Below are 56,255 nucleotides of genomic sequence, written 5' to 3'. Positions count from 1 at the left end.
GTTGACCAAGTAGGGTGCATAGGGCGTGCGATCGGCCCGTTCTGGGTTGTACTCTCGTTGAAACTGCGCCCACAGCTCTTGCAATCCCTTGAAACGTTCCGCATAGACGCCAAGTGTCTGCCCCCCTCGCAGAAGATGGGCATCCACCAAGAAATAGCGAAGGTCGCTCTCCGCTAAGAACTCTTCAATACCTTTTCGCAACTGCGGTCGCGGGCTACGATAGACCTCTATAGGCGGGTTCCAGGCGTAGCGCGGGCGATAGGCACACTCCGGCAACCAAAACCCGCGTGGGTCGCGCCCGAAACGCTCCTTATAGGAGACCACACCCAAACGAATCTGTGCCTGCACGCTGTTATCGGTGAGCAAAAGAGGCAGATAGCCGTGGGTAGCCGCGCTGGTTAGTATCTCAATATGCCCTTCATCCTGAAGCCTCCGAAAGGCACCAATGAGGTCACCTTTGTAGATATCCAGGAAAGCCTCGAGCTTTTGCTGATAGTAGTCCTCCCAAAAATGGGCCAGGCCACGCATGTGGGTATTGCCCTCATAGCGAAACTGCCGCTGGTTTTCGCGTGCTGCCTCTATTCTCTGCTGGAGATAGCCCACAAAATCGCGTTGGAACGTCTCATCGGCAAGCTGCTCCACGAGAATGGGGGTAAACCCTAGGGTGATCTTGGGCGAGATGCCTTCAGAGACAAGACGGAAGAGCATGTCGAGAAGTGGCAGATAGGTTTCGGCGGTGACCTCCGACAGCCAATCGGTTCCGTGAGGTGACCGCCCGTGGTCGAGCACATAGGGGATATGGGAATGAAGGACGAGGGCGAAATAGCCCTGTTTGCGCGGTTTCGGCATGTAGCAAGGCTCCAGATAGGAGAAAGCCTGTCCTCCTCTCACAGAGGACAGGCCGACTCAACAACGTTCCAAACCACGCTAGGCCACGAGGCCTGCTTCCGCACAGCATTTGCGGAACATCTGCACTTTACCGCTAGGGGTCAACTGTCGTACCATTTCGGGTTTGCGACCGCAGAAGCGACAAACCTGCTGTTGGGCTTTCGACTCTAAGCGTGCGGCAACGTTGGTTTTGGACGTATCTTTCTTCTTTGCCATACGAAATAGGCCCTCCCTTCAGATCTCTCACAAAGAGGCGTCAGGAATATTATACCCTAATCTTATGCGAGAAAGAGGCCTTCTAAGTTCCGCAAAAGCGCCCGATCTCTCCATTGGGAACGGCATTTTTTAGGAGATGGGTACATTGGTAGAGCTGAGCACCCCGTTCAGCGTCATCGTGTACGTATTTCCATCGCTGCCGACGAGAGTAACCGTTGCAGACATTTTAATGGGCGCAGCTCCCATTTCAGGTGCGTACCAGAGCGTTCCATTCGTGTTGGTGGATGTGCTAGTGTTCTCACTAGAGTTGACCTTCCAACAGGCGAAGGTGCCTATCGGGGTGGACACGTTCTCGGCGCCGACAACGCTAAAGATAAATACTTCGGATACGCCGGAACTGGTGGTCGTTTGCTGATCGAGTGAGAGCGTATTGCTCCATGTAGCCGGCAGATCGATGATAGGTAGGTTGTAGGTCGCCAGGGCTCCGTTTTGAATTTCGGCTAAATTGATGACGTTCCCACTTGCATCGCTGCTGTCGATGAACTGAAGATTGACGGCAATGCTTTGGCCATTGCTCAGGTTCAAATTATACGCGTAATTGGCTATCAGCACATTTACACCACTGTAGTTGGTTTGGCTATACCCCGCAACCAAACTGTCCGTGAAGCTATAGCTTACATTCGTTCCGACGCCCCACAGCTTTCCGGACAACGTGTAGTTGTAGGTATCTCCAGACCTAGGCGATCGAAGGTGTGTGGCGGGAGTGACTCCTCCGGAACCGGAACCTCCCGAATTGGACCCACCACGGAATAGAAGGGGCCGCTCCTCCACCTCCGCATCCCACCAACAGCGTTGCGCCGAGCGCTAGCATCAGCAGCACATTCACAGTTCGCATTCTCGTTCAATCTCCTTCTGCTAGATATAGATAGGCGTTTTATATGAAGCTGACCTCGATAATTGAACAAAATAAGTGGCTTCTATCTAAATCAATACTTTTCAGGCTGAAAAAGTGGAAACCTGTAAAAAACGGCATCGCAGCGCTGCCGCATTCTATACAGAGGATATGGAAGTGAACGAACTTCAGAACTTTCAATCTTCAGCTGAGAAATTTTCATATAAAGATAATCATTGGATTGACTTTTTTTGAAACCGGATGTAGAATAGCTCCGTAATCCTCTGGTAAGGAGGGGGAATGGCGAGTCTGCTTACTCGTTGCCCTGTTTGTGGCAACAGCTTACACGTAGCTGAGCTGCACTGCCCTCAGTGTCAAACCAGTGTGCGGGGAACGTTCGACAGCTGCCGGTTCTGCCGGCTTGCCGAAGAGCATTTGCGCTTCATTGAAACCTTCCTGCGCTGTGAGGGCAACTTAAGCCGCGTAGAGCGGGAGTTGGGTATCTCCTACCCCACAGTGCGCAATCGTCTTCAGAGTGCCCTCGTCGCGTTAGGGCTTCAGGGAAGAGATTCCGTTTCAGAAGACTCGTCCTCCACGGCGAGCGTTCGTGCACAGCGCCTTGAGATACTCGAGGCTTTAGCAAACGGTGAGATAGACGCCGCAGAGGCGGCAGAAGCGTTACGCCAACTCATTTAGGGGCGACCAAAGCCCCTTAGAAAGGAGCCTTAAGATGGATGAGAATGTCATGCGGGTTCTAGAGCTTCTGCAGGAGGGCAAAATTACGGCACAAGAGGCCGAAATGCTGATCGCCGCCTTGCGCGGCGGCAGCAAAACAGCCACCTCCTCGGAGACCTCCAAAGAATCCCAAACAAAAAGCGAGCAGAAAGCCGAAGAGAAGCAAACGAGCTCCGCTCACTCTCCTTTCGCCGGCCTTAGCGACCTCGGCGAGCGCATCTCGAAAGCGATCAGCAAAGTGGATGTAGATAAGATCGTCGAGCGCGTTCAGGAGCAGCTGCGTTTGGCCACAAAAAGCGGCGGCCGTTTCTCCTCCACGTTCGTCGCACGCATGCGCACCTGGACGAAACTAGGGACACTGCGGCCGGAGAACGAGAGCAATCTGCCAGAACGCACAGAAACACAGCAACAGGAGTTCTACTTGGCATCCGGGGCGAATGTGTCTGTTGACAACCCTCTTGGCGATGTGAAGATCACAGGTGTTGCGGATGCGCCCGCAAAGGTGGTGGTGAAAAGCACGGTTTGGGCCCCCAACGAAATCGAGATCAAAAATCGGCTAGAGCGCATCGAGACGGAGATCAGCGGCACCGACTCTCGCCTCGAAATACGCATAGAAGCCCCTGAGGACTTCGATCAGGGCACAGTGGACCTTGAAATCACCGTTCCGCGTGCGCTGGGGATGACCCATGTGAAAACGCGTTTTGGTAAAGTGGAGATAGCGCACGTGGATGGGACCGTTGAGGTTGTCACAGACTCCGGCTCTGTATCCCTCGAAGACATCGGAGGCAACGTGCGCGTACAAACCAACTCGGACTCCATTCACCTCAAACAGATTCGTGGTACGGCCTCGGCGGCCACGAAGAGCGGTAATATTGAGGCCTCCGATATCGCGCGCGGCCTCGTGGCCAACACGGCAAGCGGTGATATACGCGCGAAAGCCATTGAAGGCGAACGGCTTGAATGCAAGTCGGTCTCTGGCGATGTGCGTGTGGAAGAGGTGGGCACGAAAAGCCCGATGGAGATCGTCTGTGAATCGATTAGCGGCCAGGTTTACCTCAGCAACGTTCACGGACAGATAACCCTTAAGATCGTCTCTGGCAACATCTTCGCAAACGTGGGTCGCACCGAGAGATTTCAAGCGCAGTCGGTAAGCGGCGATATTTCGGTGGATTTTCAAACACCGTTCTCCGGAGCGCTTCAGGCCAGCACCGTTTCCGGCGATGTGGACATCGGCCTACCCCCAGAGAGCCATCTGCGCGTCACTTTAGGAACCATCTCCGGAACCCTCCGTTGCGAACATGATGCTCGTGAGGTAACTGCCACCGGAACCCTCTGGACAGGAACCCTTGGCGAGGGCACCGGGACCCTCAACGTCCAAACCACGTCGGGCGATGTGCACATCACCCGCGTTCAGCACACAAGCCCAGTATAGGGAGGATTTTTAGCGATGCCTGAGACGGAGAAAGAGCGCATTCTACGGCTTATTGCCGAGGGGGTGCTCACGCCCGAGGAGGGCGCCCGTATGATCGAGGCCCTCCAGCGGGCGCAGCAGGCACAACCAGCGGCATCAAGCACGCCCGAGCCTTCTAGAGAAAAGCCAAAAACCAATGAGCGCCAAAACTTTCAGAAAGTGGAGATACCTCGCCCCGATGGGACGCACGAAACGATAGAGGTGCCACCAGCCTTGGTGCCGGCCGTTATGAAGGTGATCGGAGCCTACATGAAAGAATCGGCCAGAAGCGCCGCAAGAGATGCCTGGGGCGGCTTTAGGGTGATGGCAAGTCGCAGTTTAAACGAAATGAAGTCTAACCTGCGCTCTCGCTTCAGCGGTTCACCTAACAAGGCCGCGTCGCTCAACACGCCCTCTCCAGAAGAGATTCAGAGGAGGGAAGAGCGACTACGCCTTTTACAGATGGTGGAATCGGGCCGATTGAAGGCGGAAGAGGCCGAGCGCATCTTTGAGCAACTCGATGCGCTCCATCAAGAAAAACGTGGTGTTTCGTCTGGCCAAACACACTAGATATTGTGCCGCGGCGACACCAGACAAGCAAAATCCCTCTCATAAAACGAGTAAGAGGGAGATCAAGTTGACACAGCGCCGCAACTAGGGTATTTTAATAAGCAGCGAATACGCCGAGGCGTTTCGCTCTTTTTGTGCGCCAAAAGACCAACGACTCCCGTAAGCGTCAGGGGTGTAGAGGAAGTCCATGCCTAAAGACGAGGTCATTCTAACCGTAGAGAGCAAAAAAAAGCTTGAGGAAGAGCTTCATCGTCTACGCACCGTGGAACGAGCGCGCATTGCTGAGGCCATACGTAAAGCACGCTCCTACGGCGATCTCTCAGAAAATTTCGAGTATCAAGCGGCACGCAGAGAACAGGCCATTCTCAACGGCAAGATCGCCGAGATTGAGGCGATGTTGGAGCGGGCAAAAGTGATAGAAGTCGAGGAAAAAGGATGGATAGACGTTGGCTCTAAGGTGACACTCGTAGACGCGAGCGGCAAGCAGATTGAGTACGTGATTGTAGATGCAAACTCGGCCGATCCGCTCAATCGTCGTATCTCCTACGACTCCCCCATTGGTCAAGCGCTACTTAAACGCAAGGCCGGAGAACAGGTAGAGGTTCGCCTGCCGAACGGGCGCACTGTTGTCTACATGATTGAAGATGTCAGTTATTCCTAACCGTTTGCCTGCCGTCAGAGCAAGGCGGCAGGCAAACGGTTCAGCCGAAATCTACTGGGTGGCGAACGAAGTGAAATAGACAGCCGCTACATCTTGCCCACTTAAAGCCTCGTTCACTTTTTCCTGAATCTCCTTCTTGAGGGCCTCTTTTGCCCCCTCCTTTGAAACATCGGCCAGCGTTTTGTGGCTGAGAACTGTGATAATGGCATCCCGAATGGGGGCGGTTTTGTCCTTGGCCTCGTCTTGCGAAATGTTTTGGGTCATGCCGAGTGTGATGCCCGCTTTCAGATAGTGGTCATCACTTCCACTAAGGTTCACCAAAAAGTCATCTAGCGGCAGATAGTAGGAGACCTTCAACTCTTTTTTGGTCTCATTCTTTGCTGCACCTTTCTTGCCACCCATCATATGAAAGACCAGCAGGGCAACCACCAACACGGCTACCAATCCACCGAACAGCAAAAGAGGACGCTTCGATCTCTTTTTTGGCGCCTCCTCTACCTGTTCAACCGCTTGTTGACGCATTTCTGGTTTCGCTACCATAACGTACATTCTCCTCAAACAGTTTTTAAGGCTCCGCTATACGGCCCTCGTCCTGATTCGTTGTCTCCACATTACTATTCTCGGAAGGAACCGCTCCCGTATCCGCCGCGCGCGACGGGGCCGCAGGCTGGATCGGAAGCCCATTAGAGGGAGCAGTAGAGACCTTACTGTTGTCGTCCGTAATGCGGGCGATCTCTTGTTGACGCTGCATTTCGGCTTCCGCCTCTTGCTGCGTGCGCAACAGCACGATCTCCACCCGCCGGTTGCGCGCTCGATGCTGGGGCGTATCGTTAGGATAGAGAGGGCGCGTATCGGCATAGCCGGCAGCCGAGAACCGCCGTATGGGCAATCCCTCCTGCGAGATCAGATCGCGCACCACCGCCCCAGCCCGCGCGGCAGAAAGCTCCCAGTTCGAGGCAAACTGCAGGGTATGAATGGGCCGATCGTCGGTATGGCCTTCAACCACCACATCGTTTGGCAGCACCCGTAACAGCCCCGCGATCTGGTGTAGCAGCGGCAGGCTCTGAGGCTGCAAGGTGGCCTGCCCGCTTTTGAAGAGCAAACCGTCGGTAAGCACGCTGATCACGATGCCACGACGGTCGTTGCTCATATGGATGGCTCCCTCCAAATGATGTTGTTCCACATACTGCCGTAATTTTTGCAAGGACTGCATGTACTGCTGGTAGGTTCTCTCTGCAGCTAAATCGGTGCCGATACCGACCCCTTTTGCCGCCTTATCGCCGTCGAACCCCTGTCGTACAGAGATCGCCATCTGCTGAAACTTGCCTCGGCTCATCACCGACATTGAATAGAGCATAAGGAAGAAAGCCATCAGCAGGGTGATCATGTCGGCATAAGTAAGCAGCCATCGCTCTAAATTTTCTCGATGTTCGGGTTGCCCTCGGCCTCGCAACCAGGTGCGATTCATCGTCGTGCTCCTGCAAGGGCACCCTGACCGCGAAGCCGTGGGGCCAAGTAGGCTTTTAGTTTCTCCTCAACAAGACGCGGATTATCGCCCGCCTGAATAGAAAGAATGCCTTCTAGCATCACCTCTCGCGCAAGCGCCTCCTCCGATGAACGGGTACGCAACTTGTTGGCGATTGGCAAAAAGATTAAATTGGCGCTGGAAACACCATAGAGTGTGGCGATGAAAGCGCCCGCAATAAGCGGCCCCATCTTTCCCGGGTCGCTGAGGTTGGCCAACATGTGAATAAGCCCCATAACGGTACCGATGATCCCTAATGTAGGAGCAAAGCCGCCAAGGGTAATGAAGATCGACTCGCCAGAACGATGGCGTGCCTGCAAAAGCTGTATCTCCGTCTCCAAAACCCCTCGAAGAAGCTCGGGGTCCGTACCATCAATGGCGAGGCGTAGGCCGCGTTTTAGGAACGGGTCATGAAGGCGCCGGCTCTCCTCCTCCAGTGAAAGCAGACCATCGCGGCGCGCCTTCTCGGCCAAACGCACCAACTGCCGAATAACGTCCGGTAGCTCCAGCGTTTTCTCTCGAAACGCGATGGAAAGAATGCTTGGCACTTCCATGAGCTGATTCATTCGAAAACTGATCACGGCGGCTCCAATGGTCCCACCAAAAACCAGCAGCGCGGCGGGGAGATTGATCATCACCCTTAGCTCGCCCCCCTCCATGAGCAGAGCGCCTAACAACGCCCCCCATGCTAAAACGAGTCCGATAACGGTTGCAAGGTCCATGCTGCTTTCTTAACTCCCTTTCGTGTCGAAACCTTAGCGAGGCGAAATCACGGTTTCGTCTTTCTCCTCCTGCTCGGTTTCCGGCTGGACGATCCCTGCGCGCAGAAGCAGCGGTCCAACCTCCTGCCGATAGGCAAGAATTTTGCGACGTACCTCCTCTGGCGTTTCTAAAACGAGCACCTTACGCCCGCTTACCATCGAGATAACGGTATCGGGTGTGCTTTCAACGAACTCGATGAGGTCGGCATTGATGTAGAGTTCGGTATGGTTAAAACGGGTCACTTGTATCATGCTTTACTCCTCAAAGGGGCTCGACAAGCTCGTGCTTGTCGAAACCCCTTATGTCTTGGTTAGAGAATCTAGCCGCCCTGTTTCAGGTTGATAACATCCTGAAGCAGGTTATCTACGGTGGTGACGATGCGCGTGTTGGCTTGGAAGCCCCTCTCCGCGATGATCAGGTTCGTGAACTCTGTGGAGAGGTCTACGTTGGACATCTCTAAGAAGCCCACGTTGATCTGACCCCGCCCGCCCTGGTTGGGCATCCCTACTTGCGCCAAGCCAGAGTTGCTGGAGGCCGAGTAGAGGTTTTGTCCCTGTTTCGTCAGACCGCCTGGGTTCGAGAAGATGGCGGTTGCAATCTGCCCCAAAACGCGCGTCTGTCCGTTGGAGAAGACTCCGGTAATGGTGCCGTCCTGTGCAATGGAGAAGCTTTGAAGCACTCCCATTGGCGCCCCATCCTGAGAGGTGGCCGCCACGCTGGAGTTACCGGCGATCTGGGTAAGATTACTGAAGTTGATGCTTACACTAAATGGTGCGGCTCCGTTGGTCGGCGTGATATTGATCGTTTGGTTATTTGTATCAATCAGGTTGCCAGAGGAGTCGAAAAAGAGCGCCTGATTGCCAGCGCTGGTGCTGCTCGAGATGACCTGCCCGTTCTCCGTGGCTGTCCACTCCCACCGTGCCGCAGCGTTTGACGGGGCACCGGAACCAACGAGCGCTCGCGTAAAGTTGAACGTGATGAGGTGGCTCATCCCCAAGCTATCGTAGACCTGCACAGCCGTTGACCAAGACGGCTGACTACCGGTGCGGCCATCTGCAGCTCCGGTGGTGTTCGTTGTAGAGAGCTTGCTGAGATCCACGGTAAGCGGCATACCAGCCACCACTTGGGCTCCCGTGTTGTTGGGCCCGTAGGTTCCGGGCGCGCTGCTTAACTGGATGGTGTTGCCTAAAACAGCTCCGGTCGTGGTGTTGGCCAGCACAAAGCCCTGGCCAGGGATATAGTAGGCTTTCGATTCGTTGTTACCTGCCACCGTACTATCATAGAGCGTGGTGCCCGTCGTCAGGTTTTTGATCTGCACATCATAGGCCGCCGTCGCTCCGGTGGGTACATTCGGACCGGTGGGGTTGTAGGTAGGGTTCAGAAAAGTTGTCTGAATCTGGTAGGCGTTGCCCGCCGAATCGTAAACCGTGGTCGTGATAGGTGCCGGTGGGTTATCCAGATTCATATTGCCAGAAAGGCTCATGAGGGTCGAGGTGATCTTGGTTGGGGTATTCTGACCGTTCGCACTGGCCGATACGTTAGAGGAATCGGTAAGACCGCTGAAATCCACCGTGATCGGGAAGTTGGGCGCTCCTCCACTACCGATAACGTTAAGTACTTGGGAGGAACCTAGAACCGCCCCAGAGCTATTGGCGAAAACGAACTTGCCTCCAACGGCATAGATCGTCGCGTTGGTCGTAGCCCCATCCAAAGTCAGAGCTACCTTCCAGGACTGTGTGGCCCCTGCGGGGACTCCGGCTCCGGTCGGGTTGAACACGGGATTGGAGAAGGCAACCTGCAGGGTGTGAGCATTGCCCAGTGAGTCGTAGATGGTGGTGTTGATGGCAGGGGGCGTTTGAGAGACGTCTAAATTCCCTGTGAGCTTAGCTGTCGTGGACTGCAGCGAAGAGGAAGCGTCCAGATTTCCCTGGAAGGTAGCCTCCGTCGTCTGTTTCACAGCGGTAAGTGTGCCTACCGGTATCTTGATAACGCTGTTTGCGGTGATGGGTTGGGTGGTATCTACTTTGCCGTTCGCATCGGCCTGATACCCTAATAACTTCACTCCGTTCGCCGGGTTCACCAATTCGCCGGCGCTATCGAGGTCGAACGAACCGTCTCGTGTGTAGTAGACGGTGCTTCCATCTCCGACGAGAAAGTAGCCTGAACCTTGAATGGCGAGATCGGTGTTCTTCCCTGTTGTTTCAAGATTTCCTTGTGTCTGTAACGTGTCTACCGAGCCCAGCATGACACCGAGTCCCACTTGGGCGGGATTTTGGCCGCCTACATTGGCTCCTGGACTGGCTGCATCACGAATGGTTTGAGAGAGCTGATCCTCAAAGGTGACGCGACCGGCCTTGTAACCTACCGTGTTGATGTTGGCGATGTTGTTGCCGATGACGTCAAGATCGGTTTGGTGGACTTGAAGTCCGCTTACGCCTGAAAACATAGCTTGAAGCATCTTGCTATAGAACCTCCTGTTGTTGGTGAAATAGATGCGCTAAGCGCTTTTTTTTCACGATATAGCTCCCCTCTATCGTTCGGGGAGAGTGTTTCAGGCCTCCGCGGTGTCCATCCACGGTCCGGCCTGATTGCTGCGGCTCTCTAAGCGATAACCGCACTATCTATATTGGTGAACACGTTCTCCTTGAGGTGATCGCGGTCCACCACGGTGACCACCGTGCGATTTTTAATGCTTACTACCATGGCCATATTGTCCATGAGAATAAGCGCATCACGTGCTCCCTTTCCCTCTGCGCGCTGCACCGCATTTTGCAACCGTTCCACATGCTGAGCTTCCAAAGTGATCTGCCGCGAATGCATCCGGGTCTGGGCGTGAGCCGAAAAACGCAATCCAGGCACTTCAGGTGCTCCGCTGGAACGCGTGGGCTCAAGCGGTGCGATCCCCTGTTGCGCGCGAAGAAGATCGGCAAAGGAGGGTTGCTGCGACGTCCTCTGTTTGGTAGCACTCTCCTGAGGTCTGTCGGGAGCACCAACTCCCTGTCCTACGGGCAGAACGCGAATGGGTTCAGACATAACGGCACCTCAAGAGACCTGTGTTATCTCATCGAGTGTTACCGATGTGTTGTTATCTAACGTCAGTGAGACCTTACTGCCGTTCCAGCTTACACCAACCACCTTGCCGCTAACCATCTGCGGGCTATTGTTGGTACTTACTAAAGCCTGAACCGTGTGCCCAAGCAGACTGATCGCCTGCTGCTGTGTTTGCGAGTTCAACAGATTGTTAACACCCTCCACGGTTGAGAACTGGGCAAGCTGAGCTAGCATCTGGTTCTCATCCACTGGCTGTGTCGGGTCCTGGTTGGACAGCTGGGTCGTAAGCATTTGCAGAAAGTCCTGCTCGCTAACCTGCTGGTTGTTCTGAACCTGTTGCACGGCAGCGCCGATTTGAGTTGCGACGCTGTTGGTCGTGCTACTATTGGTTGTTGGGCTAATAGCCATTTTCGTCTGATCTCCTAAACCTTAAGGTCGTTGTTACGCTAAAAAGTTAAGGCGAGATGTACCTACGAACAGCGCCGTGGAAAGGCCAAGCTTTTCGTCCGTACCGACATCTTCCATCGGCTCGATGGACGACATGACATTCTCACGGCCTGCAGAAGCGTAGCTCCCCCCTGAATAACCGCTTGCCTGATGCTGCATCTGCAATGAGCCGCCGAACGGAGCTGGATTCTGCTGGCCCGTGCTACCGGCGCTTATCTCTAGCGAGTGCACCTTTAGGCCCTGCGCTTCGAGAGCGGCATGCAGTCGGTGCTGTTCGTCCATGAGGGCGCGCTGCACCTGACTTGTTTCCGCAACTAGATGCGCCGTTACCCCTTGCGCACCGCTGCTGAGCGCTATGCGCAGTGTGCCAAGTTCGGGTGGGCTTAGCCGCAACGTGATCTCGCCACGGCCTAACATCGAGCGAGCGGCCTCGAGATGCTGCACCACCTGCTGAGCTACCTGAACGCGATCGAGTATGCCCTGCGAAAGCCCAACGGCATTCGGTGAGGAGAAAGCTGCCGAGCCTAGCACGTTGTTGGGCTGGCTTTGTTGCGGCGCTGGGATGGTCACGCTTGCATGGGGCCACGGTTGCTGCGCGGCGTTTCCATCTGTCGAGTTGCTGCTGTCTGCGCTGGCGCTTGTGCTTTGCGAATTAGGCGATGCATCCACAGATGGCACCGTTGTCTGCACATCGGCGACGTTCTCATGCGCTGTCACGATAGAGGTCGGTTTTGTCAGTGCCTCTGTGGAGAGCAGGTTCGGGTCTGCCGCACCTCCCACGATCTCATGCGGTGCAGGCGCGTTTAACCCTTCCGTCGAATTGTTTTTCGGTGTGGAGGTTTTGGCCATTTCAAAGCCGACGCCCTTCCCCTCAAGGCCGACGCCCTCCCCCTCAAGGCCAATGCTGGGGTGCCCAGAAAATCGTACGACTTGCTGAGGTAGAGAGCCCTTTCCCAACACGGTGCTGCGAAGAAGCCCCTCTTGCAGCGTTTGTGCGGGATGCGATGCCTCTATCCCATATATCGCCTGAGCTGCCTTAGGCTGCTCTGTACTCTGTGTAGCAATTTCTACACCTGGTTGCGCACCAGGTACGCTCTGCAACACGCTCGCCGTAGGCGACGAGTCGGTGTCGTTTCCTTCTGCTGCAACCTGATGCAACTGCGCGGACACGCCGATCTGCTTTGCGGCGACGTTCTGCGCGTTCCCGTCGAAGACCGCCGTCGTCGCCATGATAACTTGCGCTTGAGAACCTGCGATACTCGATGTCACATTGCTGCCAGCAGCAACCTTCACGTTGACCGGTGCCTCAGAAGAGCTCGTTGGAGCCGGTATAGCAACGCTCTCCGCCCCATTCACAGCGCTTAGAGGCACATAACCTTTAGCTTCAGAAGCCGCTGCTAGTGGAGCCGATGCGATCGCTGAAGACACAGCGGCAGGCCCTCCTACAGACGCTTCCTTTAGCGCCGGCGCGGGTGAGGTGGGCCTTGCAGGGGTCTTATCAAGGACGGAGGGAATCTCCTGACCTGATGCTACCGAGGTCATACGTAGACCCTGATCGCCTATGCCGTGCGTTTGAGGTAGGTTGGGTATCATGGAGAAGGACGTTGGCCTTGTACCAACAGCTTCTGCCTCGGTGTTTGGGTTCGTTGCGTCCGAAGAGGTGCCACCCAACACCGCGGGTGGCGAAAGAGCCTGCACGACAGCCGTCACTGCCAACACCTGATCTGTTACTTGATCCGGTGCGGCAGAAGTCGCTGCACCTGGTTTTGCAGGCCCCCGCTTTGTAACGCCTTGCTGGGCCGGCTCGGTCGCATCTTCAGCGGCTTGTGCCTCCACACTTGGCTTGGAGGAATCGGCCTGGGCAGGCGTCAGCAGCTGCGTTTTTTCTGTGCCCTGTTTCGGTGTGCCTTGGTCTGTGTCGGCACCTTGCGGCAAAGCCTCTTGAAGGTGGTCGGCAAAGGATGGAACGTCTGCCGAATCGCCGTTGGGGCTCGCGGCTTTTGGAACCGCTGCGGCGCTCTGTTGTGGCAGCGAGGGTAGAATGGTTACCACGATGGTATCACCTCCTTTCATCGTAAATATTCCCTCGCTTCTATTGTTGGCGTTCTCGGCGCGATTCTGCACGAATTTTTACGGGGTAGGGAGATCGGTCCTTGGAGTGGAATCGTTGAGACCAGCCTGCGGCTTGTAAATGAGATAGTAACTGTTGGAGAGTGGTTAGTGGATGCCGCTTAGTGGATAGGGATCAATAAGGGCAGCACTATTTTCCATTCACTGTGCCCGGTCTCTCTTTTATCGCACCTTAAGAGCGCGAAAATCTTCGGGCCTGTCAAGATCGGTCGCTAATTCGGGGTATTCCGAACGTAGTGCGCGGGCTGGACTGCCGAGCAGGTTAGAAACGCGCGCTTCCAACCACGCTATGGTTAGAAGTGACGGAAAGAGGGTCTGCGAAAGAAGCAGTCGGAGCAAGGCGGAAGCACCCAGCAGTTTCGCCAAGCGAAGAGGACTTTTTCGGGCAGCATAGGCCGATGCGATTCGTGCTTGTTGCTTGAGAAGTGCCTTAGGCGCAATAAGAGCTAGGTTGCCGCCGGTAAAAACACCCTCACTTAGTCGTAAGGACGTACGATGTATCTGTGGAAATCGCTCGTAGCAGAGAGAAACCGGTACAACGGGCCAAATAAAACCAGCATGTTCGCGCTTTGCAAGCTGCAGAGAATCCTCCATAAACCGCAACACAACATTTCCGGTAAGAAAGGGGAGATCGCATGTAGAGATCAGCACAAAAGGCTCTTCGTTAAAGAAAGACAGCCCAGCAAAAGGTTCGCCACAAAATCGCCGTGATCGGGCAGAACGTGGTAGGACAAACTCGTAGGCATATCCCCCACAACGCAGATAGACGTTGCACCGGCCTCTTGCATCGCCTCTACCACATGCGCCAACAGGGTTTTGCCGCCGACAACGGCAAGGGCACGATGCGGGCCGCCTATCGCCGCTTGCAGTTCCGGCTTGGCCTTACCGCCCGCCAAAATAACTACAGGGAGCATTCTTCCTCCGCAAGGCGTAGTTGCTGGAAACGTTCGCGCGTTAAGGTGTGTGTAACGTAGACGTGGGAGTAGCGTTTGCCGAGCAGCTCGGCACCATGTAGGGCGGCGCGTTGATCGGAGAAAACGCCGTAGAGAGCGGAACCACTGCCGCAAAGATGAGTTTGGAGAGCCCCTGCCATCCGTATTTCATCCGCGAGCCAGGCCAGTTGCGGGTAGGCCTCAAAAACCACTTGCTCAAAGTCATTGCACTGAAAGGCCATCACGCGTTCAAAATCCCCATGAAGAATCGCCTCCTCCATACGCTTTGTAGCTCGGTGAGAACGGCGATCCGGCCTAGCATCGAGTGCTTCATAAGCCCATCTCGTAGAGATGCCGATATCTGGCTTGACAATAACTAACCAAAAGGGCGGGATATCGGGAAGGGGGGTAAGCTGCTCACCGCGTCCTCGGGCCACCACAGTACCCCCTAACAGAAAAAAGGGCACATCGGATCCCAGTGCCTGAGCGCATTCAAGAAGCTCTTGTGGACTGAGTGAAAGTCGAAAAAAATGCTGCATCGCCCATAAGGTCGCCGCCGCATCGCTGCTGCCACCCCCTAAACCGGCTTGAGAGGGCACTCGTTTTTGCAAATGCAGCGATAAACCGCTAGGAAGGGGATACTCCTTCTGTGCAGCGCGCTCCCAAAGGAGATGCGCCGCCCGAACAACCAAATTGCTCGAATCGGCCGGAACATCTATCTGATCGGGTGCCTCACACATGAAGTGAATGCCGGGCACTTCCGAGGGCGACAACGCAAGTAGGTCATGCAGTGCAATGCTCTGCATGACAGTGGCAAGCGAATGATAGCCATCGGCCCGCTTGCTGAATACATCGAGCGTAAGATTGATTTTAGCAAAACAGCGTATCTTCATGCATAAATGTGCGCGCGGAGGAAGCGCGCCCTCCCACGTTGTTAAGTAGAGGCGCAGGGCCCTGTGCTCCTACCCTCGCACCCGTTTGGCTTACAGGCATGGTACGAAAGAGAAATCGCAAGACACAGGAATCCTCTCTCTGTTGGCATATCCTCCGGCTTGGCAGGGCTAGCGGATAGGATCGCGGCCGGCTCTATTGCTAGCCGAGCCGCTGTAAACGGCCATACTTCTTGGAGGCAGTTTCGTCTGTCGTGCCAGAGCAGAGCCGCCCTTAGGCGTAGTCGTTTACGGAGTCTGAAAGCGCAACGCATCGCTAATCGTGAGACTAGGTGCGAGGGTAAAAAGCCGAAAGTTTACCACGAGCGAGGCCTTTGCAAGAACGAGTGGATCGTCGCCGTTGGCCTTCCATTCGGGGGCGATAATGGAGACATCGGCGGCGCTGCCCTGATGGCACTCCCATTGCAAGTTGGCCAACGGTGCCACAGAAGCGACAATGCCGCTGGTTACGAAGCCGTAATGATAGGCCGCGATAAGAGGCGTCTGTCCAAGGGGACTAGGGTCGTCTTGGGTAAGAACCAAAGGCGTGCCGTTGGCCGGTGGAGGTGAAAACGTGTTTGGGATAAACAGCCGAGGCAGCTGCAACGCGTGCACCCGCAGATTGGCGCGCGCAACTAGTCGGAGGGCACAGGCCACTGCGGTTGTGTTCGGCTGAACCGTAAAGCTCATCTCCGCACGCCAAAGCCTCCCCACAGAACCTATAAGGGTAAGCGTAGCGCTCGTCTTGGTGCTCTGCACACGGGTGTCCTCCCAATAAAACGCATGCCACCACGGCTTTATGGCATCCTCTGCGGAGCAGACCCGAAAGAGTGGCCATACAATGCCCGCCATCTGCCACACCGAACCGTTACGCGTAGTGAGCAACAGAAGTGGACGCCCGTCCTGTGTGCGTACGAGGCGTAGCCCCACTCGGTTTGCGCCTATCCAAGCCCCTCGTTGATCCACGCCCGCCGCCGGTGCCTTTTGTGTTGGCAACGGGGCACCGAAGTGAGGCGGCGCTTGTAGAGAAGGTGGGGCTGTTGAGGCGATCTGGAGCACGGCGGGCACGCATCCCGCCGGTGTTTGCGCCGATTGGAGGATAGCCGCCGCCAACATAGGCCCCTCCCCTGTAGGAGCAAGACGCCACCGATAGACCACAAACTGGTGCGGTGCCAATGCCGGCAGAAGAGGGGTGATGTCGCCGGAGGTATAGTCCAGTCCAGATAGGGCAAGACAACGCAACTGCAGGCTGTTAGCTGGAACGGGGCTATCTCCCCTATTACAGACCACACACATCAGCACCACATCGCCCGAATTGGAGGGATTAAGCAAGTCCTCTCCAAAATAGAACAGCTCCACATCGGGCTGCGTCGTCGAAGCAGAAGCTGTTTGCGGCGTAACCGGCCCACGGCAGGATGCCGTCAGCCCTAGCGATATTACCCAGAGGATAAGACATGCGGTGATAACCGGTTTACTAAAGAGTCGAGACCATGCCGTGTGTCCGAGGCATAGTACACCCTTTCCGCATTCCCATTGGGGTAGCACGACTACTTTTCTCCTGAAAGACGCTTGAGGTTCGCCCTGGCTGGTCGGTTTTTAGGGTCAATCTCCACGGCCTTGCGATAGGCGGCCAGCGCCTGATCTTTTTTGCCTAAACGCTCGTAGACCACGCCCAAATTGTTATAAGCATCGGCAAATTTCGGGTTCAGTTGAATCGCATGCTGGAACGCTTCCAGTGCCGCCTGCAATTTGTCCTCCTTCTCCTCCACTAGTCCAAGGCCGTTATATCCGTCGGCATTGTCAGGCGACTCTTGGATGGCCGTCTGGTACTCCTTTTCCGCTTTCTGTAGGCTTTGCGGATCGCCCTTTTTTAGATAATAGAACCCGACAGCACGATGCAATGGAGCCAATTGGGGTCCATCGCCTTGCTTGAGAGCGCTTTGCAAGGCTTCAAAAGCTCCTACCTCGTCTCCCGCCTGTTGTAGGGCAGCTCCAAGATTATTCCAGGCCGCTAGATCGTGTGGATCGAGTTCCGTAAGGCGTTGATAGGCATGCGCTGCGGCCGAATAGTTCCCAATTTTATATTCAACAAACCCAATGAGCCGCAGCGTCTGTGGATCATCCGGATGTAGGCTTAAGGCATGCTGCAGCACGGGCGCCGCTTGTGCATAGCGGCCAAGATGCGCCAAGGTTATGCCGAAATGAAAATAGGTACGAAACGATTCGGGCTTCAGGGCAAGTGCTTTCTGGAACTGAGGAACCGCCAACGAGTATTCGCCCATCTCGTCTAGAGCCTCGGCATAGGTTTCCCGCAAAGCATAGTTGTTGGGTTCCTGCGCCACGGCGTCGGCCAAGGCAATGCGCGCTTGCCTCCATAGGGCACCAGCACGGTCAAGATTGTGAGCTGCCTGCGCCTTACGTGCCATCTTCTGCAACGCCAAGCCGAGATTGAGGGCATAAGTCGCATTATGGGGGTCGCGCTGGTGCGCCCGTGTGTAGGCCTGTACGGCCGCAGAGAGATTTCCTGCTGCCTCTAAAGCGACACCATAGTTGTTTTGAACTTCAGGATCGTTCGGGCTTAGGCTAGCCGCACGGCGGTAAGCATCCACTGCCTTGGCATACTCTTTGGTCTCAAAGTAGACGCTACCTAGATCGTAGTAGGCGCTCACAGATTTCGGATCGAGAGCAATCGCCCGCTGAAATTCGCCGATGGCATCCGTATAGCGCTTCAGACCGTCGTAGGCGTTTCCAAGGTTGATATGCGTTTCGGGCTGGTTAGGCTGAAGTTGCACCGCCCTCTTGAGAGGCTCTAAGGCACCAGCATAGTCACGCCGGCGGAGTGCAATGAGCCCTAAATAGGTGACAACGCTCACGTTATTGGGATCAGAGGCGTTCAAACGACGAAAAATGGCTTCCGCATCGTCCAGTTTACCAGAATTGAAGAGCGTAACCGCCCGCTGAAAGCTCTCTTCTAGAGACGCCGAAGTGCCGGTATGAGGGACCGAGGGCATCGTCCGTGATGGGCTTACCTGGCAGAACGCGCCTATAGGCGCTATCATGAAGCCTAACAACCAACATCCTAAGAACCATTGCTGTGGTAAAAAAATGGCTCTCTCTCCTCTCATCGAAGATGTTCACCCTCGCTTAGACCACTCGCGTTATCCGCTCGATCTGTGGGTCGGTAAAAATATCGAACTCATCCCGGCTCGTCGTTGAGAACTCGCTGACGACGGCTCCCTCTTCACCGGCTTGAAACCAGTGCAAAGTATTGGGGGGAATGGTGTACTGTTCGCCAGGACGCAGCACGATCTCATGCCATACGGTGTAGTGAGGCTCTCGGCCCTTTGGCGGCATGGCATGAGGTTGGGGAGTCGGTTCCCCAGGGACGTAGAGATAGACCTCCCCCCACCGACAACGGAACGTCTCCTCTTTTCCTGGGTCACTCCCTATCGGCGGATGGCGATGTTCCGGACATGTTTGCCGTGGGAACAGCACAAGCTCCTTTGCACAGCAACGCGAGGTGTTAACATAAGTGATCAGCTCTAAACCGGTATGTTCGAGGTCACCCAACCCGAAATCGGCCACCTCAATGCGCTCCTGTTCCTCCGGGGTGAGAACGATGCCGGCACGAGAAAGGTACTCCAGAGCTCGTTGTCGTGCCTCCATAAGCTGCTGTTTTGTGATCATCCTCAGCTCTCCTTCGCTCTAGAGCCATTCCAACAGTTCCTACCCTGTTCGCATGGCAACGCAAAGTGACGATTTCAACATCACTGCGCTTTAGAATCTTACCCCACAAGCAGGGTGTTATAGCAGGCGCCGCCTCCGTTCCTAACCCACTGCCTACGCAAGACGCTCTTAGATAAGCCTTTGGATACAGACCACCTTCGTCTCCGTCATCTCCTCCATGGCGAAACGCACCCCTTCACGCCCTAATCCGCTCTGCTTACGACCACCATAGGGCATGAGATCGGAACGGAAAGTAGGCACCTCATTGATCATCACTGAGCCGGCCACGATCGCGTTTGCAGCACTTAGAGCTTCCTCAATATCTCGTGTATAGATGCCAGCATTCAGGCCATAAGGAGTGGCATTGGCCATGGCAATGGCCTCGTCCAACGTGTCGAACTCGATGAGGAGCGTGAGCGGGGCAAAGGCCTCGTTGATGGCAATCGGCATGTCTTGTCGAACATCAGTCAGGAGGGTCGGCTCGAAAGCGGCAGGGCCAATGCGTTTCCCTCCGATGGCTGCTTTGGCCCCGGCCTGCACAGCCTCTTGAACGGCTTTCTCCACGCGATCACAAGCCTCTTTAGAGATGAGCACGCCCACATCGGTAGCCTCATCCAGCGGATCACCTAACCGAAGCTGACGGATGCGAGCGATTAGCTTTTCGAGAAGCACCTCGCGGACAGTGCGGTGCACCAAAATGCGTTGAACTGAGATGCACAGTTGACCGGCCACCGCATAGCCGCCTCGTACAATGGCCTCTGCAGCCCGCTCGATATCAGCGCTCTGGGTTACGATGATTGGGCTGTTGCCGCCTAGCTCTAGGGCTACACGCTTATAGCCGGCTCTTGCGGGCAGTCCTATCCCAACTTCACGACTGCCGGTGAAGGAGAGAAAACCGACATCAGGATGGGTTACCAAAGCATCGCCAGCCTCTTCACCATAGCCGGTCACTACCTCCAAAGCCCCCTCAGGAAGCCCCGCCTCCCGGAGAGCTTGGGCAAGACGCAGCGCGTTGAGGGGGGTCTGTTCTGCCGGCTTTAACACCACGCAGTTCCCAGAAGCCAAGGCCGGTGCGATCTTATGTGCGGCTAAGGCAAGAGGCACGTTCCAAGGCGTAATGGCACCTACAATGCCAACCGGCTCACGAAGGTAGAAACCGATATGGTTCTCTCCGTTCGGGAAAGCGTCAAAAGGTAAAGTCTCTCCATGCAGACGCCGGGCCTCCTCCGCCGCATATTCAAAGATAGCCGCCGCTCTTGCAACTTCGGCCCGCGTCTCGCGAATGGTTTTTCCCGACTCTTGTGTGATGAGCTGGGCGAAGGCCTCGGCGCGTTCCTGGAGCAACTGCGACGTTTTCTTGAGAATGGCAGCGCGCCGATGCAACGGCATGTTGCGCATCGCCTGCATAGCCTCCTTCGCACGACGCACCGCTGCGTCTACCTCGGCAGCACCTCCACGCGGTACCTTTCCCACGCACGTCCCCGTATAGGGATTGATCACCTCAATGGCTTCCGACATGACCATGGCTCCTTCGCAACCTTGTTAACGTAGAGAGGCTTCTCCGCTTCTAGGGAAGCTAGGTTCTCCCTTTTCGGTACGTCGGGAAGAAGAGGTTTGTTCTTCGTTTTGGGAATATAGGAGCAAAAAAAGAAGATGGGGCTAGCGAAGAGAGCCTTCATTGGGTTCTGCTCTCTTCGCTAGCCCCGAGGATGCCTCTATCTAGTCCTTATCCCTTTCGAGCATGCTGTCGCCACCAACCCCGTCGAGGGTCAGGGCGCACTCGCACGAAAGCACAAACGCTTTTAAGCGATGCGCTGGCGCCTTTTACGCGATTTGGTGGGGCTGGGCACCGCGCTAGAAGGTCTGTTGGTTCCGGTGAGATTTTGCAGAATCTCCTCCATAATATAATGCTTTGTGCTATACCGCTCATCCTGCACGATCACCTGCTTGCCCACGCGCGTTAATGGATTGATCACCAGCGGGCCAAGCAGATTGGCCGTCATCTCGCGGGGACGTCCTGGTGGCACCGTCACCACGGCGAAAACCAACGCCGGTATCTCCGGTGTAAGCCCTAAGAAGCGTGCATCTTGATCCGAGATGGTGGGCGTATAGTCCGGTCGAAAGATTCCCGGTTGGATAATAGGAAAAGCAAGGGCAGGTTCATCCAGCGACTGTAGCCATCGCAACGCACCTTGATCGTCCGTAGAGACCACCGTGTATCGCGTGAACATCTCGAAGCCGATAAGCCCCTCGGGAAAGGTGAGCACCAGATCGGATGCAACCTCCAACGTGCCGAAGCGGGTCGTCTCGACACATAAGGTAGCAGAGGCTATGCTTGTTGCACATGTCTCCTGAGCGACCTCTTTTCCTTCCATCGAAACGCCGTATATGGCGGCATTGTTAACCTGTTTATCAAGTACCATAACCATCTTTTTCGCTTTCATTGTAGAATTAGGTTCTCAGGCCTATCTGAGAAAATCCAGCAGGCTATACTGATAGGTGTGGGCCGTGGCCATTAATGCCGCCTGATAGGCCGTTTGGGCGGTCTGCAGGTCTACCATTCCTTGCGCCATGTCCGTGTCCTGCACTTGAGAGAGCAGGCTGGTATTGCCGATAGAAACCTGTTCGTTCCGCAGTTTTTCCCCGTTCAGCATGTCTATTTTGGCACCGACACCTGCGCGCACGCTCAACAGATTGCCCAATTGCGTATCTATGTTGGCCACATCCACATTGGAGATGGTGGAGAGCTGCCCGTTTGCGATGTCGTCCTGCAGCGACTTCAAAGTGCTTAGAATCGGCATAAATACCTGGTCACCGGTAACGTTGATCGTCACCGACTCGCCCACATTGACATCGAGACTTATGTTCCCATCCCCGGTGGCTGCCGAACCACCGGAATACACAAATCCCGATGGCGTTTGCGCGAGAGGCGCCGTTTTCGTGCGCTGACCAGCAAAAATGTAGCGTCCCTCGTAGCTGCTATTGCCCAAACTGATGACCTGCGTGATGATCTGGCCTATTTGATTGGCCAAGTTTGCCCGTGCCGAATCGTCTAGGCTGCTGTTAGCCGCTTGCAAAGCGATGGTGCGCGCTTGCTGCAGCAGATTGTTGGTGCTGCTTAGCGCTGAGTCGGTGGTGGAGAGGAAGTTCACGGCGAGGTCAATGATGTTATTATATTGATTAATTTGCGAGTTAAGCTGTTGCAGCTTCAGCACCTCACCTGTGCCCACCGGGTCGTCGGAAGGCTGATTGATCCGCTTGCCGGTGCTTACCTGTTTTTCCGCCACGCCAAAGCGCGAGTAGGCGTCTTCTACGCCGAGAATGGTATCTTGTACGATCTGTTGTGTGCTAATTCGCATGGTCCTGACTCCTTTCAGAGGGGCGAATCGCCCGAACGGTTCCACAGAAAACGGCCTCCATGCCGTCTGTCCCTAGAGATTATCGGAAAAAATTAGGCGGCCACCGGAGTGCTGTTGGCACCAAGCCCGTTGATGATGGTATCTAGGAAGGCATCGGCCATATTGATCACCCGTGCCGCCGCCTGGTAGGTTCGCTGGTACTGCAGCATGTTGGTTAGCTCCTCATCCAGGTTCACACCCGAAACCGACTGTTGTTGACTTTGCAACTGCGAGACGATCTGCTGTTGGTTATTGGCTTGCGATTGCGCCGTCTGCGTGTCCGAGCCAATCGTGGATATCAGCGCATTATAGTAATCGTTTAACGAGGCGCCGCCGATAACGGCCGTGTTAGCCAGGTTGGCAATTTGGCTTGCCACATCCCCGTTTCCTGGTGCGAGTGGATTGGGTGGCGTGGGAACCGAGGCCGCTGCGATCTTTTGAGGGTCGGCGATAATAGCCGAATTCACCGAGATAGAGGCGGCCGCACCGGTACCTGGAGGGGGAGGCGGTGAAGAGAAGAAGAGGGTGCCGGTAGAGCCATCTAACCCCATGCCCGTTTGATGGATGCTATTCACCGCGTTGATGAGGTTATAGGCAAGGGTATCGAGCTGGCTCTGATAGCCCTGAACCATCGCCGATGCCTTCAAAAGGCCGTAAATCTCACCCCCTAAAAGTGGGATGGCGTTTCCTTGTGAGTCCACAAGCCCCAATGTGTTGGCACTGCCGACCGAGGTTGAGGTATAAGAAAGCGGCTCCGCGGTATCGCCTTGAACAAGAGTAAACCCTCCCACATGCACATCTATCTCCCCGTTAGGTTGCCCGGTTTGAGGGTTGACCTCGTCCACAATCTGAAGGTTCACCAAGCCGCTAAGCTGAGAAAGCAACGCGCTACGCTTGTCAATCAGATCGTTTGGATGTTGCCCCGCAGCGATGCTCACCCCGATCTGATGGTTCAGAGTGGCGATCTGCGTTGTGATGCTATTGAGCTGCTGTACATCCATCTGAATGCGCGAATTGAGGTTAGGTAGCAGTTGGCTCAGCGAATTGCTCACGTTATGGAATGCATTGGTAAGGGTTACCGCTTGGTTGACAACGGTGGCGCGAATGCCGGGGTCCTCTGGATTAGCGGCGAGATTGCTAAAGGCGTTAAAGAAGTTTGTTAGCTGCTGTCCTATGCCGCTCGAGCTAGGCTCGGAGAAGGCCGTTTGTGCCTGACCAAGCACCTGCTGAAGCGTGTTATAGGCGCTTTGATCGGAGTTGGCCGCCAAAATTTGACGATCAAGAAACTGATCTCGCACCTCGTTGATGGCTGTGATCGTGGTACCTGTCCCCAGTTGCCCTGGCGAGAAACTGTCGAGTCCAGGCAAGGTAAACGGATCGGTCTCATCGAAGGTTACCGTTTCCCGTGCATAGCCAGGAGTGTTGATGTTCGACACGTTGTTCGAAACGACATCGAGGGCGATCTGGCTGGAGGCCAGCGCCGAATAACCGATCTCTAATCCGAAAAAGCTAGATGGCATGGTTTCTTCTCCTTGAAGGATGTAGGCCAACCGTGTTTTTGGCCCTAACGCTTCCGTGCGTCCATAAGTTTGAGAACACATGCAAAGCCTTTAGGCCTTGCTGTCTATGTAAAAACTGGGTGTCACCACTTCATTAAGATTCGTTCCATAGCGGGCTGGCTGAAGTGCAGCCGCAGTGAGCAGGCGTAAACTAAAGACGATGTAGTTGAGGCCGTTACGAAGCAGTAGGCGGTTGCGCTCATGCACGGCCGTTATCTCGTCATGCACGCGAAACAGTTCCCCTCGCAGTGCGAGCAGCGCCTCCTGGTCGGATTTTGTCAAATGCGGTAAGAGCTGCTGCAGCGGCGGAACCCCTTTTAGCCCAAACGCCTTGCCCAACTTGCACGCGATCTCCACACGGGTGCGCTCGAGCGCCTCTTGTTCGCTTAGACAGGTCTGCTGTCGCTCATTCAACTGCTGCAGCAGGGCGATATCGTTTTTCACAAGTGCGGCATTCTGCTCTTTGGCAAGTTCGAGCAGTTGCTGCGACAGCACAAGTTGGCGTTGCAGCACCTTACGCAGGCTTGTTGCCAAGTGTCCAGGGGATGTTGTCGGCATTGGTGGCTACTTCTTCCTTTCCGCGTTGGTGCTCACCCCACGAAGATGGGGTGCAAGCTCGTTATAGAGCGTCTTTGCTAGGCCTAAACCACCGTTCTTGGCGAGCACTTCGGCAAGGCGATGCTCCATCATATCTTGGTAGTAGCCCATCTCATAGCTGTTGTCAGAAAGCGAATCGCCGCCCACCATCTCTTTCAAAGTCGGGCGCAGCAGTGTGGTGAGAAAGAGCGCCTCGAACTCCTGCGTCGCTTTCTTCAGTCGCGCCTGTTGTTGCTGTAGAGGGGTAGCTCCCTGCGTCGTCGAAACAGCCGATGTTGGCGAGGACACTGTATCCATAATGGCACTCCTTACTGAATATCTATCTCGGCCTGGATCATGCCGGCCGCACGCATGCCTTGGAGAATGGCGATGAGGTCGCGCGGAGTCACTCCTAGCGCATTGAGGGCATGCACGAGCTGGTCTACCGTTGTTGTTTGCGGAATAACGGCGAGCTGCCCACCATGCTCGGTGGCTTGGGTGCTCTTCAACGGCACCACGGTAGCTGGCGGTGGGTTGACCGAAAAGGGAGGGGGCGGCACCACCACAGGCGTATTGCTCACCTCTACATTGATATCGCCGTGCGCCACAGCCCCGGTGCCAAGCCGCACATTGCCACCTATCACCACCGTACCGGTGCGCTCATCCACCACGATTCGCGCCACCACATCCGGCGTGAGGGTCACCTCTTCCACTTTGGAGATGAAGCCCACGAGGTTCTGCCGCCATTGGTTCGGTACCACCACCTCCACGGTGGCACCATCCTCCGCTAATGTGCTTACATTGAGCTGCTGGCGAATGGCGTTGGCCATACGGCTTGCCGTCGTAAAGTCTGGCGATTGCAGGGTGAACTCCAATGTGGTGCCATCTTGGCTTAGCGACATCGGCACGGCCTGCTCTACATAGGCTCCTCCGGGTATGCGCCCCACGTTGACATCGTTCTTCTGCACTTTGGAGCCGCCCGCCTCATAGTTAAAGCCCCCGATGGAAATAGGGCCTTGCGCTACCGCGTAGATTTGGCCGTTGGCGGCACGCAGGGGCGTCTGTAGAAGCGTGCCCCCCTGTAGCGATTTGGCGTCGCCCATCGAGGAGACCACCACATCAATGCGGCTACCCGGCTTCACGAAAGGAGGCAAGTCGGCTGTCACCATAACGGCCGCCACATTTTTGACCATTACGGTCGAGGCAGGCACATCGATTCCAAAGCGTCGCAGCATATTTACCAGCGAGGCTTGCGTAAACTGGGTGGTCTGTCCGTCGCCGGTGCCTTCCAGCCCCACGACAAGACCGTAGCCGATGAGCTGGTTTCCTCGTACCCCCTGTAGGTTCGCGATATCTTTCACCCGTGTCAGCCCGTTGATAGGAACGAAACCGGCGTTGGCCGTTGCCTCTGCGGGGGCGGACGTAGGCGCTGAGGGCTTCAAGGTATTTTGAGCGGGAGCGTTGGAGGGCGGTGCATCGGCCCAGGCGGCGGTACAAAGCCCAAATGCCATTACCCCAGCAACCCATAGAACGATAAGTCGTGCCATCTCTTTTTGCCTCATTACTCCATTCGTGCTTCTTCGTGCCTAAAAGAGGAAGCGAAAGATGCGTGTAAGAATGCCTTCATGCTGGGTATCCCCCACGATCCCTTTACCATCGTAGGCAACCTTTACATCGGCTACTAGGCTTGAAGGCACCGTATTGTCAGGCCCAATGTCCTCTGGACGTACGATGCCTGTAAAGGTGATCTTCTGAGTCTCTTTGTTGATTTTCATCACGCGGGAGCCCTCCACAAGCAGTGTCCCGTTCGGGAGCACCTTCTTTACGCGCACCGACAGCGTCGTTACAAACGTGCCGGAGCGCGATGTGGTGCCATCGCCTGTGGCGTTACGCGAGTTCGAGGCCGAGAGAGCCAAGCTACGGAAAAAGTTGTGGATAAGCCCTGTCCCACCAAAAGCATCTACCGAATCGGTTTGTGAGGCCTTGGTGCTCGCCGTGGTTTGGGCCGTTGTGCTCTCCGCTACCGTGATGGTGAGGACATCGCCAACGTTGTGGGCACGAAGGTCGCTGAAAAGAGAGGCGGCGGAGGCACTGCTGCTTCCTTTAAGCTCCTCGTTGGCTTCTTTTACTGGGAAGAGCGACTGCGCCTTTACTCGAGGGGCTGCTAGCGACAGTCCCAACACGAAAATAGCAAAAGCCAAAAAGCACCGAAAGCTTCGTCGCATCTTTGTAGCTCCTTTCATCAGTTGTTCATCACCTCCGCGGTATGCGCATCTAGCACAACCGCATCAATGATCTTATGAGTTGAGGTGATGTAGACGTGGATGGTATCGCCTATTCGTGCCGACTGTTGTGCGGTGCCATAGGCGGTAATGCGCGCCTGCCCCACAACGTATAGCACGGTGATGATATTTCCAGCCTGCACTACCGGCGGCACCTCCAGAGCGGATGCTGGGATGGGCGCGCCGGCCAAAATGCGGCGTGTGGCCCGCTTTCCTATCGCCTCCTTGGCGTCGGTGATGGGGTCGTTAAAACCAGGAGGGAGGTCTACGGTCACCAGCGAAACATCGTCGGGTTGCAGGATATCCCGCGGTTCAAGCGTTCGATTCGCCACCAGGGCCTGCAACCTTCGATGAACATGAAACGTCACGGTGGTGGCCTGCACGAGTTTGTCGTCCACATAAAGGTTAACGGGCACGAAGAGCGTTCCGAGGCCAGGGTCGCCGCCTACCTGGCCGGCGACTATCTGAAGCTGCCCTGTTGGCAGCACCATATTCCCTTCCACAGGATCGGGCACGATCACGGCCCCTGCAATGCCCTGAACAGCCTTTTGCGCGGCGGCTAAAGCGACCTGCACGATCTGGTTGGCCGCCACATTGTTGGCGGCACGTCGCACCAAAATCATGGTTGGCGCTTTGATGTGGATGGAAGGACTGGCCAACTGCGCTTCACGCAGATGAACTAATATATCGCCCGCCATGATCGAGCGCGACAGTCCAGGAAGCGGTGCTACTCCAACGACAACGGCAGCGATGGCCTGCTGTAACGTAGGGCTTCCGCCTTGAATGGTGGCGATGTCACCCACGTGAATAAGGCTGCCGCTCACAACACTTTCTGCTTTGGCAACGATGGTGACTCCCGTGGGCGCGGACTTGTCAGGCTTTTTGGCAGCATATCCCGTGCTATGAAATCCGCACACGAGCCAAAGGCCCAGAAAGAACGTGCATCGCTTCATACCACTAGCCCTGCTTGATAGAGTTTGCAATGCCGAGCATGCTGTCGGCGGATTGAATGACCTTCGAGTTTGTCTCGTAAGCCCGTTGCAGAATGATCATCCGCACCATCTCGGAGACGATATCCACGTTGGACGATTCGATGACCCCTTGTTGCAGTGTGCCCGCCCCCTGTGTTCCCGGTGTGCTGTCTACCGCTGGGCCAGAGGCCGGCGTGGGCATGAAGAGGTTGCCGCCCATCGCACGGAGGCCGGCCGGGTTCACAAATGTAGTGAGCTGAAGCTGCCCCACAACGGTGGGCTGCTGCTGGCCGGCGCGTCGTACACTTACCTGCCCATCGGGGCTAACAGAGAAGGAGACCGCATCGGGCGGTATCACGATCTCCGGCTGTAACGCATAGCCATCTGGTGTAACCAATTTGCCCGTTCCGTCCACTGAGAAGTTGCCCGCTCGGGTGTAGGCGGTTGTTCCATCTGGCATAAGAATTTTGAAGTATCCGTTTCCCTGGATGGCCAGGTCGTATTGCCGGCCTGTCTGCTGGAACGTGCCTTGTGTATTTACCGTCGTGGTGGTTCCAGAAGAGACACCAAGCCCTATCTGCTGACCAGTGGGCAGCATGGAGTTCGGGCCGGTCTGCGTTCCTGGCTCCTGGGGGGTTTGGTAGATAAGGTCCTCGAAGTCCACTCGGCTGGCCTTAAAGCCTACCGTGCTGACGTTGGCAAGGTTGTTGGCGATGACGTCGAGACTAAGCTGTTGTGCCGCAAGCCCTGTTGCGGCGGTAAAAAGCGCGCGATCCATGGTTGATGCCGTTCCTCCAAATGTAAAGTTGTTAGGGGCTAGATGCCCTTAAAAAGCGTTGAGTAGAGCGCTGTCAATCGGACGAGCGCGAACGGCCTCCTTCGACACGCGCTATGCCGAAGGTCCGGCCGTAGATAGATGCAAGCGGGATGCTTGCGCTCCCAGGCACGCTTGCACGCCTAAGAAAACCTTAAGAAGTAACCTAAGAAACACTGCCCACATTATTGGTGGTCTGCTTTAACAGCTCATCTTGGGTGAGAATGGCCTTCTGAGCCATCTCGTAGTTGCGCTGTACAACAATGAGGTCCACCAAACCCGTTACCACGTTGACGTTGGATTGCTCCAGGGTTCCTGGCAGCACCTGTGGGTTATTTACTTGAACAGGCGCCGGGCCGCCGACAAGGGCGAAAAGCGAATCGCCCTGCTTTTGTAGAAAGTTGGGGTCAATGCGCACAATGCGTAAGCGCGCCACCGGCTTGTTGTTCACCGTAACATTGCCCATGCGGTCAATCGCTACGTTCGGCCCGCGTCCCACGTTGATCGGCTGTCCCCGATCGTCGAGCACAGGAAAGCCGGCCGCCGTATAGAGATTGCCTTGGCCATCTAAGCGGAAGTTGCCAGCTCGCGTGTAGCGTTCTCCGGCTGGAGTGCTCACCGCAAAGAAAAGCCCCTGACCCAGGCTCGCATCCAAGGGATTGCCTGTCTGCTCGATAGGGCCAACGCTCCAGTCCGTATAGATCCGGTCGGGCATCACTCCCGTTCCAAGCTCTCCGATGGGCACCCCTTGGGAGCTATTTCCGTTCAGACGCTCAAGCTCCAAAGCCGTGAGCGAACGAAAAGTGGGCACGTCCTGCTTATAACCCACCGTCGTCGCATTGGCAACGTTTTGCGCGATTACGTCTTGAATGGTCTGTTGAGCGACCATGGCGGAAGCGGCGGCATAAAGCCCACGTTCCATAACGTTACTCCTTGAAACGCTCAGAGTTCATCTTGAATAGTGAGGTGCAGAGAGGCTTTTTCGAGAAACTCTCTCGAAAGCCACTAGGCTGCATCCTTCATAAGGGGATTATTGGTACTTGTGTCCCAATTTTGCAGAACTTTCCCAGCTACATTCTCCCTGCCCAATAGGCATAGTGACTGAAGTACAGAGGTGGGAGGATTTTGGAGCAGGCAGAGGAAGGGTCGTCTCTGCTAACTAGGCTAAGGAAGATGCGGTGGCGAGTATCTGCCGATAGAGCACCAAGGTGCGACGCGCACTCTCTTCCCAGGAGAAACAACGTGCGCGAATCGGCCCTTTTTCTCTCAGCCTATCTCGCAGGTCTGCATCCTGTAGCACTGCAAGCAGAGCATCCGCCCATGCCCATGGATTTTTAGGAGAGATAAGGAGCGCTGCCTCATCCACCACCTCGGGCATGGGAGGCGCGTGCGCCACGAGAGTCGGTGCCCCGCACGCCATGGCCTCGAGTGGCGGGATGCCAAAGCCTTCATAAAGCGATGGATAGGCGAAAACGGTGCAGGCCGTATAGAGGAAAGGCAAGTCCTCATCCGGCACATAACCCGTAAACACAAGGGAATCGGCAGCGCTGGCGCCGCCATATTGAGCCACTCGTGCGCGAATCGTCTCCTCTTGAACTCCCCATCCTTGCTTACCCACCAGCACGAGGGCAAGGGGCTTGCCGTATCTCGCATGGGCGATTCCAAAGGCGGCCGCAAGCGTCTCGATATTCTTTCTTGGCTGTAAAACCCCCACGGCAAGCACGAAGGGGGTGGAGACCCCGTACTTTTCTTGCACCAAACGCTGCGCCTCTGTAACGGCAATAGGCTGAAAAAAGAGGGGGGAGATGGCATTGGGAATAGCCACCACCCGATCGGGAGGGCATTGGTATAGACGCAAGATGTCCTGACGTGATGTCTCAGATACCGTAATCACTTTCGTTGCGCGCCTTATAGCGAGCGCTACCCCGATGTTGAGCAGGAGGCGATGCTTCCATGGAAACCATTCTGGGTGGAGACGGAAAGAGATATCGTGCACCGTGGTAATCACCGGGCAGGAACAGCCAAAAGGCACGCTATACTGCACATGGAGCAGGGCACAACGGTCATTTCGGGCGCAGGCCGGCAGTGTGAACAGGCTCCAAAATCGCTCGTTACGGGAAGGGATCACGCGCAAAACAAGGTTTGATGCAGGAGGGAGCACACCTGCAGGAAACGGACGATGGCTGTAAACATAAAACTGAAGGTCAGGAGCTAGCGGCGCGATGGCCGAGAGCAGGCCACGCCAATAGGAGCGGTCGCCCGTAAAGGGGCCGGTGAGGGTTCGGCCATCTATGCCAACACGGTTGTTCACTTTAGCTCATCTCCGCAGCAGGTCCCGGTAGAGCGTCACCAAATTGCGGGCCATCTGCAAATAGGGGTGAGCTTTTGCATACCGCAACGCCGCCTCTTGTAGCATCCGCAGGCCATGCGGGTCGCCAAGCAGTCCCTCCACGGCTCGCGCCAACGCCGTGGGGTTGCCTACGGTAACGAGATGGAGGCAGGCAGGATCGGTGGAGGCGGCGATCTCGATATGTGGCGGAATGTTAGAGGCCACAATGGCGCGTCCATAGGCAAGCAGATTGGCCAAGGAGCCGGAGCCTGACGTTTGTAAGTAGGGTGCCAGGGCGATGTCGGTGGCCGCCATAACAGTGGGAATAGAGGTCTCAGGCAGATAGTCGGTAACTACAAGGCGGTCTCTTAAATTCCACGCTTCAGCGCGCCGATAAATCTGGTCTACATAGTCGGTGCGGTCGTCCGGGTGCCTGCCTCCAGCAAGGAGAAGCACCACATTGGGAGGCAACTGACGCAGCGCCTCCAGAGCCACGAAATGCCCCTTTTTCTTAGAGATAAAGCCAAAAATGGTGAGCACCTGCTTTCCCTGCAGATTCAAGACGCGTTTAGCCTGCGCTGCATCGGGCATGGGTGCGGCCGGAGGAACGGGATGCGGCATGCGTATTACCTTATCCGGATCGCACCCGATATTCTGTAGCGCCACGCGATCGGCCTCCGTGTGAACCACGAGGCGTTGAAGGTTTGGTGCGAGAAAGGAGACTCGGTTCACTTTAGTCAGTGCAAGCCTTCTCAACAAGGAGGAATCTTGGGGCAATGCAAGCTCATGTACCGTCATGACAACGGGAGGGCGAACCGCCTGGAGGAAGTCAAGAAAGCGATTCTTTAAAGGAGAGACGCCGCCAAAAAAGAAATACTGATGCTGTATATGGGCGATATGGATGCCCTGCCGGCTCATCTGCTGCCCAAGGGATTGGTAAAGCCGCCTGCGTGCACCTCGCCGCCAAACCGCCTGCCACGTGGAGAGCTTAGCGGCATCGCTGGGCGGCTCCACGATAACCACATCCTCCACGTCGGGAAGCGCTTTTAAAGCCTCTACAAGATGGCGACTGTAATCGCTAATGCCGCACTGCGCCTTCCAGGGCGTGAACATAGCGATGCGAAGTGACGATTCGGCAGGCATCTCAGCGCTCGAAGTTTGGGCCGCCGTGCTGGCGGATCAGCTCTAAGGTCTCTTCCCACCCACGCACTCCGCTCGTCGCTCCGAGAGACATTACGCAAGAAGCCCCCACCGCGTTGCCAAGCCAGGCGCAGCGCTCCAAATCCAGCTGTTTTACCACGCCGGCTAAAAAGCCGGCCACCCATGCATCTCCCGCTCCTAGTGCGTCCACAGCAGGCACCTTAAAGGCAGGAAGCTGCACCTCTTCGCCCTCAGCAGATCGTATGTAGCAGCCCCTTTCCCCCAACTTCAAGCCCACAATATGTACCCCATGATCGAGAAAAAACTTGGCGACATCTCGTGGGTCGTCGCGATCTCCCGCCATTTTACGCGCCTCTTCCCAACTCGGCACAAAGTAGTCTACATAAGGCAGATACGATTGTATCAGGGAGAACCAACGGTTCTTGGCGTCCCAAGCCGTATCGAGGCTCGTGCGCACTCCCGCTTCGCGCGAACGTTTCAGAAGATCTACCATTGGATGACCATCTAACCCCGGCAGCAAAAACGCATAGGCGATATGCAGGATACGGCTTTGCTGTATCTTTTGAAAATCAATATCCTCCAAAGTAAGCGCGGCGTTAGCTCCCAAATAGTGCAGAAAACTTCTCTCTCCGTCGCTATGCACCAAAACCATGGTTGAAGAGGTGGCCTCCTGTGCGTCACGCGCGATCCCCGACACATCAAGCCCCTGTGCGGCAAGATGATGGGTTAAAAAATCGCCAAAACCGTCCTTTCCTACTTTTCCCACGGCAGCCGTCGAAATGCCTAAGCGCGCAAGCGCGGTACCGGTATTGGAGACCCCGCCTCCAGCGTGCAGCTCGATCCGCTCCACCAAAGCCAACTTCCCTCTGTCAGGGAAGCGATCGATGGGCTTCCCAACCACATCGGCAACTAACACCCCTACACAGGTCACATCAATCATTCCGGCCCTCCTTCTACGAACTGCAAAGTTAATTCTTGCTCAAACGTCTATCCTCCTGCAAGGGCGCCAGTGAAAAGCAAGGTAGGAATTGAGCGCTGCTTTGCCGAAATGCCGATCAAACAAGGGAAGGAGATACGTTCATGCCTCTTATCGGCATCAATGCTTGGTCGTTGCCCTCCGGCCTGCCGCTCCATCGGGCGTTTGAAATGGCCAAAGCGGCCGGGTTCGATTGCGTGGAGGTAAACTTGGCTGAAGAGGGCGAGGTCTCTTTACAGTTAGACGAGCGAAGCGCCCGCCGCATCGCCGAAGATGCGGCGCGATGTGGGATAAAACTCCTTAGCCTTTCGACGGGCCTCGGTTGGAAGTACCCCATCGCCGCACCAGACCCAACCCTCCGTGAGAAGGGCTTCGAGGTGGTACGGTGTCAGCTTCAAGTGGCACACTGGCTTGGTGCCGACACCGCCCTTGTGGTGCCAGGCGTGGTGACTCCCGATTCCCCCTACGATGTCGTCTACCGGCTCACCTTAGAGGGGTTAAAGCGCCTTGCCCCCGAAGCCGAGCGTTTTGGCGTGCATATTGGAGTGGAAAACGTGTGGAATCGCTTTCTGCTGTCACCTCTCGAATTTGCTCAGTTGCTCGACACCATAGCCCACCCCTATGTGGGAGCCTACTTCGATGTAGGCAATGTGCTTGCCTTCGGCTATCCGGATCAGTGGATCCGCATTTTGAACAAACGCATTCGCAAGGTGCATGTAAAGGATTTCCGAACCACTATAGGCAATATCAATGGTTTTTGCAACCCAGCCCAAGGCGATGTGCCTTGGGAGCGGGTAGGCATAGCCCTTCAAGAGATCGGCTACGACGGCCCCATCACTGCAGAGGTAGAAGGCTATCGTACCTTGCAGACGCTGGGGCTAAAACACATCGCGGAAACGCTCCGCCTGCTCTTCACTCCCGCAAAGGGAGCTGAAGTCTAGACCGCATAGTGCCCCAAAAAGCGCCATACGCCATATAGGAGAGACTACCGAAGGAGTTCGTGATGTCTATCGAAACGGAAACACAAGCTGAAACAACCCCGCAGCGCCTTAGCAACACAGTGATCGCACTCGGATTTGTAAGCCTCTTCATGGATATATCCACCGAGATGGCCTATACGCAGATCCCTCGATTTCTTACCCTTGTGTTGGGCGTACCAGCCTCTATCGTGGGACTTATCGAGGGGCTTGCGGAAAGTGTCGCCAGCCTTTTTCGTCTTGTTTCCGGCTACCTCTCCGATCGTTCTGGGCGGCGCAAGCCGCTCACCGTCTTCGGCTATGGCAGCAGCGCTTTGGCCAAGCCCCTCATGGCGTCGGTTACCCTGTGGCCTGTCGCGCTTTTACTCCGACTTATAGACAGGTTAGGCAAGGGGATTCGCACCGCACCTCGCGATGCCCTCATCACGGAAGCTACCCCAATGGCGCTACGAGGGCGGGCTTTCGGCCTGCATCGTGCCATGGATACCATTGGTGCGGTGATAGGGCCGCTTTTAGGCATTCTTATTTTGAACGCGATAAGAGGCAACCTATCGCACCAGTTACGTACCATCTTCCTTTTGGCCGGCATTCCTGGCCTCCTTGCCGTTCTTACCCTCCTGCTGTTCGTTCATGAAAAGCCCTCCTCTACCTATCAAAAACCGGCAACGGCCCTTTCCCTACCCAAATGGTCGGAGCTAAGCCCGCTCTATCGGCGATTCCTTGTTATCGTCTTTCTCTTCAACCTTGGCAATTTCAGCGACGCTTTTCTCCTGCTGCGTGCTCAAGATATCGGCTACTCGGCTACAGGAGTTATGGCACTTTACGCGCTTTTCAACGTGGTGGAGGTGCTCTTGGACTACAATATCGGCATTCTCGGCGATCGCATTGGGCGCAGACCCCTTGTTATAGCCGGCTACCTTGTTTTCGCGGTGGTCTACTTGGGCATCGGGTTAGCTCCATCCAAGGCCATCCTTGCCGTCTTTTTTGTGGTGTACGGCCTCTACTACGCCCTTACTCAGGGAGTCCAACGCGCCTTTACCGCCGATTTTTCCGACCCAGACAAGTTGGCCACTCAGATAGGAGCCTATCACATGGTGGTAGGGATCGCGCTTTTGCCTGCCAGCCTTATTGCAGGAGCGCTCTATCAATATCGTGCCTTTCTCCCCTTTGTCTTAGGGGCCTCCTTGGCCTGCCTTAGCGCCCTGCTCCTTGCCAACCTGCCCTCTCCAAATACAAACGGAGGGTAGATTGTAGAACCTATCCTCTAAAGCCAATCATTCTACCTCTGCCACCTGCAGAGGTGAGGCAGAACAACCGCTTAGTTTTCCGCTCTCTAAAGTCATCAAATGCGTTAAAAACAGGATGGACTAGCCATCAAAATGGAACTTTCCATTTTGGAATATGGTATATTAACCATGGTTTAATTAGAAGTGAACCCGAGGTGACAACAATGGAAACACAAAGTCATCTTCCCGGACAGTCGGTAGAGGACTATCTCAAGGCCATCTACAACATGGAATTTGAGGGTCTCTCTGCCAACACGGCCGATTTGGCCTCAAGACTGAACGTGAGCGCGCCCGCCGTCAGCAAGATGCTGCGTCGCCTAACGGAGTTGCAGCTCGTGGAGCACACGCCCTACCATGCCATTCAGCTGACGGAGCGAGGGCGCAAGGTGGCTCTGGAAATTATTCGGCATCATCGTCTTCTCGAACGCTACTTGGTAGATGCCCTTGGCTACAGCTGGGAAGAGGTTCATGCCGAGGCCGAGCGGCTGGAGCACCATATCAGTGAGGATTTCGAATCGCGCATAGATGACCTGCTGGGTCATCCAACAACCTGCCCGCATGGGGCTCCTATTCCCTCACGCAATCTCATGGTAACGCCCTCTACCGGTCGTCCTCTCAGTGAGATGGCGATTCCTGGACGCTATATCGTAGACCAAGTGGTGGATGAGGACCCCGTGCTATTGCGTTATCTCAAAGAGCGCGACCTTGTTCCGGGTTCCGTGGTGGCGCTTTTAGAACGAGAGCCGTTTGGAGGGGACTTCACGGCAAAGGTGGGGCAGCACACGGTGCGAATCGCTCCTAAAGCAGCCGCTCAGGTTTTTGTACTACCTTTTGCTGAACCAACAAAACAACATCGTCAGGACAAGAAAGAGGAGGAGTGAAAGTGGATACCGTTCGCCAAGAATCATCGGAGAGAATAGGACTTAACGGGTGGCAATCCCTCCCGAGCCTTCCCTCCCTGCCGGAGGTCTTTCGTTCCATACCTGTCCCTAAGAGTGCCACCTTCTGGCGTCGTCTGCTGGCCTTTGTGGGGCCGGGCTATCTTGTGGCGGTGGGTTATATGGACCCAGGCAACTGGGCCACCGACATTGGTGGTGGAGCAGCCTATGCCTATCGACTGCTGAGCGTGGTGCTTATCTCCAGTCTTATGGCCGTATTCCTTCAAGCGCTCTCGGCCAAACTCGGCATCGCCACGGGGCGCGATCTGGCGCAGGCCTGTCGTGACATCTATAAAAAACCGGTCGCCATTTTTTTGTGGATCTCTGCCGAAATCGCCATTGTGGCCTGCGATATCGCCGAGGTCATAGGCGCTGCCATTGCGCTCAACCTCTTGTTTCACATTCCCCTGGCCGCCGGCGTGATTCTAACCGGTCTGGATGTGCTTCTGCTGCTAGCCCTTCAGCATAAGGGCTTTCGCTGGATAGAAGGTCTCGTCATTACGCTCATCGCCACCATTATGGCGGTCTTTTGCATCGAACTGTTCTATGCGCACCCCTCTTTCCATGCGATGCTAGCTGGCTTTGTGCCGGGCAGCGATATCGTACGAAACGCCGGCATGCTCTATATCGCGCTCGGCATACTGGGCGCCACCGTTATGCCGCACAACCTCTATCTTCACTCCTCGATAGTGCAAACCCGCGATTTCGGCGAGAGCTGGGAGGATAAGAAAGAGGCCGTGCGCATGGCACAAACCGATTCGTTTGTTGCGCTTATGCTGGCCCTCTTCGTTAACGCCGCTATCCTCATTCTCGCGGCAGCCACCTTCTATCGCACCGGCCATCATGATATCACGGGCATCCAAGACGCTTACCGCATGCTCACCCCGCTGCTCGGGGTTTCTCTGGCCACCCCTCTCTTTGCGATTGGGCTCCTCGCTTCAGGCCAGAACTCCACGCTCACAGGAACGTTGGCCGGCCAGATCATTCTCGAGGGCTTCCTCCACATCCGTATTGCCCCTTGGCTGCGACGCCTTATCTCCCGTGGTCTGGCCATCGTGCCCGCCGCCACGGCCGTTATCCTCTATGGAGCACACGGTATAGACCAGCTCATGCTCTTCAGTCAGGTTGTGCTCTCCATGCAGCTACCCTTGGCCGTTATTCCCTTGATTCAGATAACAGGCGACCGCCGGCGCATGGGGCCACTTGTCAACAGCCGCCTTGTGCAGATCACTGGCGTGCTTTTGGCCGTGCTCATCGTCGTGCTTAACGCCTGGCTCATCATCACCTCCCTCCACGGCGGCCACTAGAGCGAAAGCGGCTCGTTTCAAGAGCGCGTCTTGTTGAGGTAACATCTAAAAGCAATGCTGCCGGCGTTCCCCAACGGCAGCATCCCATTTCTTTTTAGGAGCTATGTTATGCCCTTCCTCATCGGACTGGATATAGGAACAAGTGGCACCAAAACGATCTTGGTAGATGAGAGCGGACAGGTAAAAGCGCGCGCTACCTACGAGTACCCGCTCTCCACCCCTCACCCACTTTGGAGCGAGCAGAACCCGCACGATTGGTGGGAAGCGACCTGCGCCACGTTGCGGCGGGTGCTACACGATGCTGGAGTAGACCCCAAGGAGATAAAGGGTATTGGACTTTCGGGCCAGATGCATGGCTCCGTTTTCCTCGATGAAAACAACGCGGTCATCCGGCCCGCCATCCTCTGGAACGACCAACGCACTCAGGCCGAGTGCGACTGGATTATGCAGACGGTGGGGCGCGACAAGGTGGTAGAGCTTATATCGAATCCGGTGCTAACCGGCTTTACCGCCGGCAAGATCATCTGGCTGCGTCAGCATGAACCCCACCACTATGCAAGGGTGCGCAAGGTGCTGCTGCCAAAGGACTATGTACGATTTCGTCTTACGGGCGAATACGCCACCGAGGTCTCCGACGCCAGTGGAACGGCGCTTTTCAACGTAAGGAAACGCGCTTGGGCCGAAGAGCTGCTCGACGCCATTGCCATCCCACGTGACTGGATGCCCAAAGTGTACGAATCGCCGGAGATAACAGGGCGGATTACGGCGGAAGCCGCTGCTGCAACCGGCCTCGCAGAGGGAACACCGGTTGTCGGAGGCGGCGGCGATCAGGCAGCTGGCGCCGTGGGCAACGGCATTGTGGAGACCGGCATCGTCTCGTCTACCGTTGGCACCTCCGGGGTCGTTTTTGCCTATAGCGATGCTCCTGTTGTAGACCCTCAGCTGCGCCTTCATACCTTTTGCCACGCGGTGCCAGGAAAGTGGCATCTCATGGGTGTAATGCTTTCGGCGGGCGGCTCGCTGCAATGGTATCGCGATACCTTCTGCGAGCCGGAGCGGGCGGTGGCGCAAGCGCTAGGGCGCGATCCTTACGAGATCATCTGTGCGGAGGCGGAAAGAGCCCCTGCGGGGTGCGAGGGACTGCTGTTTTTACCCTACCTCACGGGTGAGCGAACCCCCTATTCCGACCCAAACGCCCGCGGCGTGTTCTTCGGCATCACACGCCGTTGTCATCGAGCCTATATGGCACGCGCCGTTCTGGAGGGTGTGGCCTACGGTTTACGTGACTCCTTTGAGATTTTGCGGGAGATGCAGGTGCCCATTCAACAGGTACGTGCATCGGGCGGAGGTGCACGCAGCCCTCTTTGGCGTCAGATCCAGGCCGACATCATTGGACTAGACCACGTCACTATCAACGTGGACGAAGGTCCGGCCCTGGGAGTGGCTCTTCTGGCCGGGGTGGGAACGGGGATCTACCCCTCCGTTGAGGCCGCTTGCCGAAGTGTGATTCAGGTGACGCATCGTACCCAAGTCAACCCACAGAATCAGGCCATCTACAATCGCTACTACCCGCTCTATCGCGCGCTGTACGGTCAGCTCAAGGCGAGCTTTGCCGAGGTCACCTCGATCGCAAGCACTCTCGCGGCCAACACGGCAGGTTAAAAAGCTCTCTACACCAAAACCGGCCTCTGCGCATCTGATAGCATTGTAGAGAAAAGCTTGCCTTTGAAACCGCAGCTCTGGCGATGTTTCTCCCCGCAGGAAAAGCGAGCAAGAGGCGGTAAGGGTGGGGTTATGCTGCGCGCCCAACCGTATCTTTTTGCATGGCAGCGATGAGGCGTTTGTTGAACCTAGCCTATAGAGACGATCTGGCTTTCAGGGCAGATATCCCAAATGGCAAACGCCTAAAAACAGGTAAACTTGTAGACAAAATTTGAGGAGCTGTGGTGAATGGAGTTTGCGACTCGTGCTATTCACGCGGGGCAAGAGCCAGAACAGACGACCGGTGCGGTCATTCCCCCCATCTACCCCACGACGATCTATGCTTTCGAGGAGCCTGGCGTAAGCCGCGCCGGCTATGAGTATATCCGTTATGGCAACCCAACACGTCATGCTTTAGAAACCTGTTTGGCCTCTCTAGAGGAGGCTCCAGCCGAATGCCCTGCCCTCTGCTTTAGCTCCGGCATGGCCGCCATAGATGCCGCTTTTCGACTGCTGCGCCCCAACGATCGGCTCTTGCTGGCACGTGACGTGTATGGGGGTACAACGCACCTCGCTGAGACCATTTTGCGCCCTAACGGCGTTGTGGTAGAGTACGCCGACGCCTCCAATACGGAGCTCTTCATCGAGGCCATCACCCCAGGCACCTGCATGGTCTGGCTGGAAACCCCTGCAAACCCCCTCCTACAGCTCACCGATATCGCGGCGGTGGTGCAGGCCGCACATGATGCGGGCGCCCTCGTGGCCGTAGACAACACCTTCGCCACACCCTATCTCCAAAACCCGCTCGCGCTCGGAGCCGACATCGTGATGCACTCCTCCACAAAGTACCTCGGAGGCCACTCCGACGCGTTGGGCGGCGCGCTTGTTGTGCGCGACCCCGCCTTGCGCGCTCGTCTATGGGAAATCCAAAAAGTAACCGGTGCCGTGGCCTCCCCCTTTGACTGCTGGCTAACGCTGCGCGGCATTCGCACGCTGGCCGTGCGAATGCAAACTCATTGTGAAAACGCCCTGCGCATAGCCCAATTTCTTATGGGGCATCCTCGAGTCCGCACCGTCTACTACCCGGGATTGACAGACCCAAACCAGCGCCCCCTGGTGCAGAAACAGATGCGCGGTATGGGAGGCGGCATGGTCTCTATGGAGCTAGAGGTGGCCGACGCCGAGAAGTTGCTAAAAAGCACCACGCTCTTTACTCTAGCTGGCAGCCTTGGCGGTGTGGAGAGCATCATCAGCTATCCGGCGAAGATGTCGCATGCAGCGCTGCCTGTGGAGGAACGCCGGGCACGGGGTATTAGCGACGGCCTTGTACGCCTTTCGGTAGGCCTCGAAAATGTGGAAGATCTGATCGCCGACCTTGAGCAAGCCCTTGGGTAAATCTCTCACTAGGAGCGCCTATGTCCGAATTCACCCTAAGACCCATGCGTCCAGAAGAGTGGAGCGAAGTCGCTGAGCTTATCTACGTCTCCACAAACTTTTGGTATCAAATTCATGGTCGTCCACCCATCTTTACAGGGCCGCCGGAGAGCACACAGGTCTTTTGCCGAATCTATGAAGCCCTCGATCCCGGCTGCTGCCTCGTTGCAGTAAGTCATGCCACTGGACGTATCGCCGGCTCCTGCTTCTACCATCCCCGAGAGACCCACGTCTCCTTGGGCATTATGAACGCTCATCCCAACTATTTTCGGCAAGGAGTGGCAAGTCGGCTGTTACAAGCGATCGTAGCTTTTGCGGAAAAAGCCAATAAACCGCTTCGGCTGGTCTCAAGCGCCATTAACCTCGACTCTTTCTCCCTCTATAACCGCGCCGGCTTCGTCCCGCGAACGATCTACCAAGACATGCAGATCGCCGTGCCGCCCGAAGGCATCGCCTACACCCTGCCAAAAGGCCATCGCATACGCGCCGCAACCCTTGAGGACGTCCCCGTTATGGCCGACCTAGAACGGGAGATAGCCGGGATCCGGCGCGAGAAGGACTATCGCTATTTTGTGGAGAACACCGATGGCTGCTGGCACGTCTCCGTGCTGGAGACCGAACACGGCACCATCGAAGGATTTATGACCTCTGTTGCGACACCGGCAAGCAATATGTTAGGGCCGGGTGTTGCACGTACACAAGAGCAGGCAGCGGCGCTCATCGCAGAGGAGCTAAACCAACATCGCGGGCGCAACCCCGTGGTGCTGGTTCCCTCACAAGCCGATGCGCTTGTTCATACGTTGTACGGTTGGGGTGCGCGCAACTGCGAGCTACACTTCGCCCAAATACGCGGCCCCTGGCAAGAACCCAAAGGCCTTCTCTTCCCCACCTTTCTTCCCGAGACAGGGTAGAATCTGAGCGCACCCATTTTTGCTGGAGTAGCCCATGCGAATGCAGAAGAAAGTAACCCTAAAAGAAGACGGAAGATATCTCATCTACTATCATTTTCCAGACACGGCCACACCAGAGGAGACGGCTGCCTTCGAGGCTCTGGAAGAGACTGAGGAGTCTCGAAAAGTGGAACCGGAAACAGAGGAGGAGCGCAAAGCCCGTGTCTGAACTGCGCTGGAACCCTACTTTGGAGGAGTGGGTGGTTACTGCCACCCATCGTCAGGAGCGTACCTTCTTTCCGCCTCCCGACTACAACCCGCTGGCCCCTACCAAGCCTGGCGGCTTTCCCACCGAGATACCGGCACCGACCTACGAGATCGTGGTTTTTGAAAACAAGTTTCCCTCTTTTCGCCGAACACCCCCGGAGCCGTCTGTGCCTTCTACGTCGCTCGAGCCGGTGAGGCCAGCAGAGGGAATCTGTGAAGTCGTCTGCTATACCCCGCACGCCGACAAAGAGCTGGCTCAACTTCCGGTGACCAAAGTAGAAGAGCTCATTTGGGTTTGGGCCGATCGTTTTGCCGCGCTTGGCGCCCGCGAGTTCGTGCAGTATGTGTTTATTTTTGAAAACAAAGGTCGCGAAATCGGCGTTACCCTCTCACATCCTCACGGGCAAATCTACGCTTATCCTTTTATCCCTCCCATCCCACAACGGGAGCTGAACGCGGCCAAGAAGCACTTTGAGCGCACCGGCCGAAATCTCTACGATGACATCCTTCAAGCGGAGCAAGAAGATGGAAGGCGCATCGTGGCCGCAAATCGTTCCTTTCTAGCCTTTGTGCCCTTCTACGCGCGTTATCCCTACGAGGTCCATGTGGTGGCACGCTCACCCCGTACGGCCATCACCGACTTCGATAGCTCCGAACGCGCCGATCTTGCACGCCTCCTTAAGGTGGTGATGGAGAAATATAACAATCTATGGCCGTCGAGGCCCTCCTTACCCTACATCATGGCAATGCATCAGCGGCCAACCGACGGGGGCACCTATAACTACTATCGGTTTCACATCGAGTTCTATCCGCCCTACCGAACGCCGGACAAGTTGAAATATTTAGCCGGTTCCGAGGCCGGGGCAGGGGTGTTCATCAACGACACCCACGCAGAAGACACAGGCCGCATCTTGCAGGACACCCCACCCCACCTGCTAGAGGAGTGACACCAATTTGTGCGTTTGAGGAATCACACGTACCTCGCTAAGGCGTGCGGCCGCCCGAGATTGTAGCTCTAGCAGACGGGCAGGGGAGACGCCCACCGGCTCCTGCCCGAAGGGCGTAACCGGCTGAAGGATGAAAGGAATGGAGGCATCCACCGATTCGATAAGGTCTATCGCGCGATCTAACTCATCGTCGGTGGTGCGAGGCGTGATAACCATCTTGGTGTAGACGTTCGTAGAGCGTGCCACCTCCAAAAATTGGCGATGCATCGGCCATGTCTTCTCTGGCTCCAGACCGGTTGCTGAGGGAGCCTTGATGTCCATAGACACATAATCTAACAGCGCTACGATCTGCCGGAGATGCTCCGGCAACAGGCCGTTTGTTTCCAAAAAGGTCTTCAGCCTCAGCGACCTCACCGCAGGCAACCAGGCTTTTAGGAAACGCGCCTGTAAGAGCGGTTCCCCTCCGGTGATGGCCACCGAATGATGAGGCATCTTAAGAAAACGCTGGAGCACTTGGGTAAGCTGTTCCACCTCAACAGGGTTGGGCAGCGTTTCAAAACGCCCTGTGCCCACAGGCCACTCGATACGGCAGACGGTGGGCATAGGGCTCTCTTTCAATGTTTCCGGGCTGTCACAGTAGGTGCAGCGCAGGTTGCAACCATAGGTGCGGACAAATACCTGCCGATAGCCCACCAGCAGGCCCTCTCCCTGCACGGAGGAGAAAACCTCCACAAGGCGCGCTTTGGGCAGGCGTGCCTCCGCTTCAGGGCGTGTTGTCGAAAAGGTCTTCAGCAAGTAGCTCATCCCGACCACCCTCGAACGACGGCATCGGCCATGCGCACCACGCGCACCATCGCTCTCACGTCGTGCACACGCACCACATGCGCTCCACTAGCAACGGCCAACGCCACCGTCGCCGCAGTCCCTTCCAAGCGTTCTTCTGGCGGTAGCCCCCCAAGCACCTTTCCGATAAACGACTTGCGGGAGGTACCTACAAGTAGAGGGTAGCCCAACTGATGCAGCTCCGGCAAACGGCGTAGTATCTCCAGGTTTTGAGAGGGCGTTTTGCCAAAGCCTATACCCGGGTCGATAAGGATCTTATGGGGGGCGATCCCGGCCATCTCAGCGCTCTTCACTCGTTCGCGCAAGTGATCTGCGACTTCACGCACTACATCCTCGTAATGAGGTGCCGATGGAAGGGCTGTTGGCAGCCCTGGCATATGCATAAGGCACACCCAAGCGTCGAACCGCTGTACCACCGAGGCCATCTGCGAATCGGCGCGCAGCGCACTGATGTCGTTGATCAAAACGGCACCTCGCTCCAAAACGGCTTGAGCCACCTCTGCCTTGTAGGTATCCACGGAAAGGGGCATATCCGGTAGGCGCACACGCAACGCCTCGACAACGGGAAGGATGCGCCGCAACTCCTCTTCGGCGGGCAACGGCCGGTTGGAAGCAAAGGTAGCAGGCCGCGTGGATTCGCCCCCGATGTCGAGGATATGGGCGCCAGCATCGGCCATCTCGACCGCGTGTGCCACCGCCTTTTCTAGGGTAAAGTAGCGCCCACCATCTGAAAACGAGTCGGGGGTTACGTTCAGTACCCCCATCACCAACGTACGGGCGCCACGGCGTGCCGCCTCCATATCGTCTGCCCAACGTTTTCGGGCGCTCATCGTTTTGACCTCTTCACAGTGCTCCCTACCATTCACTTCACAGAGAGTATACGCGAAGGCGTTGGAAAAATGCGAGGCACCCTACCCTCAGGGTAGGCTTTTTGGTTCTTTGGCCGCATTCGGGTAGACTAAAAGGGAATCAATATCTAAGGAGATCGTTTGCGTGATAGCTCCCGCTCGACGCTTGGAGAAGATACCACCCTATCTTTTTGGAGAGATCGCCGCCTTAAAACGAAAAGCCCTCGCGGAAGGCCGCGATCTCATTGACCTTGGCATTGGCGACCCCGATCAGCCCACGCCGGTACCGATCATCGAAGCCCTCAAACAGGCCGCACACGATCCTGTCACCCATCGCTACGACGAGACCCCCGCAGGTTGGACGCCTTTCCTACAAGCGGTGGCCACGTGGATGCGCCGTCGTTTTGGCGTAGAGATTGACCCCGACAAAGAGGCTCTACTGTTGATAGGTAGCAAGGAGGGTCTGGCACATTTGGCTTGGGCCTACCTTGACCCAGGCGATCTGGCGCTTTGCCCCGACCCGGCCTATCCGGTGCCGCGCGTCAACACGCTTCTGGCCGGCGCCGAGGCCTATGCGCTTCCCTTGTTAGAAGAGAACCAGTTTTTGCCGGATTTAGAGGCCATTCCTTCCGATGTGGCAAGACGCGCCAAGATTCTTTGGCTCAACTACCCCAATAATCCCACGTCGGCGGTGGCCTCGCTCGAATTTTTCCGCAAGGCTGTGGACTTTGCTCGACAGTACGATCTGTTGTTGGTAAACGATGCGGCCTATGTGGATGTGTACTACGAATCGCCTCCACCCTCCGTCCTGCAGGTAGAGGGCGCCAAAGAGGTGGCCATCGAGCTGCACTCCCTCTCCAAAATGTATAATATGACCGGCTGGCGCATCGGCTTTGCGGTGGGGAACCCCGATGCCGTTGGCCTGCTGAACAAACTGAAATCGAACCTCGACAGCAAGCAGTTTCCGGCCATCTCGTTGGCTGCCGCGCACGCCCTGCTGCACGTAGACAACACCCCCACGCTGAGCCTCTATAAAAAGCGGCGCGACATCCTTTGTGATGGACTGAACGCCCTTGGCTGGCGCGTTCGCAAGCCAGAAGCCACCATCTACGTGTGGGCACGCGTCCCAGAAGGGTTCACCAGCGCGGAGTTTGCCCGCTTCCTTCTTCAGGAAGCCAGCGTAAACGTTATCCCTGGAACCGGCTATGGGCAGTATGGGGAGGGCTATGTGCGTATGTCGCTTACCGTTCTCGGAGATCGAGAAGGGGAGCGCCTAAAAGAGGCTGTGGAACGCATTGGCCGCGTGCTAGGCAAAAACCATCCGTAGATAATCTCTTGAGGAAGAGACGATGCGCCACAGTTTTCAACTTTTGACACTTGCTCTGCTGACGATAGCGGCGACCAACGGCTGCGCAGCCCACTCTGGACAGACGACAAAAGCGCCCTTCGCCCCGCCACCCGCAGCCGATTCGGCACAAACCGTTACTCTGCACACAACCGACGGCTGGACGATCGTAGGCGATCTCTACGTCCCCAAAGGGCCTTCACTCGGTGCGGTTATTCTACTACACCAACGGGGAGGGCAGGCTTCCGATTGGGATGCGCTCTCCAAAGCTCTCCAAAAGGCGGGCTATGTGGCTCTGGCCATTGACCAGCGCGGGGCTGGACGCTCTACCCAAGGGCCAGGGCCGACCGGCGCCGATGCCCCTTGGGATACCTCGGGTGACATCGCCGCCGCTATCGCCTTTCTAAAAGGGAAAGGCCCCATTGGGCTGGCAGGCGCTTCCTACGGTGCCAATAACGCCCTCATCTACGCCGCCGCGCACCCTCAACAGGTGAAAGCTCTGGTGTTGCTCTCGCCCGGTGCCAACTATCATGGACTAGATGCCCTTACGCCAGCGAAGCGCTGCCTCACGCCTACCCTCATTCTCCACGATAGGGGCGACGCCATTGCCGACGATGGGCCGCAACAGATTAACGCGCTTCTGCCCGGTACAAGCCACCTGCTGAAGGTGCTGCCCGGCTCCGAGCACGGAACCGCCCTGCTCGATGAAGACGGCACCATAGGCACCATTCTCGCTTTCTACAAGGAGCATTTGGCCTCTGCCAATGGAGCTAGAGGAAAGAGATAGGCGCTATGAGGCTTCTGCTTCAGCTGTTACTTGCGTTGTTGCTGGCAACAGGCAGTATGCCGTTTCTGTTGCGCCGCCTGACCTACAAGCGACTTCACACCGGTCAGCTCCAAAAAGCGCTCAACCTGGCACGCTGGTTCTACGCCGTTAGCCCCTTCTCCGCAAGGCTGAGAGCAGAAGCAGCCTCCCTGATCGCGAGAATCTATCAGTATCTTCGTATGTTCGACCGGGCTGCACCCTATGTGGACGAAGCGTACGCTTACTACGAACGTGCGAACCCTAAACCCTCGTTTCTCTCTGAAGTGCCGTCCATAAAGATCCTGCAGCTGTTCAGGGAGAACCAGTATGAGGAAGCTGTTGCCCTCGCTGAGCGAGAGTTCGAGTTGCATCCCCATCTTAGCGAAAGCCTTACCATGCTGACAGGAGCCTCCCAAGTTTACATTGCGGTCGGCAACTTTGCCAAAGCCGAGGAACTCCTCGATAAGGTTATCGCGCTGGGGCGAACCCCCCTCGCATCTCTCTGCATCGGCGGCCTGGTGCCCGCCTACCGCTATGCGCTGATGACGAAAAGTTTGTGTCGGTATTTTCAGCACGATCTGATCCAATCTACGATGCTTGCTCATGAAGCGTGGGAGAGTTTGCGCGAGGAATCTCCCCGCCCCGAACCCGCCATCCTGCGCGCTAAAGCGCAGATACTTCGCTGTTTAGCCTGCCGTCGCCTCTTTGATGCTACCTATGCCTTCGAACAAGAGATGCATAAGAAGCTAAGCCTTCTCAATGGGTACTCTCGTGCCTTTGTTTTACGTGCGCTCGCCCTAAAAGCGCTGCTCCGAGGGGAGTTTGATCGCGCCCGCAGCCTGGCAGAGCACTCCATCATCCTTAACTTAGATCCGGACGACTACGCCGATGCCCTGCTGATTCAAGCCGGAGTCTTCGCCGCACGAGCTAACTATGCTCGCACCGTCTCGCTGTGCCATCAGATCCTCGACCAGCGGGCGAACAACCCCTTCTACAAAGAACAGGCTGAGAAACTGCTGCGCCTTGTCGCCGAAGCTGAGATGGAAGGCCGCTCCGACCCCATTTTGCCCGACACCTGGTGCTTCCCTGAATGGCTCCCCAGGAAACGCACAGTCGGCGCAGCCGACGTATGCAGTCGGAAAGAAGAGTAGAGAAACGTGCTGCCCGTGGCCTATCAGGCTTTGGTCGCCCTTCTGTTGCTCGCGTTCTGGGGGCTTAGTCGGCGCAACTTAAGGGACTATGCAAAACCCTCTGTCGCTGCCTCTCCGACCCCCACCGATCTCTACATCCTGCTGCCTGCACGCAACGAAGCTAGCCAGATAGCGGCGTGCCTTGACGGGCTGCTCGCCCAATGTTGGCCGCACTTCACGATCTGCGTGCTCGACGACGGCTCGGAGGACGATACGGCAGCCATCGTAAGCGCCTATGCCCAACGCGACTCTCGCGTGAAACTGCTGGTTGGCCGACCGCTGCCCAGCGGTTGGGCTGGCAAGGTGTGGGCTTGTCACCAACTTTCGCAACACGCTCTAGCCCATGGGGCACAGTGGCTGCTCTTTCTCGATGCGGATACGCGCGCCGCTCCAGAGTTTGTGGGCGCCCTCCTCAGCTATGCGCAACAGAATCGGGCGGGCATGGTCTCCACCTTTCCTCATCAAGAGATCGGTTCGTTTTGGGAGCTGGTCGCCATGCCTATGCTCCATTTTCTTGTGCTCACTTTCTTGCCCATTCGCGCGATTTGGGAAAACCCACGCCCCCAATTTGTTGCCGCCTGCGGGCAGGTAGAGCTGTTTTCGGCGGAGGCCTACCGTGCCTGTGGCGGGCACGCTGCCATTCCTTACTCGTTTCACGATGGTCTGCAGTTGGCGCGGCGCGTGAAGGCGGCCGGATACACCGTTCGTCTTTGCGATGCAAGCCATCTCATCTCTTGCCGAATGTACCGGGGTGGTCGCGCTCTGTGGAGTGGGTTCACCCGCAACGCCTACGAAGGCCTAGGCAGCTTTTCCGCTTTGCTGATCTTCACGGGTTTGCAACTGAGCCTCTTCTTGCTGCCATTTCTCTTTCTTCTCGACGCTGCCGTGCAGGCAACAACGCAACGCTTTTTCCCGGTGTGGGGCGCGTTGGTCTGTCTGCAAGTGGGGTTGATTCTCTCGCTGCGGTGGATGCAGGCCGCTCGGTTTGGCCATAGAAGAGCAGTTTGGCTACACCCGCTCTCCCTACTACTGCTGGTTGCGGTGCAGTGGGCCTCGTGGTGGCGCCATGTGCGCCGCCAACCCATCCGCTGGCGAGGAAGGGAGTACACAACTTAGAGGTAGGTTTCGGCCTGTTGGGGCACGGTGAGGCTGAGCACACGGCCGTCTGGCAAGCAGAGCAGAAACGTGGGAGTGTGGTTTAGTTTAAGACGATTGGTCGCTGCGATATCCTCGGCCAAAAGCTTTTTAGCCCTGGGGTCTATCTTCTGCGAAAGTTTGGCCAGCGTCTGCTCGAGAGGCTGTTGATAGAGCAGAGCGTGTACCTGCCAAAAGCGACCTTGAAGACGTGCGGTCTCGGCCACAAGGGCAGCCCGATAGGCCAAAGGGTGAATCTCCGTCAGCGGAAACTGGCGAAACTGGAACCGCAGTCTATCCGCATGGCTGCGACAGAGCCGCTCTACTTGAGCATACATATAGCGACAGGCGGGACACTCATAGTCGCCGAACTCCACCAGCGTGAAGGGCGCCCTGGGATTGCCCAGTACTGGAGCTTTTGGATCGAAGACATCGGTCGCTGAAACCGGAAGAGGCTTGGGCGGCGGAAACGCCGTTTGTGCCTTGAAATGCAGCCAGACCAACACCAGCAGGCACTCTAAAGCGCCGATACTTAGCAATATCTTATCTCGCTTCTGCATCCTTTGTCCTCATTGGCATCGAAATGAAATAGTGCTATATAGGCACTCAAAAGCTAAACAAGGTTTGGCGCAGGAAGGCGCTATCTGCCCTATCTTCCTCCGCTTTCCGACGACCCGCTCCCCTTCACTATTGGATTTTTCTGCTGCTTTAAAAGCTCATCCCACAGTACGCACTTTACATGCGAGTCCGCATATAACACGCCAGCGCGTGCCGATGGGTCGGGGCCTGGAGGCAGATGCGTCTGGTTATGAAACGGCTCACGATCCCAAAATAGCGGTTGGCTCGCCGGCGCAGCAAAGCTCGAAAGCGTCTGACCCTCTAATGCATCCTTATCGTCGTACTCATAGCTTGAGCCCCTATCCTGATAAAACGTCGGAGCATGGCCGCCTTCGGCCTGCAAGATCGCATCAATATGGTCTGCAGGGCAGTGCCACTGTGCATCCACAACCCCATAGCTCTTCAGCAACGTCTTAATGGAGGGGAGCTGTTTCACCAAACCATCCAGCGCCTCGTTGTTGGTGGGGTTTGCCGATTGCCCGTTAGGGGCGTAGTGCTCACAGCTGAGCGCAAGAGGCAGATGGCTATCCCAATCCGCCGCCTAGATGGCGGTGGCTTTGCCAATTTGGCTGAGGTTAGCAAGGCAGGTGGCCACGTAAGCCCGCTGTCTTGCCGCCGAATAGACCGGATAGATGACGGCCGCAAGAACCGCTAGGATGGCGATAACCACCAGTAGCTCTACTAACGTGAACGCGCGCCTCGCTCTCTTCTGCATTGGCTTCATTTCACTGTTCTCCTTGCCAGTGGAGTTGAGACCAAAGCCCTCTATTCTTGAAAGAGCGGATTTCAAAAGGCAACATGCTCGGCGGACAGATTTTCAATGCGTTGAGCGCCGCGGTTTTCCATTCGGGAGCTCCCAGCTTGTACAGGTCAACTGCAAAGAGGGGCAACAGCGCAGCTGACCCATGAAACGCCTCTGTAGCGCCTTGTGGGTCGGTTGTGAAATCTGGGACCGTGGAAGGAAGTTGGTTATAGAGCTGACGCACCATCCGCAATGCCTCCGCCTTGCGCTCCGGAGGAATGTAGGCATAATCCAATACACTAACGACCTCCACTCGCGTATTGGGGTTTTTGGAATAGCAATAGCGTTCGAGATCACTCCAGTCCTGCGGGCTCAATTGGTGTGTCGCAAAGACTTTGCCTAGCAAGTTCATCTCACGTTTGAAAGTAGCCACATCCTCATGAGCAGCTCGAGCGGCTCTCACGTAAGGGTCGTTATCCTCTTGATGTTTGTGCCATACCACATAAGCAATGACCAGAGCACAGCAAAACCCTGAGACCAGGGCTACTATCCATAATAGTTTGTTCTCTTTCATTGAAGTCATTCCTCACATTCTTTTGTTACACTTTTGGCACATTCCTATCTCCAAAAGAGGAGTAGGAATGTGCCAACATTACTCCCTTAAGAGCTTGGCCCAGGAGTGGGGTTCGGAGGCGGAGTTGGTGTAGGCGGAGGAAAGAGAGGTGGATATGTCCCTGAATTGCATTGCCAAGCACAGAAGGCCTTACTACAGAATGGCGAACCACTTCCTGTGCAACCGACAATACAGCAATTCGCATTATGGCAGGCAGTGCAGTCAACACCTGCTGCCTGGCAGCACTGAATGGCTCCAGGTGGTAATTAAGCGCCACCATTGGCGAGCACGATCGCTTGGATGCCTAGCAGCAGCCCGAACAGAAAGTACTTTGCAAACGTACGTTCCATAAGTGGAAACCTCCTTTACCGCGTTGGCACCGCTGACACGATGCCATTTCCTGAATGGGTTGGAAGTGCCTGTTTGCGCGCTTCCATTCAATATAAACCCATTTCATCGGCAAAATGGGACGGGTATTTTTCAAGCTATCCCAGTCGCTTCCCCCCCCCGTACTTGGTGACGGAGAGATATGTAGGAGAAGGCCTCCGCTTTACTTAAGCCTTGGCGTTCCAACACACGTCTCAGCTGCTGCAGCGCCCGCTGATAGGCTTTCCGCACGGCATCGGGGCTGCTGCCAATGCCGCACTTGTGCCCTTCGGCGCTCTGCACGATCTCCTCAAAAGAGTAGCCCTCGATGAGATGTTTTCGAAATCAGATGGCGCTGCGAAGCGGTAAGCACGGCCAGCCCCCCTTCCAGGCGCTGCCAAAGCTCCAAAAGCAGGGCATGGGCGGCGCTATCGTCTTCGACCACCATAGACTCGGCGCACGCTATCTGCTCCTCCACCAGCCTCTTCTGCTGATCTCTGTGCCAATTTAGGAAAAAGCGTCGGAGGGCACGATGCCGATAGCGCTCCTCCTGCAGGTGCAACAGCAGGTGCCGGCGGCGCAACAGCTTCTCGATAAAGCTAGCGGCGCAATCTTGTGCGTCGTCCAAGCAGAGGCCACACCGCACGCAGTAGCCAATCGCCTCCTTGCTACATGCTTGAAGCAGGATCTCCTCCTCAACCGTCCAAGAACGCTCCCTTCTTGCCATCTCTCTTCTCCTGCACACTAGGAGAGAATGACTCCCGCAGTCGTTCCCCCCTCGGTCGGAAAGACGCCTACGGCGTACAACGCATCACTCTATGGACATGTTATAGGGACATTTTACAGGAAAGCAGCAACGCTGTCAATACTTTTTTTAAAGAGTAGAAAACGGATTTTATGCAACAGTCTTGAACGTTGTGCGGGGTTTTTCGCGCTCTTTAATCGTATTGGAAGCGCAGGAGGGCAAAGACGAAGAAGATGACTCCAAAGCCGGCAAGAATGGCCATGGGCATGGCGGCCACCGAGAACGGCAAATGGCGTAAAAGGAGATCGTCATAGGCATCTAAGGCCCAAGCATGAGGGGTAATATAGCTGAGCTGCTGCACAAAGTGCGGCAGTAGCTCTCGTGGAATAAGGCAGCCCGAGAGAAACCCCATCACCAAGAGGGCGAGCGTGGTAAGGCCTTGAATCTGCTCTTGCGTTCGCCCAATCGCCGCGATCAGCAGGCCAAGCCCCACGGCGGCAAAAAGGCAGAGGGCGATGATCAATAGCTGGCCTAAAAACGCGGCGCCAATGGAGAAGTTCAAAAACGCCTTGCCCAACTCCATGAGCATAGCCACCTGAACCGCACCTACCACAACACGGGCGAGCATTTTGCCCACAAGAATCTGCCCAGGAGAGATGGGGGCGCAGCGCATGCGGCGCAACGTGCCCTCCTGACGCTCCTGGATGAGCGTTACGGCCACACTGTTGGCCATAAAGAAGATGAAGTAGATGATGAGCCCCGGCATCACCTGATCGCCTGGGCTGGGCGCCGCTACCCCCTTCTTATCTGCCCTGTCGTGCACTAACAAAGCCACCGGAGGTTGCTGGTTTTGCCGCTCCAGCATCCTTTGAGCAAAGTTGCGATAGAGAGGAGGAACCTTCTGCACGACCGCCTGCTGAATGAGAGGCGCCAACGTGCGCTGAACAGCGCCTTCGATGGAGGCTTTCGTTAACGATTCGAACTGAGTCTGAGCCGGATCGATATAGACCAAGAGAGGCACAGAGAGCGCATCTTGGCCTAGAACCGCATGCTCGGCCCACCCCTTCAGCAGCGTTGTGAAGTTGGAGGGGATGACCAGCCCAGCCGGATATTCGCCGGTCAACACGGCGTTTCTCAGTTGACCGATGCTCTTGGCCGGAACCACTTGCAACCCCATCTGGTGAAGGGCGGCGAGAAAAGTTTTAGAGCTATTCCCCTCATCGTTGTTCACCGCCAAAATCCGAAGAGAGATACCTGCCCCACCTTGTCGGCCTGCTTTGGAGTAGATAAGCCCAAAGATGAATGCAAAAATGAGGGGCAATCCAAAGATAAAGACCACGGCCGTGCGGTCTCGAAACAGGATGCGCAGATCTTTGCGCATAACCCACCAAAAGGCGAAGCGAGCCGCTTTGTGGGGCACGTTGAGGGGCCTCCCTTCGGTCTAGCGCACCCGCGTGCCGTTAGGAACGGGTTGATCGGGCTGAAGCAGCACAGCCCGTCCCTCCACATCGGCCGCCAGCAGCATGCCTTGCGACTCGATGCCGCGCATGCGCCGCGGCTGCAGGTTGGCCACGATCACCACTTGGCGTCCTACAAGCTCCTCTGGCTTATAGAACTCTGCGATGCCAGCCAGAATGGTGCGCACATCCTTTTCGGAGAGCAGAACGGTAAGGCGCAGGAGTTTGGTGGTGTTGGGAACCGGCTCGGCGGCCAGCACCTCGCCCACCACCAGCTGCACCCGCTGAAACTCTTCGATGGAGATATTGGAGGTAGCAGGTGCGATCTCTTCGGGAGGGACGGGCGCGCCCACCGGCCGCGCTTGGGTCTCGGCATCTTCGGGAGGTGTCATAAGCGTTTGGATATCCTTTTCGGAAAGATTAAGATTTTGCATGCGAGGGAAGAGCGGCTGAGGCGTCTTTACCTGCCAGGTGTTGCCTGCGGCCCCCCAGTTCAGCGCCTGAGAGCCAGAGGCCGACACCGAAGCAAGACCCATCTGATCCAGCAGCCGCTCCGATGCGACGGGCATGAAAGGAGAGAGGAGCAGCGCGCTAAAACGAGTGGCTTCCAGGCAGGTACCCAGCACCGTGCGCAGCTGAGCGGCTGCAGCCGCATCGCCCGATTCGGCGGCCTTTGCAAGCGACCAAGGTGCTTTCTCATCCAGGTATTTGTTCATACGCCCCACCAGGCGAAACACGGCTTCAAGCGCCCCATTAAGCCGAAACTCGGCCATCGCCCTATGATAATCATCGCGTACCGCTTCGGCAAGCGCGCCGATCTCCGGGTCGAGCTCCACATTCTTCAGAACACCACCGGTATAGCGATTCACCATATTTAAGGTGCGATTCAGCAGATTGCCCAGGTCGTTGGCGAGATCGGTGTTGAAGCGACGCAAAAAGCTTTCCACACTGAACTCGGTGTCAAGTCCAAAGTTCATCTCGCGACAAAGCAGGTAGCGCTGTGCATCCGCAGCTAGGTCAAAGTCTATGCCGGCACGCTCCGCCAAAAAGCGGCTGAACGATGTGGGGTGCGGAAGCCCTCCGGTGGATTTTCCCGCCTTTTCTCCGGGCTTCAGCCCTGGAATGGTCCAGAAGCCGTGCGCATAGACCTGTTTGGGCAGAGGAAGACCTACGGCCATCAGCATGGCAGGCCAGAGGGTGGCGTGAAACCGCACGAAAATCTCCTTGCCCATGAAGTGCAGATCCGCCGGCCAGCGGGTTTGCCAGACAGGATCATCCGGCCAACCGATACCCGAAAGGTAGCTGATAAGGGCGTCGAACCAGACGTAGATGACCTTGCTTTCATCCTCGGGGAAGGGGATGCCCCAACCTCGATTGGCGCGCGTAATGCAGATATCGCGCAGGCCCTCCTCGATAAAGCGGATCACCTCGTTGCGGCGAAAGTCCGGCAGCAAGAATTCGGGGTGAGCGTGGATATGCTCTAAAAGCTTGTCGGCAAATGCGGAGAGGCGAAAAAAGTAGTTCTCCTCTTTTACTCGTATCACCGGCTTACCGGTCTCTTTAGCGATGCCGTTTTCCACATCGCTATCACGATAGAAGGTTTCATCACTAACGCTGTACCACCCCTCATAGATATCTTTGTAGACATAGCCCCGCTCGCGCAGCCGTCGAAAGAACTCCTGCACAGCGCGGAGGTGCCGCGGTTCGGTGGTGCGAATAAAGCCATCGGCGGCGATATGCAGCTCGCGCCAGCTTTTTTGGAAGGCTGCCGAGAGCCGGTCTACAAAAAGCAGGGTATCCACGTGAGCCTTTTCGGCGGCCTCTTGAATTTTAGTGCCGTTCTCGTCGGTTCCTGTTAAGAGGAAGGCCGGCTGACCGCACAGCCTTTGGTAACGCGCAATGGCATCGCAGGCCACCGTTGTTAGCGCTGTGCCGATATGCGGTTGGCCGTTCACATAGTAGATGGGCGTTGTCACGTAGTAGGTTGTTTTCGCAGAAACCGTCATCGTGTTTCTAGCTCTCTTCCTCCTCGGTTGCAGAGTCCTCTCCTGAGGTCAGGGAGGCAATTCGCACGCGTGCCTCCGCGGCTTGCTCGGCGGGCACGTACAACGTGAGGGGCGCGAGGTCGGCCACGGAGGCATGAAGTGCCCCTAGCACAGGGTTCACCCCATCGGAGGGGAGCAATACGGCGAAGCCTTCCGCTGCCAGCGTGGCGCGAAGGGCTAGTGCCTCCTCTACGTTCGAGGCCTCGTAGACGGCTACGAACGCACTCTGCTGTTGTTCAGGTTGGTTTTCGGACATCTCTTTCTTTACTCAATGTTTCTGTAGCTATTAGCGATCTCGACAGCCGCACGCGGCCGGATTCAGGCTTCACCCTCCGCCGCCGGCGAACGCCGAAAGCCCTGCCGTCTCGTTTGTCGTGGTTGGAGCCGTCACCGAGAGCAGGCGAACGGTGCGCTGAGAGCCACAATGTTTGCATACTACCTCCTCACACGCATTGGCAGGGCGCAACACTTTAAAGTTTTCGTTGCAGTCCTTGCAGTGAAACTCGTAGATAGGCATCTGTAGCTCCTATAAATTACTCTTCCGATAGGTTCTCCTCGGCTAGCTCCTCTCGCATGCGCTCGAGCTGGCAACCGCGACACTCGGAGCACCGAGTCGTTTTTTCTATACGCAGCTCTGTGGCAGGGAACTCCATTTCTGCCCCACTCTCTAACAGCTGCACGATAGCCGTCTCTTTTAAGAGGTTCAGCTCCACCACCTTGCCCTGGCCGCGTGGCGACATCACCAGCTGCCCGATAGGCGGCAGATGCTCGCGCGCC

Annotated in this window: 61 protein-coding genes (2 of these 61 cut by a window edge); 17 read left to right on the top strand and 44 right to left on the bottom strand. The window is 56.2% G+C overall.

Features of this window, described 5'->3' with window-relative positions:
- The 3 genes from CCALI_RS10360 to CCALI_RS10355 form a co-directional block, all read right to left on the bottom strand.
- On the bottom strand, positions 1-849 hold the beginning of the coding sequence (locus tag CCALI_RS10360) for a glycoside hydrolase family 57 protein (RefSeq protein WP_016483437.1). The gene continues 897 nt to the left of window position 1, outside the view; only the first 849 of its 1,746 coding nucleotides appear in the window; its start codon is at positions 847-849; its stop codon lies off the left edge, out of view.
- Between the two features lie 78 nt (positions 850-927).
- On the bottom strand, positions 928-1,104 hold the full coding sequence (locus CCALI_RS16190) for a hypothetical protein (protein WP_016483436.1): 177 nt from the start codon (positions 1,102-1,104) through the stop codon (positions 928-930).
- Positions 1,105-1,233: 129 nt separating this feature from the next.
- Positions 1,234-1,935, bottom strand: coding sequence for a TapB family protein (locus CCALI_RS10355; RefSeq protein ID WP_016483435.1), 702 nt, complete (start codon positions 1,933-1,935; stop codon positions 1,234-1,236).
- Positions 1,936-2,296: 361 nt separating this feature from the next.
- On the opposite strand from CCALI_RS10355, the gene CCALI_RS10350 reads away from it, so the two are divergent.
- The 4 genes from CCALI_RS10350 (at position 2,297) to greA (ending at position 5,412) form a co-directional block, all read left to right on the top strand.
- Positions 2,297-2,692 carry a DUF2089 domain-containing protein gene (locus CCALI_RS10350; protein ID WP_016483434.1) on the top strand — a complete coding sequence of 132 codons (396 nt, stop codon included), beginning with the start codon at positions 2,297-2,299 and terminating at the stop codon, positions 2,690-2,692.
- 34 nt (positions 2,693-2,726) lie between these two features.
- A complete protein-coding gene (locus CCALI_RS10345; protein WP_016483433.1) occupies positions 2,727-4,163 on the top strand; it encodes a DUF4097 family beta strand repeat-containing protein in 1,437 nt (478 codons plus the stop codon).
- A 15-nt stretch (positions 4,164-4,178) separates the two neighbouring features.
- Positions 4,179-4,751, top strand: coding sequence for an SHOCT-like domain-containing protein (locus CCALI_RS10340; protein ID WP_016483432.1), 573 nt, complete (start codon positions 4,179-4,181; stop codon positions 4,749-4,751).
- 187 nt (positions 4,752-4,938) lie between these two features.
- Complete coding sequence (gene greA, locus CCALI_RS10335) at positions 4,939-5,412, top strand: transcription elongation factor GreA (RefSeq protein ID WP_016483431.1); 474 nt, start codon at positions 4,939-4,941, stop codon at positions 5,410-5,412.
- Positions 5,413-5,463: 51 nt separating this feature from the next.
- Here greA and CCALI_RS10330 read toward each other — a convergent pair whose 3' ends face one another.
- From CCALI_RS10330 to CCALI_RS10195, 28 genes are all read right to left on the bottom strand, one after another.
- Positions 5,464-5,952, bottom strand: a complete 489-nt coding sequence (locus CCALI_RS10330) for a flagellar basal body-associated FliL family protein (protein WP_016483430.1) — start codon at positions 5,950-5,952, stop codon at positions 5,464-5,466.
- Positions 5,953-5,977: 25 nt separating this feature from the next.
- The gene (locus tag CCALI_RS10325) at positions 5,978-6,880 is read right to left on the bottom strand and encodes a flagellar motor protein MotB (protein WP_016483429.1); all 903 of its coding nucleotides are present in this window, start codon (positions 6,878-6,880) and stop codon (positions 5,978-5,980) included.
- Entirely contained in the window at positions 6,877-7,659 is a 783-nt protein-coding gene (locus tag CCALI_RS10320) for a flagellar motor protein (protein ID WP_016483428.1), read from the bottom strand. Before CCALI_RS10320 ends, CCALI_RS10325 begins: the two co-directional genes overlap by 4 nt.
- 33 nt (positions 7,660-7,692) lie before the next feature.
- Positions 7,693-7,950 (bottom strand): flagellar FlbD family protein, encoded by a 258-nt coding sequence (locus tag CCALI_RS10315; RefSeq protein WP_016483427.1) that lies wholly within the window; start codon positions 7,948-7,950, stop codon positions 7,693-7,695.
- Between the two features lie 68 nt (positions 7,951-8,018).
- A complete protein-coding gene (locus tag CCALI_RS10310) occupies positions 8,019-10,157 on the bottom strand; it encodes a flagellar hook protein FlgE (protein ID WP_016483426.1) in 2,139 nt (712 codons plus the stop codon).
- A 143-nt stretch (positions 10,158-10,300) separates the two neighbouring features.
- Positions 10,301-10,732, bottom strand: coding sequence for a TIGR02530 family flagellar biosynthesis protein (locus tag CCALI_RS10305; RefSeq protein ID WP_016483425.1), 432 nt, complete (start codon positions 10,730-10,732; stop codon positions 10,301-10,303).
- 9 nt (positions 10,733-10,741) lie between these two features.
- A complete protein-coding gene (locus tag CCALI_RS10300) occupies positions 10,742-11,158 on the bottom strand; it encodes a flagellar hook assembly protein FlgD (protein ID WP_016483424.1) in 417 nt (138 codons plus the stop codon).
- 33 nt (positions 11,159-11,191) lie between these two features.
- Positions 11,192-13,270: a flagellar hook-length control protein FliK gene (locus CCALI_RS10295; protein ID WP_016483423.1), complete on the bottom strand. Its 2,079-nt coding sequence runs from the start codon at positions 13,268-13,270 to the stop codon at positions 11,192-11,194.
- A gap of 219 nt (positions 13,271-13,489) precedes the next feature.
- Positions 13,490-13,978, bottom strand: a complete 489-nt coding sequence (locus CCALI_RS10290; protein WP_052572398.1) for a hypothetical protein — start codon at positions 13,976-13,978, stop codon at positions 13,490-13,492.
- Positions 13,972-14,241, bottom strand: coding sequence for an NTP transferase domain-containing protein (locus tag CCALI_RS15320; RefSeq protein WP_052572395.1), 270 nt, complete (start codon positions 14,239-14,241; stop codon positions 13,972-13,974). Before CCALI_RS15320 ends, CCALI_RS10290 begins: the two co-directional genes overlap by 7 nt.
- Positions 14,229-15,152, bottom strand: coding sequence for a 4-(cytidine 5'-diphospho)-2-C-methyl-D-erythritol kinase (gene ispE / locus CCALI_RS10285; RefSeq protein WP_016483422.1), 924 nt, complete (start codon positions 15,150-15,152; stop codon positions 14,229-14,231). The genes CCALI_RS15320 and ispE overlap by 13 nt, the downstream gene beginning before the upstream one ends.
- Positions 15,153-15,437: 285 nt before the next feature.
- Positions 15,438-16,733 (bottom strand): hypothetical protein, encoded by a 1,296-nt coding sequence (locus CCALI_RS10280; RefSeq protein WP_016483421.1) that lies wholly within the window; start codon positions 16,731-16,733, stop codon positions 15,438-15,440.
- 2 nt (positions 16,734-16,735) lie between these two features.
- Positions 16,736-18,199: a tetratricopeptide repeat protein gene (locus CCALI_RS10275; RefSeq protein ID WP_044949117.1), complete on the bottom strand. Its 1,464-nt coding sequence runs from the start codon at positions 18,197-18,199 to the stop codon at positions 16,736-16,738.
- Between the two features lie 133 nt (positions 18,200-18,332).
- A complete protein-coding gene (locus CCALI_RS10270; protein WP_016483419.1) occupies positions 18,333-18,875 on the bottom strand; it encodes a D-lyxose/D-mannose family sugar isomerase in 543 nt (180 codons plus the stop codon).
- A gap of 168 nt (positions 18,876-19,043) precedes the next feature.
- Entirely contained in the window at positions 19,044-20,432 is a 1,389-nt protein-coding gene (locus CCALI_RS10265) for an aldehyde dehydrogenase family protein (RefSeq protein ID WP_016483418.1), read from the bottom strand.
- Between the two features lie 284 nt (positions 20,433-20,716).
- The gene (gene fliW, locus CCALI_RS10255; RefSeq protein ID WP_075060780.1) at positions 20,717-21,337 is read right to left on the bottom strand and encodes a flagellar assembly protein FliW; all 621 of its coding nucleotides are present in this window, start codon (positions 21,335-21,337) and stop codon (positions 20,717-20,719) included.
- 42 nt (positions 21,338-21,379) lie between these two features.
- Entirely contained in the window at positions 21,380-22,273 is an 894-nt protein-coding gene (gene flgL, locus CCALI_RS10250; RefSeq protein WP_016483416.1) for a flagellar hook-associated protein FlgL, read from the bottom strand.
- Between the two features lie 92 nt (positions 22,274-22,365).
- The gene (flgK, locus tag CCALI_RS10245; RefSeq protein ID WP_016483415.1) at positions 22,366-23,832 is read right to left on the bottom strand and encodes a flagellar hook-associated protein FlgK; all 1,467 of its coding nucleotides are present in this window, start codon (positions 23,830-23,832) and stop codon (positions 22,366-22,368) included.
- 90 nt (positions 23,833-23,922) lie between these two features.
- Positions 23,923-24,429 (bottom strand): flagellar protein FlgN, encoded by a 507-nt coding sequence (locus tag CCALI_RS10240; RefSeq protein WP_016483414.1) that lies wholly within the window; start codon positions 24,427-24,429, stop codon positions 23,923-23,925.
- Between the two features lie 6 nt (positions 24,430-24,435).
- Complete coding sequence (locus tag CCALI_RS10235) at positions 24,436-24,765, bottom strand: rod-binding protein (RefSeq protein WP_016483413.1); 330 nt, start codon at positions 24,763-24,765, stop codon at positions 24,436-24,438.
- A gap of 11 nt (positions 24,766-24,776) precedes the next feature.
- Positions 24,777-25,994, bottom strand: a complete 1,218-nt coding sequence (locus CCALI_RS10230) for a flagellar basal body P-ring protein FlgI (protein WP_016483412.1) — start codon at positions 25,992-25,994, stop codon at positions 24,777-24,779.
- Between the two features lie 39 nt (positions 25,995-26,033).
- Entirely contained in the window at positions 26,034-26,672 is a 639-nt protein-coding gene (locus CCALI_RS10225; protein WP_016483411.1) for a flagellar basal body L-ring protein FlgH, read from the bottom strand.
- A gap of 17 nt (positions 26,673-26,689) precedes the next feature.
- A complete protein-coding gene (gene flgA / locus CCALI_RS15315; protein WP_016483410.1) occupies positions 26,690-27,682 on the bottom strand; it encodes a flagellar basal body P-ring formation chaperone FlgA in 993 nt (330 codons plus the stop codon).
- 4 nt (positions 27,683-27,686) lie between these two features.
- Positions 27,687-28,478, bottom strand: a complete 792-nt coding sequence (gene flgG, locus CCALI_RS10215; protein ID WP_016483409.1) for a flagellar basal-body rod protein FlgG — start codon at positions 28,476-28,478, stop codon at positions 27,687-27,689.
- 202 nt (positions 28,479-28,680) lie between these two features.
- Entirely contained in the window at positions 28,681-29,436 is a 756-nt protein-coding gene (locus tag CCALI_RS10210; protein WP_016483408.1) for a flagellar hook-basal body protein, read from the bottom strand.
- A gap of 237 nt (positions 29,437-29,673) precedes the next feature.
- Positions 29,674-30,825: a glycosyltransferase family 4 protein gene (locus CCALI_RS10205; RefSeq protein WP_016483407.1), complete on the bottom strand. Its 1,152-nt coding sequence runs from the start codon at positions 30,823-30,825 to the stop codon at positions 29,674-29,676.
- 6 nt (positions 30,826-30,831) lie between these two features.
- Positions 30,832-31,986, bottom strand: coding sequence for a glycosyltransferase (locus CCALI_RS10200; protein ID WP_016483406.1), 1,155 nt, complete (start codon positions 31,984-31,986; stop codon positions 30,832-30,834).
- A gap of 1 nt (position 31,987) precedes the next feature.
- On the bottom strand, positions 31,988-32,944 hold the full coding sequence (locus CCALI_RS10195; RefSeq protein WP_016483405.1) for a carbohydrate kinase family protein: 957 nt from the start codon (positions 32,942-32,944) through the stop codon (positions 31,988-31,990).
- A gap of 140 nt (positions 32,945-33,084) precedes the next feature.
- Between CCALI_RS10195 and CCALI_RS10190 the strand changes: the two genes are divergently transcribed.
- From CCALI_RS10190 to galT, 9 genes are all read left to right on the top strand, one after another.
- Positions 33,085-33,921 (top strand): sugar phosphate isomerase/epimerase family protein, encoded by an 837-nt coding sequence (locus tag CCALI_RS10190; protein WP_016483404.1) that lies wholly within the window; start codon positions 33,085-33,087, stop codon positions 33,919-33,921.
- A gap of 62 nt (positions 33,922-33,983) precedes the next feature.
- Positions 33,984-35,204, top strand: coding sequence for an MFS transporter (locus tag CCALI_RS10185; protein WP_016483403.1), 1,221 nt, complete (start codon positions 33,984-33,986; stop codon positions 35,202-35,204).
- A 203-nt stretch (positions 35,205-35,407) separates the two neighbouring features.
- Entirely contained in the window at positions 35,408-36,124 is a 717-nt protein-coding gene (locus tag CCALI_RS10180) for a metal-dependent transcriptional regulator (protein ID WP_016483402.1), read from the top strand.
- Between the two features lie 2 nt (positions 36,125-36,126).
- Positions 36,127-37,488 carry an Nramp family divalent metal transporter gene (locus CCALI_RS10175; protein WP_016483401.1) on the top strand — a complete coding sequence of 454 codons (1,362 nt, stop codon included), beginning with the start codon at positions 36,127-36,129 and terminating at the stop codon, positions 37,486-37,488.
- Between the two features lie 108 nt (positions 37,489-37,596).
- Positions 37,597-39,150, top strand: coding sequence for a xylulokinase (gene xylB / locus CCALI_RS10170; RefSeq protein ID WP_016483400.1), 1,554 nt, complete (start codon positions 37,597-37,599; stop codon positions 39,148-39,150).
- A gap of 288 nt (positions 39,151-39,438) precedes the next feature.
- Complete coding sequence (locus tag CCALI_RS10165) at positions 39,439-40,584, top strand: trans-sulfuration enzyme family protein (RefSeq protein WP_016483399.1); 1,146 nt, start codon at positions 39,439-39,441, stop codon at positions 40,582-40,584.
- Positions 40,585-40,604: 20 nt separating this feature from the next.
- On the top strand, positions 40,605-41,534 hold the full coding sequence (locus CCALI_RS10160) for a GNAT family N-acetyltransferase (protein WP_016483398.1): 930 nt from the start codon (positions 40,605-40,607) through the stop codon (positions 41,532-41,534).
- 34 nt (positions 41,535-41,568) lie between these two features.
- A complete protein-coding gene (locus CCALI_RS16185; protein WP_016483397.1) occupies positions 41,569-41,742 on the top strand; it encodes a hypothetical protein in 174 nt (57 codons plus the stop codon).
- Entirely contained in the window at positions 41,735-42,727 is a 993-nt protein-coding gene (gene galT / locus CCALI_RS10155; protein WP_016483396.1) for a galactose-1-phosphate uridylyltransferase, read from the top strand. The genes CCALI_RS16185 and galT overlap by 8 nt, the downstream gene beginning before the upstream one ends.
- Here galT and CCALI_RS10150 read toward each other — a convergent pair.
- Together CCALI_RS10150 and folP are read right to left on the bottom strand one after the other, a co-directional pair.
- Positions 42,716-43,531: a 7-carboxy-7-deazaguanine synthase QueE gene (locus CCALI_RS10150; protein WP_016483395.1), complete on the bottom strand. Its 816-nt coding sequence runs from the start codon at positions 43,529-43,531 to the stop codon at positions 42,716-42,718. The genes galT and CCALI_RS10150 overlap by 12 nt on opposite strands.
- A complete protein-coding gene (folP, locus tag CCALI_RS10145) occupies positions 43,528-44,400 on the bottom strand; it encodes a dihydropteroate synthase (RefSeq protein WP_016483394.1) in 873 nt (290 codons plus the stop codon). The genes CCALI_RS10150 and folP overlap by 4 nt, the downstream gene beginning before the upstream one ends.
- A 163-nt stretch (positions 44,401-44,563) precedes the next feature.
- Between folP and CCALI_RS10140 the strand changes: the two genes are divergently transcribed.
- From CCALI_RS10140 to CCALI_RS10125, 4 genes are read left to right on the top strand one after another with little or no spacing between them, the layout of a single operon-like run.
- Positions 44,564-45,745 carry an LL-diaminopimelate aminotransferase gene (locus CCALI_RS10140; protein WP_016483393.1) on the top strand — a complete coding sequence of 394 codons (1,182 nt, stop codon included), beginning with the start codon at positions 44,564-44,566 and terminating at the stop codon, positions 45,743-45,745.
- 22 nt (positions 45,746-45,767) lie between these two features.
- Positions 45,768-46,550, top strand: coding sequence for an alpha/beta hydrolase (locus CCALI_RS15310; RefSeq protein WP_016483392.1), 783 nt, complete (start codon positions 45,768-45,770; stop codon positions 46,548-46,550).
- Positions 46,551-46,555: 5 nt separating this feature from the next.
- Positions 46,556-47,719 carry a tetratricopeptide repeat protein gene (locus tag CCALI_RS10130; protein WP_016483391.1) on the top strand — a complete coding sequence of 388 codons (1,164 nt, stop codon included), beginning with the start codon at positions 46,556-46,558 and terminating at the stop codon, positions 47,717-47,719.
- Positions 47,720-47,725: 6 nt separating this feature from the next.
- Positions 47,726-48,874 carry a glycosyltransferase family 2 protein gene (locus tag CCALI_RS10125; RefSeq protein WP_016483390.1) on the top strand — a complete coding sequence of 383 codons (1,149 nt, stop codon included), beginning with the start codon at positions 47,726-47,728 and terminating at the stop codon, positions 48,872-48,874.
- Here CCALI_RS10125 and CCALI_RS15305 read toward each other — a convergent pair.
- From CCALI_RS15305 to CCALI_RS10070, 11 genes are all read right to left on the bottom strand, one after another.
- Positions 48,871-49,452 carry a DsbA family protein gene (locus tag CCALI_RS15305; protein ID WP_016483389.1) on the bottom strand — a complete coding sequence of 194 codons (582 nt, stop codon included), beginning with the start codon at positions 49,450-49,452 and terminating at the stop codon, positions 48,871-48,873. The genes CCALI_RS10125 and CCALI_RS15305 overlap by 4 nt on opposite strands.
- 89 nt (positions 49,453-49,541) lie before the next feature.
- Entirely contained in the window at positions 49,542-49,949 is a 408-nt protein-coding gene (locus CCALI_RS10115; RefSeq protein WP_016483388.1) for a hypothetical protein, read from the bottom strand.
- A 102-nt stretch (positions 49,950-50,051) separates the two neighbouring features.
- Entirely contained in the window at positions 50,052-50,234 is a 183-nt protein-coding gene (locus CCALI_RS10110) for a type IV pilin protein (RefSeq protein WP_016483387.1), read from the bottom strand.
- A 1-nt stretch (position 50,235) separates the two neighbouring features.
- Positions 50,236-50,826, bottom strand: a complete 591-nt coding sequence (locus CCALI_RS10105; protein ID WP_016483386.1) for a hypothetical protein — start codon at positions 50,824-50,826, stop codon at positions 50,236-50,238.
- A gap of 519 nt (positions 50,827-51,345) precedes the next feature.
- A complete protein-coding gene (locus CCALI_RS10100; RefSeq protein ID WP_044949111.1) occupies positions 51,346-51,534 on the bottom strand; it encodes a hypothetical protein in 189 nt (62 codons plus the stop codon).
- Between the two features lie 7 nt (positions 51,535-51,541).
- The gene (locus CCALI_RS10095; RefSeq protein WP_016483385.1) at positions 51,542-51,958 is read right to left on the bottom strand and encodes a hypothetical protein; all 417 of its coding nucleotides are present in this window, start codon (positions 51,956-51,958) and stop codon (positions 51,542-51,544) included.
- Positions 51,959-52,169: 211 nt separating this feature from the next.
- The gene (locus CCALI_RS10090) at positions 52,170-53,396 is read right to left on the bottom strand and encodes an ABC transporter permease (RefSeq protein WP_016483384.1); all 1,227 of its coding nucleotides are present in this window, start codon (positions 53,394-53,396) and stop codon (positions 52,170-52,172) included.
- A gap of 21 nt (positions 53,397-53,417) precedes the next feature.
- Positions 53,418-55,439, bottom strand: a complete 2,022-nt coding sequence (gene metG, locus CCALI_RS10085; protein ID WP_016483383.1) for a methionine--tRNA ligase — start codon at positions 55,437-55,439, stop codon at positions 53,418-53,420.
- A 7-nt stretch (positions 55,440-55,446) separates the two neighbouring features.
- Positions 55,447-55,734: a hypothetical protein gene (locus CCALI_RS10080; RefSeq protein WP_016483382.1), complete on the bottom strand. Its 288-nt coding sequence runs from the start codon at positions 55,732-55,734 to the stop codon at positions 55,447-55,449.
- A 69-nt stretch (positions 55,735-55,803) separates the two neighbouring features.
- Positions 55,804-55,995, bottom strand: a complete 192-nt coding sequence (locus CCALI_RS10075) for an FmdB family zinc ribbon protein (protein WP_016483381.1) — start codon at positions 55,993-55,995, stop codon at positions 55,804-55,806.
- 16 nt (positions 55,996-56,011) lie between these two features.
- On the bottom strand, positions 56,012-56,255 hold the 3' portion of the coding sequence (locus tag CCALI_RS10070; protein ID WP_016483380.1) for a PSP1 domain-containing protein. 641 nt of this gene lie beyond the right edge of the window; 244 of the gene's 885 nt are visible here — the last part of the coding sequence; its start codon lies off the right edge, out of view; it ends in the stop codon at positions 56,012-56,014.

It is taken from the genome of Chthonomonas calidirosea T49 (assembly GCF_000427095.1).
Lineage (GTDB): Bacteria > Armatimonadota > Chthonomonadetes > Chthonomonadales > Chthonomonadaceae > Chthonomonas > Chthonomonas calidirosea.
The sequence above is the reverse complement of the archived record's forward strand: the minus strand, read 5'-3'. Positions and strand labels throughout refer to the sequence as shown.

Bases quoted from the DNA above. Each gene is read 5' to 3' on its own strand.
- CCALI_RS16190 (WP_016483436.1), bottom strand. From the start codon at position 1,104: ATGGCAAAGAAGAAAGATACGTCCAAAACCAACGTTGCCGCACGCTTA.
- CCALI_RS10350 (WP_016483434.1), top strand. From the start codon at position 2,297: ATGGCGAGTCTGCTTACTCGTTGCCCTGTTTGTGGCAACAGCTTACAC.
- CCALI_RS10345 (WP_016483433.1), top strand. From the start codon at position 2,727: ATGGATGAGAATGTCATGCGGGTTCTAGAGCTTCTGCAGGAGGGCAAA.
- CCALI_RS10340 (WP_016483432.1), top strand. From the start codon at position 4,179: ATGCCTGAGACGGAGAAAGAGCGCATTCTACGGCTTATTGCCGAGGGG.
- greA (WP_016483431.1), top strand. From the start codon at position 4,939: ATGCCTAAAGACGAGGTCATTCTAACCGTAGAGAGCAAAAAAAAGCTT.
- CCALI_RS10330 (WP_016483430.1), bottom strand. From the start codon at position 5,952: ATGGTAGCGAAACCAGAAATGCGTCAACAAGCGGTTGAACAGGTAGAG.
- CCALI_RS10325 (WP_016483429.1), bottom strand. From the start codon at position 6,880: ATGAATCGCACCTGGTTGCGAGGCCGAGGGCAACCCGAACATCGAGAA.
- CCALI_RS10320 (WP_016483428.1), bottom strand. From the start codon at position 7,659: ATGGACCTTGCAACCGTTATCGGACTCGTTTTAGCATGGGGGGCGTTG.
- CCALI_RS10315 (WP_016483427.1), bottom strand. From the start codon at position 7,950: ATGATACAAGTGACCCGTTTTAACCATACCGAACTCTACATCAATGCC.
- CCALI_RS10310 (WP_016483426.1), bottom strand. From the start codon at position 10,157: ATGCTTCAAGCTATGTTTTCAGGCGTAAGCGGACTTCAAGTCCACCAA.
- CCALI_RS10305 (WP_016483425.1), bottom strand. From the start codon at position 10,732: ATGTCTGAACCCATTCGCGTTCTGCCCGTAGGACAGGGAGTTGGTGCT.
- CCALI_RS10300 (WP_016483424.1), bottom strand. From the start codon at position 11,158: ATGGCTATTAGCCCAACAACCAATAGTAGCACGACCAACAGCGTCGCA.
- CCALI_RS10295 (WP_016483423.1), bottom strand. From the start codon at position 13,270: ATGAAAGGAGGTGATACCATCGTGGTAACCATTCTACCCTCGCTGCCA.
- CCALI_RS15320 (WP_052572395.1), bottom strand. From the start codon at position 14,241: ATGCTCCCTGTAGTTATTTTGGCGGGCGGTAAGGCCAAGCCGGAACTG.
- ispE (WP_016483422.1), bottom strand. From the start codon at position 15,152: ATGAAGATACGCTGTTTTGCTAAAATCAATCTTACGCTCGATGTATTC.
- CCALI_RS10275 (WP_044949117.1), bottom strand. From the start codon at position 18,199: ATGCCCTCGGTCCCTCATACCGGCACTTCGGCGTCTCTAGAAGAGAGC.
- CCALI_RS10270 (WP_016483419.1), bottom strand. From the start codon at position 18,875: ATGATCACAAAACAGCAGCTTATGGAGGCACGACAACGAGCTCTGGAG.
- CCALI_RS10265 (WP_016483418.1), bottom strand. From the start codon at position 20,432: ATGTCGGAAGCCATTGAGGTGATCAATCCCTATACGGGGACGTGCGTG.
- fliW (WP_075060780.1), bottom strand. From the start codon at position 21,337: ATGGTACTTGATAAACAGGTTAACAATGCCGCCATATACGGCGTTTCG.
- flgL (WP_016483416.1), bottom strand. From the start codon at position 22,273: ATGCGAATTAGCACACAACAGATCGTACAAGATACCATTCTCGGCGTA.
- flgK (WP_016483415.1), bottom strand. From the start codon at position 23,832: ATGCCATCTAGCTTTTTCGGATTAGAGATCGGTTATTCGGCGCTGGCC.
- CCALI_RS10240 (WP_016483414.1), bottom strand. From the start codon at position 24,429: ATGCCGACAACATCCCCTGGACACTTGGCAACAAGCCTGCGTAAGGTG.
- CCALI_RS10235 (WP_016483413.1), bottom strand. From the start codon at position 24,765: ATGGATACAGTGTCCTCGCCAACATCGGCTGTTTCGACGACGCAGGGA.
- CCALI_RS10230 (WP_016483412.1), bottom strand. From the start codon at position 25,994: ATGGCACGACTTATCGTTCTATGGGTTGCTGGGGTAATGGCATTTGGG.
- CCALI_RS10225 (WP_016483411.1), bottom strand. From the start codon at position 26,672: ATGCGACGAAGCTTTCGGTGCTTTTTGGCTTTTGCTATTTTCGTGTTG.
- flgA (WP_016483410.1), bottom strand. From the start codon at position 27,682: ATGAAGCGATGCACGTTCTTTCTGGGCCTTTGGCTCGTGTGCGGATTT.
- flgG (WP_016483409.1), bottom strand. From the start codon at position 28,478: ATGGATCGCGCGCTTTTTACCGCCGCAACAGGGCTTGCGGCACAACAG.
- CCALI_RS10210 (WP_016483408.1), bottom strand. From the start codon at position 29,436: ATGGAACGTGGGCTTTATGCCGCCGCTTCCGCCATGGTCGCTCAACAG.
- CCALI_RS10200 (WP_016483406.1), bottom strand. From the start codon at position 31,986: ATGCCTGCCGAATCGTCACTTCGCATCGCTATGTTCACGCCCTGGAAG.
- CCALI_RS10195 (WP_016483405.1), bottom strand. From the start codon at position 32,944: ATGATTGATGTGACCTGTGTAGGGGTGTTAGTTGCCGATGTGGTTGGG.
- CCALI_RS10190 (WP_016483404.1), top strand. From the start codon at position 33,085: ATGCCTCTTATCGGCATCAATGCTTGGTCGTTGCCCTCCGGCCTGCCG.
- CCALI_RS10185 (WP_016483403.1), top strand. From the start codon at position 33,984: ATGTCTATCGAAACGGAAACACAAGCTGAAACAACCCCGCAGCGCCTT.
- CCALI_RS10180 (WP_016483402.1), top strand. From the start codon at position 35,408: ATGGAAACACAAAGTCATCTTCCCGGACAGTCGGTAGAGGACTATCTC.
- xylB (WP_016483400.1), top strand. From the start codon at position 37,597: ATGCCCTTCCTCATCGGACTGGATATAGGAACAAGTGGCACCAAAACG.
- CCALI_RS10165 (WP_016483399.1), top strand. From the start codon at position 39,439: ATGGAGTTTGCGACTCGTGCTATTCACGCGGGGCAAGAGCCAGAACAG.
- CCALI_RS10160 (WP_016483398.1), top strand. From the start codon at position 40,605: ATGTCCGAATTCACCCTAAGACCCATGCGTCCAGAAGAGTGGAGCGAA.
- CCALI_RS16185 (WP_016483397.1), top strand. From the start codon at position 41,569: ATGCGAATGCAGAAGAAAGTAACCCTAAAAGAAGACGGAAGATATCTC.
- CCALI_RS10150 (WP_016483395.1), bottom strand. From the start codon at position 43,531: ATGAGCTACTTGCTGAAGACCTTTTCGACAACACGCCCTGAAGCGGAG.
- folP (WP_016483394.1), bottom strand. From the start codon at position 44,400: ATGAGCGCCCGAAAACGTTGGGCAGACGATATGGAGGCGGCACGCCGT.
- CCALI_RS15310 (WP_016483392.1), top strand. From the start codon at position 45,768: ATGCGCCACAGTTTTCAACTTTTGACACTTGCTCTGCTGACGATAGCG.
- CCALI_RS10130 (WP_016483391.1), top strand. From the start codon at position 46,556: ATGAGGCTTCTGCTTCAGCTGTTACTTGCGTTGTTGCTGGCAACAGGC.
- CCALI_RS15305 (WP_016483389.1), bottom strand. From the start codon at position 49,452: ATGCAGAAGCGAGATAAGATATTGCTAAGTATCGGCGCTTTAGAGTGC.
- CCALI_RS10110 (WP_016483387.1), bottom strand. From the start codon at position 50,234: ATGAAGCCAATGCAGAAGAGAGCGAGGCGCGCGTTCACGTTAGTAGAG.
- CCALI_RS10105 (WP_016483386.1), bottom strand. From the start codon at position 50,826: ATGAAAGAGAACAAACTATTATGGATAGTAGCCCTGGTCTCAGGGTTT.
- CCALI_RS10095 (WP_016483385.1), bottom strand. From the start codon at position 51,958: ATGGCAAGAAGGGAGCGTTCTTGGACGGTTGAGGAGGAGATCCTGCTT.
- metG (WP_016483383.1), bottom strand. From the start codon at position 55,439: ATGACGGTTTCTGCGAAAACAACCTACTACGTGACAACGCCCATCTAC.
- CCALI_RS10080 (WP_016483382.1), bottom strand. From the start codon at position 55,734: ATGTCCGAAAACCAACCTGAACAACAGCAGAGTGCGTTCGTAGCCGTC.
- CCALI_RS10075 (WP_016483381.1), bottom strand. From the start codon at position 55,995: ATGCCTATCTACGAGTTTCACTGCAAGGACTGCAACGAAAACTTTAAA.